We start from the raw sequence: 56,928 nt of genomic DNA on the forward strand, positions 1-56,928 counted from the left end.
CAGGCACAGGCACAGGCACAGTATAAAATAGAACCTCAAGACCCAGCACTTCAACGTGACAATCAATTATCCAATCCATCACTTACAGATTCTCGTGATAACTTTATGGTGATTGATAAAAAACTTAGTGACGTTTGGCATTCACTTGGGCAAGAAAAACAAAAAAGACTTATTACTGTACAGCGCCAATGGATAAAAAATAAAGAAGCAATTTGCGGAAAAATATCGATCAAGGGTACAGACCAAGAGGTCATTAAAATGTTTAAGTGTCAATATGATATGACAAAAATTAGAATTTCAGAATTGATGACTGAGTAACTGTAGAGATATAAATAGTCATTAACCGAATACTAAATTGCATGCATAGTATTCGGTTTATCTTTTACATATGAAACAACACTGTGATGTTGTTGGTGCTTAACACAGCGCTCGCTCTTTATACATAGGGAATGTGATTTGGCGCGCATTATGCCACAACGGGGTTCAGAGATCGCGGGAAGTTTTGGTGACATTTTGAGCGGCGCCGACGGATGAATCATACCTGCGTTGAATAATACCGATGAAAGTCACGGGGAGGCTTCGCTCAGCAAACCGTACAATAGCTCGAACAAATTCACAAAACATATTAATTATCGGTATTAATTAAAATAAAAAATGAAATACATTCTCGCCAGATACCGCACCAGGTAAGAATAAATCGCACCTGAATACCTCTTGAGAATCATTGATACAGTCAACACACTTCTATTTAATTCTATTTCTTGCCGACTATCGCCACATATTCTGCTATACGCGACATTTTGTGACCCCCTTCTTAAATGCCAGGATTTTTTCGATGATTAATGCGCTACAGCTCACTAAATCGGCACTAAATCACCTCACTGCCACACGTTATAAATTCAAAAAAAACATATAAATACAAAATCTTAAAAAAATCAAACCCGCGTTATCCCGTTAACCGCCCTCATATTGCACAGGGTTGTACATACAAGTATATGTAAAGGAGACGTTGCCATTCTGTTGCCGCTTCGGGCGGCGGTTATCGCCGTCCCGGATAATGCCACCACGGCCAGAAAATAATAACAACATACCGTCCACCTATCGCGAGAGATAACGATGAACATTGCTGAAAAAACCTTGCCCAAAAGCCAAACGGCAGAGAAAGGCGCGGTAAATTACAAAGTCATTGTCGGCGCCAGCCTGGGCAACGGCCTGGAGATTTTCGACTTCACCGTATACAGCTTCTTTGCCGCCATCATCGGCAAACTCTATTTTCCCAGCGACAGCGCCTACGGCTCTTTGTTGATGTCGGTGGCGGTGTTCGGCGTCGGCTTTATCATGCGCCCGCTGGGCAGCATGGTGCTGGGCGCCTATGCCGACCGGGTCGGCCGCAAGGCCGCCATGCTGATGACCATCGTGCTGATGGGCGTCGGCACCGCCCTGATTGCCTTCGCGCCAACCCATGCGCAAATCGGCGTTCTGGCGCCGGTGCTGATCGTAGTCGGTCGCCTGATTCAGGGCTTCGCCGCCGGCGGTGAAGTGGGCTCAGCGACTACGCTACTGCTGGAGTCCGCCGGGGCCAATCAACGCGGCTTTTTCGTCAGTTGGCAGGCGATCAGCCAGGGCGTCAGCGCCCTGCTCGGCGCCTCTTGCGGGCTGGCGCTCACCTATTTTCTGTCGGAAGAGGCGCTGTATGCCTGGGGCTGGCGCGTGCCGTTCATCATCGGCCTGCTAATCATTCCCGTCGGCGTCTATATCCGTAAGCACCTGGAAGAGACCTACAGCGGCGAACAGCCGGATCGTGCGCGGGTACCGCTGAACCCGGTATGGGATCTGGTGAGCAACCATGCCAAAGACCTGTTGCTGGGGGTGCTGGTCATCATGTCCGGCACCGTGATGGTTTATGTGGTGCTGCTTTACATGCCGACCTACATGATGCAGACCTACCGCATCGCCGGCCCGACCGCCTATCTGTTCAGCTGCATCGCCTCCGTGGTGCAAATCGTGGCGGTCTATTACGCCGGGCGCTATGTCGATCGGGTCCAGAATTACAAAAGGCCGCTGCTGTTCTCGATCTTTGCGGCACTGATCCTGATTTACCCAACCTTCTGGTTCCTCAGCGCCACGCAAACCCTGTGGCTGGCGATCGTCTTCCGCATCCTGCTGATCGGCGCGCTGGGCATCAACATGCTGTCCAGCACCATGCTGATCGTCTCGGCACTGCCGCGCCACGTGCGCGCCACCGGCACCTCGATGATCTACGCCTTCGGCGTGACGCTGTTCGGCGGCTCGGCGCAGCTGATCGTTACCTGGTTGCTGGATGTCAGCGGCAACCCGCTGGCGCCGGCGTGGTACGTGACCGGCATGCTGACCGTCAGCCTGATAGCCACTCTGCTGTTCCGGGAGCGTCACACTGAGTAAGGCCCATGGGTGGCCGGTCAGCGCAGCTGCTTCTCCAGCCACGCGCGCATGTCCGCCACCACCCGCGCCATCTCGCTGGCGCCATTTTCGCGCCGCATCACATGGTCCAATCCAGCGTAATTGACATAGGTAATGTTCGTTTTGCCGGCGGCCCGCAGCTCGGCGATCATTTTCCCGACCGCCCCCGGCGAAACGGCGCGATCCTGGTCGCCCTGCACGATCAGCACCGGCGTCTTGATGCTGCGCAGGGTGGCGAGCTGATCGATGTTCAGCATGCCATGCCACCAGTCATAGCCATGATCGCTGGCGTTCAGGGCGAACGGCGGCGCCGTCATCACCTGCTGTAAAAATGCGTTCAGCCCGGCCACCTCTTCTTTCGGCGCGCCGGCAGCGCTGTGGCGCACGTCGTCGATAAACCGGCGCCCGCCGCCGCTGAACGCGAGGGTGGCATCAATCAGGCCCGAGGAGGCCGTCACCAGATTGGCGATCACCGCACCTTCGCTGCCTCCCAGTACCGCGACCTTTTGATAGCCGTTGCGCGCAATCACCGCCTGCAGCACCTGGGTGACATCGCTCACCCGCCGCTGCGGCGTGTCATGCTGCACAAAAGCGTCCGGGCAATCCTGCCGCGGGACTTCTTCGCGATACGGCAACCGGTCGTCGATGCCGTATTTCTCCACCGTCAGCAGGTCTGCGGCGGGGAACACCTGCCGCAACGGCGCCAGCAGGCGGATATGCCGCACGCTGTTGCAATCCGATCCTTGCAGGATCACCAACAGCGCCGCCGACGATTGCCCGGGCACCGCGGCGTCCAGATAGTAATGAATACTCGAACCGTCTTCCCTGGGCAGCGTCAGCGCCGCAGGTTGCGCCATAACCAGCCCGCTCCACAGCGCCAATGCGCTCAGCATACCCGTCGCCAGTCTCATTACTTGCTCCTCTTCCCTGTTACGTTCGGTTAATTCGCCTTTTCTGGTCTACGCTTCATGCCAACCACTTTTCTGACAGGGAAGCGCTACCATGCCGCACCTCTATAACACCGCGCTGCTGATCGGCGCCGCGCTGAGCGCCATCGCCGCGCTGCTGCATATCTGGGTGATCGCCGCCGGGCCGCGCGGCTACCGGCTATGCGGCGCCGGCGATCGCTTCATTAAGGCGGCGGAAGCGGGTAAAAAGTTCCCGGCCGTCGTCACCGCCGGTATCGCGCTGGTGCTGTTTATTTGGTCGCTGTATGCGCTTTCCGGCGCGGGCCTGATCGCGCCGCTGCCGCTGCTGCGGCCCGCGCTGTTTATCATTACCTTCATCTACCTGCTGCGCGGCGTCGCCGGCCCCTTCGCCCTGCGCGATACCGGCCGCAGCCAGCGCTTTATCGTCGTCAGCTCGCTGATTTGCCTCGGCTTCGGGCTGGTGCATCTGCTGGGGATGACGCAGCGCTGGGGGGCGTTGGCGTAACGCCCTGTTCCTGCAAGACGGCAATAAACGCCTGCGCGGCGGCGCTGCGGTAAGCGCCTTTGCGCTGCAGCCACACCGCCTGCCGCACCGGCATGGCGTTGGCCAATGCCACTTTTTTCAACTGCCGGTTCTCGCGCGCAATGGCGGCCGGCAGCAGCGTGGCGAGCTGCCCGCGCCGCACGATCTCGACGATGGCGCCCAGCGCGTTGGCCTCCACCGCCACCTGCGGCCGAAATCCCAGCTGCGTGCAGTAGCGATCGATAAACTGCCGCGTGGCGAAGTCGCCGCTCAGCAAGGCCAGCGGCAGATGTTGCCACTCCGCCAGCGTCAGCGGCCGGCGATGAGACGCCAGGGGATGGTCGGCGCCGACCATCAGCTCCAGCGTCTCGCTGAACAACGCCGCTGCTTCCACCTCCGCCGACTGCGCCATCTCGAAGGCGATGCCCAGATCCAGCCGATCCTGCGCCAGCAGCGCCTCAATTCGCTCTTGCGCCATCTCCTCAACGCTCAGCGTAATCCCCGGATAGCGGCGGTAGAACGCATCGATCGTCGGCCCCACCAGATAGGCGGTGAAGGTCGGCGTCATCGCCAGCCGCAAATGGCCGCGCGCCAGCGTCGCCACGTCATGGATCGCCCGCGCGCCGGCGTCCAGATCCTGCAGCGCCAGCCGCGCATAGCGCATCCACGCCTCACCGGCGTCGGTCAGGCGCACGGCTCTGCCGCTGCGATCGAACAGCGGCGCCCCCAGTGCGTCTTCCAACTGTTTGATCTGTTGAGACAGCGTCGGTTGCGAGACGTGCAGCGCTTCGGCGGCGCGGGTGAAGTTGCCCTGTTCGGCAACGGCCAGAAAATAACGGATGTGTCGCAGCAGCATAGCGCCCCAGCTATTAGTAAAACCTATAGCTGGCATTATAAATGGGTCTTAGACCCTATAGCCAGAAGCGTTCATCATGCCGCCATCGCATAACGACACCCAATGGAGAAACGGATGAAAGAGGTGATTGAAGGCTTCCTGAAGTTCCAGCGCGAAGCCTTTGTTGAACGCACGGCGCTGTTTCAGCAGTTGGCGACCCGCCAAAACCCGCGCACCCTGTTTATCTCATGTTCCGACAGCCGCCTGGTGCCGGAGCTGGTCACCCAGCGCGAGCCGGGGGATCTGTTCGTGATCCGCAACGCCGGTAACATCGTGCCTTCTTTCGGCCCCGAACCCGGCGGGGTTACCGCCTCGGTCGAGTACGCCGTCGCCGCGCTGGGCGTGGAGGATATCGTGATCTGCGGCCATTCCGACTGCGGCGCGATGACCGCCATCGCCACCTGCCAGTGTCTGGAGCATCTGCCGACGGTCGCCGGCTGGCTGCGTTACGCCGATTCCGCGAAGGCGGTCAATCAGGCTTATCCGCACGCCTCCGACGAGGCCCGGGTCGCGTCGATGGTGCGCGAAAACGTCATCGCCCAGCTCAACAACATCAAAACGCACCCTTCCGTCGCCCTGGCGCTGGATCAGGGCCGCCTGACGCTGCACGGCTGGGTCTATGACATCGCCAGCGGCGCTATCGAGGCGCTGGACGGCGAAACCCGCCGCTTCGTGCCGCTCGCCACCCATCCCGACGTGACCGCCACCCCGGCGATCGCCCGTTTTTAAGCCAACAAAAGGAGCTAACATGACACACTCTCTGCATAACGCCGCCCCGCGCGAAGCGCTCACCGACACCATTATGGCCGCCAAGATCCGCCATAACCTGACGTTCGACGCGCTGGCCGAGGGCACCGGTCTCAGCCTGGCGTTCGTCACCGCCGCGCTGCTGGGGCAGCATGCGCTGCCGGAACCGGCGGCGCGCACGGTAGCGGCCAAGCTGGGGCTGGACGAAGAGGCGGTGCTGTTGCTGCAAACCATCCCGCTGCGCGGCAGCATTCCCGGCGGCGTGCCGACCGATCCGACCATTTATCGCTTCTATGAAATGCTGCAGGTTTACGGCTCCACGCTGAAAGCGCTGGTGCACGAGCAGTTCGGCGACGGCATCATCAGCGCCATCAACTTCAAGCTGGATATCAAAAAGGTCGCCGATCCGGACGGCGGCGAACGCGCAGTGATCACCCTGGACGGCAAGTACCTGCCGACCAAACCTTTCTGATTGGCCTTGCGCCGGCGGCCCGCGCCGCCGGCAAATTGACAGCCAACCGGCCATTGGCTACATTATCTGCGCTGAAACGCCGCCCTGGCGTTTTTCACTGCCCGAGGCCTGTATGTTGGAGATTGTAACCACCCGATAGTCGCTTCCTTGCCGTATGGCGAGGGACTCTGACGTATCCGACGCGCGTTTGCGCGGGCGGGGATGCGCGTATCTGGGGTTATTACAGGATCTCCCAACATGAACATTTCCAAAGCGGAACAACGCGTGCTGCACGTGTTGGCCAAAGGCGGCTATATCGCCTTCACCCGCAACGACGCCGGTCGCGTCACCCACGTCGAATGCTACACCCGCGAAGGGCTCGGCCTGGCCGACTGCTCACTGGCCGTCTTCACCAAACTCAAAACCAAACGCCTGATCCTCTCTCGCCAGGGGCGCCCTTATCGCGTCACCTTCGCCGGGCTCAAGGCCGTGCGTGCGCAGCTGGATAACCGTTAATCATCGATACCGGCCGGGCAGGTAGCCCGGTCGGCTCAGCCTTATTTAATCAGGATACAACCATGAACATCACTTTACGCCACGAAACGCCGGCCGACGTCGACGCCATCGCCACCCTGACCGCCGCCGCGTTCCTGCATGCCGAACACAGCAGCCGCACTGAGCAGTTTATCGTCAACGCGCTGCGTGCGGCAGGCGCTCTCACCCTGTCGCTGGTCGCTGAGCACAATGGCACACCGATCGGGCACGCGTCCGTCTCGCCGGTCACACTCAGCAACGGCACCGCCGGTTGGTACGGGCTGGCGCCGGTGTCGGTGCTGCCGGCCAGTCAGAACCGGGGGATCGGCAGCCGGCTGATCCGCCAGCTATTGGCCGAGCTGCAGGAACGGCACGCCGCAGGCTGCGTGGTGCTGGGCGATCCGAACTATTACGGCCGTTTCGGCTTCCAGGCGCAGACCGCGCTGACCCTGCCGGACGTGCCGCAAGACTACTTCCGCGCCATCGCCTTCCAGGGCGCGCTGCCGTGTGCGGAAGTCGCCTTCCACAACGCGTTTAACGCCGAATCCTAACCCTGTTGCCGGCGCCGTCATGGCGCCGGTTTTCAGTTCTGTTCGCCATAACGCAAGACGGTCATCCCTTCCTCTTCCTTCGGGGGAACAAAGTACTGTGCCAGGCGCTCAAACTCCGCTTCGCTCAGTGTAAACGGATGCTCGCCGCGCGCGTTTCTCAGCGTTATCCGGCTCAGGCACTGCGCATGGCTGACGTCGAGAAAATGCAGGCAGTGCGCGACGCCGGCTTCCTCCGCCAACGCTTTGGCCCAGCGCCGCCTGTCCGGCGTATTCATCGGGAAATCGAGCGCCACGGACCAGCCGCCGCGCAGCAGCTGAACGAGGTGCCCGCCCAGCGCCCGCCGTAACCGTTCGGAACAGCGCGCATAGTCTTGCAAGCTGGCCATCTCCTGTTCATACAGCGTCGCCAGCCACGCATCTTCGACCAGCAACAGCGTTTGCGGTTGCTGCGCCAAACGCTGCGCCAGCGTCGATTTGCCTGCGCCGGCCTTGCCGCACATCAGGTGTAAAACTGCAGGGTAGGTTTTCATGCCGTTCTCCGGTCGTTGCCGGAAGGGGATAAAAAAACCCGCCTTGCCGGCGGGTTTTTTATTGGCGACACACGCGCTATCCCACCACACGAAGCATGGTGATAATAATTTGCGCGAATGGGCGATAGGATCTTTTCATAACTAAGGAATATGACAACCGTGCGCCGTTGTCAATTCGCCGTCATCAATCCCTGTTCTCGCACAAACTCGGTGAATAAACTCACTTTCTGCTGCACATGCCGGCGCGTCGGGTAAACCGCGAAGACCTGATGCGCTTCGGCAATCTGTTCAGGGAACAGCCGCACCAGCCTGCCGGCGGCGATTTCGGGATCCGCCACGAACGACGGCAGCGAACCGATGCCCAGTCCCGCCACCAGCATCTCCCGCAGCATCAGGCTATTGTTGGCGATCAACCGGGGAATGAACGTCACGCTCAGGCTCTCCTCGCCGGCGGCGAACTGCCACTGCCCCGGCCTTTCCGCCAGGGAATAAGCCAGACAGCTGTGACGCGGCAAGTCATTCGGCGTTTGCGGCACGCCGTGCTGTGCCAAATAGTCGGGTGCGGCGCAAATTCGCTGGTGCACTTCACCCAGTGCTCGGGCGCTGAGGGAAGAATCCGGCAGCCGTCGGCGAATGCGCAAGGAAATATCGAAACCGGCCGCCACCACATCCAATACCCTGTCGTCCAGCGTCAGTTCCACCTGCAGCTGCGGGTAGCGTTGCATAAACGGCGGCAGCAGCGGCGACAGCACCGTGAGGCCGAACGAGAGCGGCGCATTGACCCGCAGCGTGCCGGAGACCTGCTGCGCGCTGGCGGCAACCGTCTGCTCCAGCGCGTCGAACTCACCGAGCAACCGGCAGGCTTCCTGGTAATAGAGCTGCCCGGCTTCGGTCAGGCTCATGCTGCGGGTGGTGCGCACCAGCAACAGCGTACCCAACCGGTTCTCCAACTGCTTAATCTGCTTGCTCAACGCCGCCGGCGTGATCGCCAAATCCTCCGCCGCCTTATAAAAACTGTTGCGCTCAACCACGCGGCGAAAGGCGCGCATCGTCAGTAGCACGTCCACATTATGTCCTGTTGGTTAATTATAAATTCAATAAAACACAGATTATTAACCTCAACAACCTCAGTAGACTTTATTCAACCGCTTCCCTGAGTGGGAAGTGAATTTAATCTACTGATAAATATGGAGTTAATAATGAAAAAGACCCTGTTCGCCCTGATGCTCGGCCTGAGCGCCGCCGCCGCCCCCCTCGCCGCGCTGGCGCAATCCCCCGCCGCCGACAGCCGCCAGGCGGGTTATGTGCAGCCGCTGACGGCCGAGAACAGTCTGCTGCTGCTGGTCGATCTGCAGGACATGTTCGGCATGACCATTTCCTCTATCGACCAAACCAACCTGGTGAATAACGCCACCGGTATCGCCAAGGCCGCCAAGGTGTTCAACGTGCCGACCATTCTGGCCTCGGCCAACGCCAAAAGCTTCGCCGGGCCGGTATTCCAGCCGGTGACGCAGGCACGCCCGGACCTGCAGGTGTACGATCGCACCGCCATCAACGTCTGGCAGGATCGGCGCGTGGTGGATCTGATCAAACAATCCGGCCGCAAGAAAATCATCATCGGCGGGCTGTGGACCGCCAGCTGCGTGATGCTGCCGGCGCTATCCGCCCTGGGCGAGGGATATGAGGTTTATATTCTGTCGGACGTCACCGGCGACATTACGCCAGACAGCCAAAACAACGCCATGCAGCGCCTGATACAGGCGGGCGCCACGCCCATCAACTGGGTGGCGTTGATGCTGGAATGGCAGCAGGACTGGAGCCGCAAAGCCACGGCGGGAGGCGTATTGCAGATCGCCCGCGACCACGGCGCCGCCTGGGGGATGGGCGCCAGCTACGCCGGGGCGATGAAGGTGGGCAGCGAAGCGAAATAACGGGCGAAGAAAGCCCGCCGGCGGCGGGCTTTCTTCAGGTGCGGTGATAGCCACGGCTATCCTGCGGCGCCTGGTCGCGTCTCTCCAGCCCGTAGTCCCGCACCACCTCCGCCACCCGCAGCCGATACTGCGCCAGCACCTCGCCACGGCCGCGCGCCTGCGCCGCCCGGTGCTGCTCGAGATTGCGCCACTGCTGCACCGCCGCCTCGTCGCGCCAGAAGGAGAGCGACAGCAGGCGCGCAGGATCGGCCAGGCTTTGAAAACGCTCGATGGAAATGAATCCATCGATCTGCGCCAGCAGCGGCTTCAGCTCCGCCGCCAGCGCCAGATAGGTATCACGCTGCCCGTCGGCGGCCTGCAGTTCAAAAATCACGGCGATCATTATCGTTTCCTCTCAACGGTAAAACTCAGGTACGCGCGCATTGTAGGAATGGCGCCACCGCACCGATTCCAACGCCCGCTCATCAATATTCAGCGAACACAGATGCGCCACGCCGCAGCGCGCGATAATCCTCGCCCAGCGTTCGCCCGGGCAGCGGTGTGCCCCTGCGCCGAAGGCCAGTTCGCCGTCGGTGCCGAGCAACAGCAAGACGGTCTGCCCCACGCGCAGCGTACAACCGGCAAGCTGCGTCTCGCGCAAGACGAAACGGCGCGTGTTTTGGATAGGTGGCGTCAGCGCCCGCACCCGATCCAGCGCGGTGTCCACTTCGCCGTTCTGCCGTGCCAGCAAATACGCCTGCCCGAGCCAGCCCGCCGTCGCCTCACAGGCCTGAAACAGCAGGCCGAGCGCATTGGCCGACACAAGCCGGGCGTCGCCGATCTCCCGCACCAAGGCCTGGCGCAGCACGCCATTCCCCGTCGCCAGCCGGGCACAGAGCCGCTGCGCCGCCGCAATGCCGCGTGCCAGCTGCTGCTGCGTGCCGCCGGGCGCGATACAGCGGACAAAATCCAGGCTGTCGTCGATAAGATGTTGCCACTGCGCTTCGGGCACGCCCAACAATGCGCCGAGGGTGCAGACCGGCAACCCGTAGTTAAAGCGGGTGATCGCCGCCGCCTCGGGGGCCTTTGGCGCTAACCGCGCCGCGCACTGCGCCGCGGTTTGCTGAATCAGAGTATCGTCGCAGGAAGCTAACGCCCGCTGCAGCGCCGCCTTAAGCGTGCGATGCTCCTCGCCGTCGCGCATTCGCGCCAGCCCGGCGAACAGCGGCGCCATCGGCGTCTCCAGCAAGGCCGTCGGCACCGGCTCATCGGCCGGCCGCACGCCGAGATCGGCATTGAGCAGCGCTTCCCTCACCCACTGCGGCGTAGCGGCCACCCAACATTGCCCTGCGCTATCCCAGCTCAGGGGCGGCAAGGCGCGATAGTGCATCTGCGGCTCGGCGGCGAGCGCGGCGGCATAAGGACATACGGACATGGTTTTCTCCCTCGGTACCAGATGGCGATAACCACAGGCTAGCGCTGGACGCGCAGTCATACTTCGCCTAACCTCGAAGTATGCATAACATCGACATAGAAGATCGTTTAGCGGCGCTGAGCGCCGCTATCGCCGACCGCACCCGGGCACGCATGCTGTGCCTGTTGATGGATGGGCGCGCCTACACCGCCACCGAGCTCAGCGCGGCGGTCGAGGTCGCCCCGTCCACCGCCAGCGCACATCTGGCGAAACTGCTGGAGCAGCGGCTGATCGCCTGCGTCAAACAAGGGCGCTACCGCTATTTTCGGCTGGCCGGTCAGCCGGTAGCCGAAGCGCTGGAAGGCCTGATGGCGCTGGCGGGCGTACCGCGCCCGTCGGTGAAAAGCAGCACGCCCACCACGCTGCAATATGCCCGTACCTGCTACGACCACATGGCGGGCGAGGTGGCGGTGAAGCTGCACGATCGGCTGCATGCGCTGAACTGGCTGAGCGGTGAGGAAGACTACCGGTTAAGCGACGTCGGTCAGGCCGCGCTGGCGCGGCTGGGCGTCGATTGCTCCCCCGCCCCCACCCGCCGCCGCTTCGCCTGCGGCTGCCTGGACTGGAGCGAACGCCGCTCTCACCTCGGTGGCGCACTGGGCGCCGCGCTGTTAGCCGCCTTTATTCAACGCGGCTGGATCGTCCGCCAGCTCGACAGCCGCGAGCTGCAGCTGACCCCCGCCGGTAAAAAAGCGCTGGCCGCACATTTTGAGCTCACGGTGTAACCCGGCGGCGGGGTAGTTTTACTGCAATACTCAAGGGGTACGCTTAAGCGACCCCGCCAACCCGAGGAGTTTCCATGCTCGATTCCACCCAATTCCCGATCGTCAAACGCTGGCCGGCTCAGCACCCGGAACGGTTGCAGCTCTATTCCCTGCCGACGCCGAACGGCGTCAAAGTATCCATCATGTTGGAAGAGATCGGCCTGCCTTATGAAGCGCACCTGATCGACATCGGCAACAACGAAACCTGGACGCCGGAATTTCTGGCGCTGAACCCGAACGGCAAGATCCCGGCGATCATCGATCCCGATGGCCCCGGCGGCCGGCCGCTGCCGCTGTTCGAATCCGGCGCCATTCTGCTCTACCTGGCGGAAAAGAGCGGCCGTTTCCTGCCGCAGGATCCGGCGCAGCGTTATGAAACCATTCAGTGGGTGTTCTTCCAGATGGCCGCCGTCGGCCCGATGTTCGGCCAGCTCGGTTTCTTCCACAAATTCGCCGGGCGTGAGTATGAAGACAAACGGCCGCTGGAGCGCTACAAGAACGAATCGAAACGCCTGCTTGGCGTACTGGAAACGCGCCTTGAAGGCCGCGACTGGATCATGGGCGCGGACTACACCATCGCCGATATCTCGCTGCTGGGCTGGGTGCGTAACCTGATCGGCTTTTATGAGGCGCGCGAGCTGGTGGAGTTCGACAGTTTCCCGCGCGTCGCGCAGTGGCTGGAGCGCGGTCTGGCGCGGCCGGCGGTGCAGCGTGGGCTGGCTATTCCGGCGCGCGCGGCCTGACGCCAAACGGGGGGGCCGCCGGGCCATCCCGTCTTTCGCTGTCATAAAATTGTCATCCCTCTGCTCTACTCTCCTTACGTAACAATTTGATGTTATTTACATTGTTGTATTACGACAAGGAGCTTACCCCATGCAACCTGCTGTATCCCTGATCGCCGGCGCCGTGCTGTCCGCCCTGCTCTGTTCCTCCGCCATCGCGGCGGAAACCTCGGCCAATGTCGATGGCCTGACCGAGCGCGCCGCGCGCGGCACCCTCACCGAGCCGGGCGGCGCCCGTCGTCTGGCCGGCGATCAGACCGCCGCGCTGAAGGCGTCGCTGTCGGACAAAACGGTGAAAAACGTGATCCTGCTGATCGGCGACGGCATGGGGGATTCCGAGATCACCGCCGCGCGTAACTACGCCGAAGGCGCAGGCGGTTACTTCAAGGGCATCGACGCTCTGCCGCTGACCGGGCAATACACCCACTACTCGCTGGACAAGAAAACCCACAAACCGGATTACGTAACCGACTCCGCCGCCTCCGCCACCGCCTGGGCCACCGGGGTGAAAACCTATAACGGCGCGCTCGGCGTGGACGTGAACGGCAAAGACCAGCCAACGCTGCTGGAGATCGCCAAAGCGGCCGGCAAGGCCACCGGCAACGTCTCCACCGCCGAACTGCAGGACGCTACGCCGGCGGCGCTGGTGTCGCACGTCACCTCGCGCAAATGCTACGGCCCGGAGGAAACCAGCGAGAAATGCGCTGCTAACGCGCTGGAAAACGGCGGCCGCGGCTCCATCACCGAACAGCTGCTGAAAACCCGCGCCGACGTCACGTTAGGCGGCGGCGCGAAGTCCTTCAACCAACTGGCGAAAAGCGGCGAATGGCAAGGAAAATCGCTGAAGGACCAGGCGGCAGCGCAGGGTTACCAGTGGGTGAGCAATACGGATGAACTGCAGGCCGTTACCTTGGCCAATCAGCAAAAACCGCTGCTGGGCCTGTTCGCCGACGGTAACATGCCGGTGCGCTGGCTGGGGCCGAAAGCCAGCTATCACGGCAACCTCGACAAGCCGGCGGTAACCTGCGAAAACAACCCGGCGCGCACCGCGGCCACGCCAACGCTGGCGGCGATGACCGAAAAAGCGATCGCGCTGCTGAAAGACAACCCGAACGGTTTCTTCTTGCAGGTAGAGGGCGCGTCGATCGATAAGCAGGATCACGCCGCCAACCCGTGCGGGCAGATTGGTGAAACCGTCGATCTGGACGAAGCGGTACAAAAAGCGCTGGCCTTCGCCCGCGCCGACGGCAATACGCTGGTGATCGTCACCGCCGACCACGCGCACTCCAGCCAGATCGTCGCCGCCGACGCCAAAGCGCCGGGCCTGACCCAGACCTTGACCACCAAAGACGGCGCGCCGATGACCCTCAGCTACGGCAACTCGGAAGAAGAATCGCAGGGGCACACCGGCACCCAGCTGCGCGTCGCGGCCTATGGCCCGCACGCCGCCAATGTGGTGGGGTTGACCGATCAGACCGATCTGTTCTTCACCATGCGCGATGCGATGGGCATCAAGTAACCGCCTTGTGAATCCTGGCCGCCCGCAACGGCGGCCATTTATTATTGGTTACCGATGCGTATTTGCAATTTAACCGCAATTATTGTGTGATAACGAAATAACGTTTAATTGCGCGACAATTAACCCCTGAAAATAACGCGGTTATACGGCCTTTCTCCCCTCTCTGTTTATTCCTGCGACAGCAACCGGCCGTTTTTTGCTTATATTCATTTTTTTTAGTTACAAAAGTAGTTTTTAACATTCTCGCAAACAATAATACCCCGCCAGTAACGTGAACCGATCAATTTGCATCCGGACGGCCTGCAATAGTTCACTTTTCGTTAAAAACCCTATTAACAAAAAGGCATTATCGCTGCCTATCGGCTCACGCCGGGCGGTCGGCTTCATTATTTTCCAGGGTAACTCCCGCTAAATTCTTTCACCTGCAATGAGTAGAATTTACACACAAGAGATTTAATTCAATGAGAAAATTACTCGTCCTGATTTTCAGTCTCAGCCTGTTTAGCGTTACGCAGCAGGCAGCGGCTGAAGAGAAGAATAAAACCGTCGACGTGGTGTTGATCGGCGGCGGCATCATGAGCGCGACCTTGGGTACCTATCTGCATGAGCTGGAGCCGACCTGGACCATCGACATGTACGAGCGCATGAACGGCGTGGCGGAAGAGAGCTCCAACGGCTGGAACAACGCTGGTACCGGCCACTCCGCCTTTAGCGAAATGAACTACACGCCGGAAAAAGCCGATGGCACCATCGACATCAGCAAGGCGGTGAAGGTCAACGAGTCTTTCGAAATCTCCCGCCAGTTCTGGTCTTATCAGGTGAAGAACGCTGTCCTGAAAGATCCGAAATCCTTCATTAACAGCGTGCCACACATGAGCTTTGTGTGGGGTGACGACAACGTCAACTTCCTGCGTAAACGCTACGCGGCGCTGCAGCACAGCACCCTGTTCCGCGGCATGGAATACTCCGAAGATCCTGCGCAAATCAAACAGTGGGCGCCACTGGTGATGAACGGCCGCGATCCGGCGCAGAAAATCGCCGCGACCCGCATGCCGCTGGGTACCGACGTTAACTTCGGCGTGATCACCCACCAGCTGGTTGACGCGCTGAGCACCAGCGACAAGTTCAAGCTGAACCTGAGCCACGAAGTGCGCGACATCAAGCGCAACGCCGACCAGACCTGGAGCGTGACCGTTGCCGATCTGAACCGCGACGGTAAAGAAACCACCGTTAACGCCAAGTTCGTGTTCATCGGCGCCGGCGGCGCGTCCCTGACCCTGCTGCAGAAATCCGGCATCCCAGAAGCCGACGGCTACGGCGGCTTCCCGGTCGGCGGCCAGTTCCTGGTCACCACCAACCCGGCGATCGCCAACCAGCACCTGGCCAAAGTGTATGGCCTGGCCAGCGTAGGTTCGCCGCCGATGTCCGTGCCGCACCTGGATACCCGCATGCTGGACGGCAAGCGCGTGCTGCTGTTCGGGCCGTTCGCCACCTTCTCCAGCAAGTTCCTGAAGAACGGTTCGCTGTTCGATCTGATGCACTCGCTGAGCACCTCGAACCTGATGCCGATGACCCACGTTGGTCTGGATAACTTCGATCTGGTGAAATACCTGGTCGGCCAGCTGATGATGAACGACGACGATCGCTTCGCCGCGCTGAAAGAGTACTTCCCGGACGCCAAGCAGGAAGACTGGAAGCTGTGGACCGCAGGCCAGCGCGTACAGATCATCAAGAAAGACGCAGATAAAGGCGGCGTGCTGCAGTTCGGCACCGAAGTCGTCAGCTCTGAAGACGGCAGCATCGCCGCTCTGCTGGGCGCTTCGCCGGGCGCTTCCACCGCTGCGCCAATCATGCTGCACCTGATGGAAACCGTGTTCAAAGACAAAGTGGCGACGCCGGAATGGCAGAGCAAGCTGAAAGAGATCATCCCGTCCTACGGCCACAAGCTGAACGGCGATATCGAGATGACCAACAAGATCCGCGGCTACACCAGCAGCGTACTGGGTCTGAACTACATTGAAGTGAAGCCGGAAACTAACTGATTTTCCACTCGTTTCCTGCTGAAAAGGCCGCTTTATGCGGCCTTTCTTTTATCCCCCTGCCGTTCAAAGAGCATTTTTGGCCACCTTTTTACCCCCGGTTTACCCTTGCGTAACGGCGCACTCACGCCTATTATCAAAGTATATTCTTGGATAATTAAGCTAAGTCACTGTGACCTGAATGTCGTTTTTGCGGGAGAACTAAAACCATGGATCGCGTCAATATCATTCACGATTTACTAGACTGGATTGAAACTCATCTGGACCAGCCGCTGCTGCTGGATAACGTCGCCGCCAAATCGGGCTACTCCAAATGGCACCTGCAGCGCATGTTCCGCAGCACCACCGGCCACGCGCTCGGCAGCTATATCCGCGAGCGGCGTCTTTCGCAGGCGGCGCAGGCGCTGCGTTCCAGCCCACGCCCGATCCTGGATATCGCCCTGCAATACCATTTCGACTCTCAGCCTTCGTTCTCACGCGCCTTCAAGAAACAGTTTGGCAAAACCCCGGCAGTCTATCGCCGCACCACCCGCTGGGACGTCGCGGAATGGCCGGCGCAGCCGGTAGAGGCGGAGGCCGAACCGCGCCACGATGCCCCTACGCTGCCTCGTTGGTATGCGGGCAAGCCGCCGGAAGGCGTCTGCACCAGCTGGATGGGGCTGCGTTAATCGGCACGGCATAAGGCACAAAAAAAGGGTCAGTTCGCGAGAACTGACCCTTTTTTTATTGAAGCGACACCGGATTATTTGAAGGTGACGTCGACGTTGGCAGTGGCATTGAACACCCCGGTCTTCGGCGTATTGGTCAACCACTTCAGGTTCGCGATAAAGGTCTCTTTCACTTCGTTCTGCTTATCCTGCAGCACGCCGCCGAAATCCACGTTGGTTTGCAGTGGGATCGGTTTTTTACTGGTGTCGCGCTGCTGCGTCAGGAAGATCGCCACGCCCGGTTGGGTGGTTGGCAGGATCTGCGTGTTGTCTGACGGATCGGCGTTGGTGCTGCTGAAACTGGCCTGCAGAGATTGGCCGGCACATTCGCCGCCGCTCAAGGTAGCCTTGATATCGAACGGCACCTGCTTGGCGATAGTGCCGGTTTTGGCGCTGGAGCTGGTTAGCACGCCGAAATCGACGCTGGCACCGTTGTTAGCCAACACGGTGATCTGCGGGTTGCACTGGATCACGCGGATCTTGTCCAACCCTTTGATATAGGCGTTAAAGTTGCTGTCTTTGGTGGCGTTCAGCCCCAACTCACCATCGATCTGGAACAGCGACGCGCGCGCCAATGGCGGGAAGTTACCCGCCGGCGGTTTCACCCCGGTGGCTTTGATATACACCGAATAGGTGGCAGTCACCGCCTGAGGATCGGCTTTTCTTCTGTTACTACCCGGTTTGGTACCCGGCCCCAAATCAGGGCCCGTCGGCCGGTTGGAGCTTTGCTTCAGGTTAATCGCGTCATAATCACGCCCGTTGATCGATACCCCAATCTCCAGCGACTTATCCAGTGCACCGAACGAGTTCTGCGGGTTCCAATAGATGTAAGCGTTCTCTCCGCGCGGGTAGTTATCCGTATCCCAGCAGGTAAAGGTGGAGGTAAAGTTCTGCGAACGCCAAATCAGGTTGCCTTTGACGAAGTCGCTGGCGGCCAGCACGATCGGGCGGCCGACGTCGATATCCTGCGTTACGCTGCCAACCGGGTTTTTTGAACCCGTCGAGTTGCCGAAGCGGCACTGCATCGCCGCCGCCTGTTGCGCCATCGCCAACCCCGCCAGCCCCACCACCGACAGAAGTGTGTTACGTGCTAATTTGCTCAAGTTCATGGTGTACCTTACAGTTTTTGGCATTGCAGGGTCAGTTCCTGATATCCCATGGCCGCTTGTTTGTCGCCCACGTCCGCCGGAATCGGCAGTACGCATTGCTGATCGGCTTTCGGACCCCATTTGATCGTCAGTTTCTCACCCGCTTTCACGCCGGAAACATAGGTTGCGCCTTCCAGACCCACGGTGCCGCTGTTGCGGCCGGACTCGTTGAACACGCCGGCGCCGATGGCCGGATAACCGTTGTCACCCAGACGAGCATGAATCAGCAGGCTGACGCCCTTGAAGGTATCGAAGCTCACCTTCACCACCGATTTCTCGGTCGGCACCACTTGTTTACTGGCCACCGGCACATCCAGGCCCGGGCCGAAGTCTTCGGTGCGCAGCGCCACATAGTTGTAGCGGTACGGGTTGGCCGACGGCACCACCGCATAACCGAAGCGATCGATGGTCACGCCCGGCTGGTTTTCCAGACGCACGCCTTTGGCATCTTTCGCTTCCACCAGCAAGATGGTGTTCTGCAACGGCTGAGTCAGGGTCGCGCCGCCGGAGTGCACCAGCAGACCACCGGAGAGGCCCAGTCCTTCCTGGCGGTATTTCGAACTGTAGGCATAGCTACCGTCGATGTTACCGATGCTGCTGCTGTAGCCCAGGTTCAGGTTGCTGCTCTGACCGGAGGACTGCGTATGCCCGGTGGAAACCGAGTAGTTCATGCGACGGTCGTCCAGCATGGTGCCGCTGATGCCGGTCGAGTAGCTGTCGCCGCTCTGTTTGCTGTGCGCCGCGCTGAAGTTGGCGGTGGTCGAGTTGTTGCTCTGGCCCCAATCCAACGGGATCGACATCGTGAAGTTCACGCTGCGATCGGAATAACCGTACTGGCCGCGCGTATCCTGCAGATAAACGCCGTAGGAAATGCGCTTGAAGCCGTCGTTGTAACCCAGTTGAATCGTGCGGTCGTTGCCGGACACGCCCCAGTAATTCTGGTGGCTCACGTTGGCGTACAGGCTGGCGCCCGCCCACAGCTGCTGGCTGAGCGACAGCTCGACGCGTTCACGCTTGTTGCCGTAACGCGCAGTGTATCGGGTACGTTTCTGGTTGTTGCTCCAGGAAGGCTGGCCCGGCTGCAGATCGTTCGGATCCCAGTAATCATTGGCATAAATGCCGTTGCGCCAGCTGTTGCGCTCCTGGACCGCATCGCTGAGATCATAGTAACCGGAAGTCGCATAGCGATAGCCCGCCAACTGGAAGTTGGTGCCCATCTGGTTAAGCGACTTGGAGTACAGGAAACGGAAGCTCTGCCCCTGCTTGCGATCGCCGTTCGCCAGCTCGGTATCGGAGATCGAACCGTCCACGGAGATGGCCCCCCATGACCCCAGGCTCTTACCGATACCCACGGCAGCGGAACGGTAGTGCTCCGCGATGATGGCGCCGCCGAACGGCGTCAGGCCATAGTTCATGCCGTATGCCGCGGTGCCCTGAATCAGTTTCGGCTGATAGCCGCCGTTACCGTTGTGGTATTTACCGGCGGTCAGCTGGAAGTTCCAAATGCCTTCGCGCAGCATGTTGGCCACGGAAGAGTAGGCGACGCTGAACGTTTTGTGCGAACCGTCGGCCTCGTTCACGGTGACCTGCAGGTCACCGTTATTGGTATGCGGATAGACGTCGTGGATCTCAAAAGGACCCGGCGCGACGTTGGTGCTGTAGATGACGTAACCGTTCTGGCGAATTTCGACGCGGGCGTTGGTCGCCGCCACGCCGCGCACCACCGGCGCATAACCGCGCAGGCTGTCCGGTAGCATGTCGTCAACGCTGGAGAGTTGCACCCCACGGAACTGGAAGCTGTTGAACACGCTGTTGTTGGTGCTCGCCTGGCCCATCACCAAACGGCTGCGCCATGGCACGATATCGGTTTCGGCCCAGGAAGAGACGTTGGTCCAGTTGCTGCTGCTGCCACTCTGCTTATCCCAGGTGGAGTTGTTGCGCAGGCGCCATCTGCCCAGGTTGAGGCCGCTGTTCAGCGCGAGGAACATGTACTCGCTGTCGTCGGCGTCATCTCGGCGATAGCTGTTCTTGTTGTAGTTGAAGTTATAGTTGGCGAACAGCGCGTTGATGCCTTCATCGTACATGCTTGGCGGGATCGCCCCGATCGCGCTCAGATCCATCATGGTCTGCGGCACGGAAATGTTGATCTGCTGCACCGCCGCGTCATAGCTGACGGTGGCGTCTTTAATCAACTCAGACACATCAACACAGCTGCCGGCCTGCAGCGTTTCCGGCAGTTTGATGCCGTAGTTGCGTAGGTCTTCAACTTTCAGGCAGGGTTGAGACGCGGTCTGGCCTTTAACCTGACGAAAAGTAACATCCTTATGATCGACCTGAGTCAGGTTGACGTAGATGTCGAATGGGTAAACGCCCGGTTGCAAAGCATCGCCCTGAGCGACCGCTTCCGCGTTGCTCAGGTTTTCATCGCCGTGAATAAACGACATGTTAAACTCTGCCAGCGCCGCTTCACTCCATAACATCGGCGCACTGGCGGCAATGATTGCAATTCGGATCAGCTGTGTCAGCCGCGTCGTTCCGCCTGCTACTTTTCGTTGATTTGCCATTCCCTGTCTCTCTTATTGTACTGGAACGTCCTTGACTTCCGTTCTACCGCCAAAATCGTTGATATAACTGAAAGCAATCTTGTTGCCGACGCTGACGCCCGCCGGGATGTTGATCGATAAGCGATCTTTCGGGCTCACCATGTTGGCGTCCACATCCACGGTCTTGCCCGCGCTGTTTTTCAAATGCAGCGCCCCAAAGGTGATATGCAGCGGGCCATCGTTAATCACTTGCAGACGTGAACCTTCACGCTGCCAACGCAAGTTTTGTACTTGCTCGTCCAGCGTCGTTTTCAACGCCACCGGCCGGTAAAAAAGTTTGATTCGGGTACGCACCGCAACCTGCAGCACGTTTTCCTGCTTCGGCGCCGGTGGAATTTCCTGCACGTTAATCCACAACAGGGTTTCTTTATCCTGAGGTAAGCCATTACCGGAATAGATAAAGCGCAGAACGGCAGTTTTAGCAGCGTCCAATTTCAGAATCGGTGGAACGACAACGACAGGCAGATTTTTCGGCACTTGGTTTCTGTCACCGGTGTCCAGCCAGGTCTGCACCATATAAGCTTCTGAAGCATCGTTATGAATCGGCAGAGAGGCGGATTTGTCATCGCCTTTATAGATCACGCGAGTGGCATCTACCTGGATACCGGCGTAGCTGTTAAAGGCGCCCAGCATCAGCAGAGCAGCAAAGAACTTTTTCATCGGTTTCCTCTACGGGCCATCCTTGGCCGTGTGTGTCCTGAAAGACGATTATTTGTATTCGATAGTGAACGGGCTGGTAGCGTTAGCCAGACCTGCAGTTACGTTGCTATCGAATGAACGGTAACGTGCCTGCAGGTTGAAGGTCGCTTTACCGTCAGCAGCGATGGTGACTTTCGCTACGTCGTCGTTGATGTTGGAACCGTCGCCGATAGCGAATGGCTTGCCGTTGTTGTCAGTGATTTCGATACCCACGCCGGTAGCTGCAGCGCCGGTGCCGCCCACGTTGCTTACGGACAGCAGGTCTGGGTTGCCAGCAACGGTGTTACCGTCGAAGCGCAGGCTGTAATCGCCGGCATCACATTTTTCCAGAGAGATCTGGAAAGCTTTAGAAGCGGATTTAGAACCCACGGTTGGGAAAGCAGAAGTTGGGTAAGTACCCAGGTAAACTTCTTTATTCTGAGTATCGCTAGTTACCTGGCAGGTAGACTGTTTGATTTCACCGGTGAATTTAACAGTGCCGTTTGCTGCCATTGCGTTGGAAGCAGTTGCAGACAATACCAGGGCAGCCAAAGGCAATAATACTTTTTTCATTTCCAGCTCCATAGAACAATAAAATAATCGATTCAGTGGCGGGCTTATATATATATTGCCGCCACTGAGCATACACTCAGCGATAGCACTCCCTTGCTGAAAAGGAGCGTTGCCTCGATGAACTCATTGCCGGACGAAATATAGACTAAGCATATTCTTAATGTTAAATCGTTTAAAACATTCATAAGGCCCCTCTTGATAGGAATAAACTATCGGCGGATACCTATCGATCGATGTTGACGATTCATATGAATAGGAATAATCTGTGTTTGGGAAAGCTGCAGAGTTCAAGATTTTGCATTAAGGCCTGAAAATCAGAATATTATCCCGAATATTTACATTTAGTAACAGATTGCGACGTTTGGACTTTGGCACGAATTACGCGTTAAATGGTCTGTCGACACGCTTCGGCCATCCTGACGTTTTAAATAAGAAATTTACCAATAAACTCGGAGTAACTTTCTTTTTAATCATTTAAAATCAACAAGTTAAATATCAATCCAAGGATTGGGAAATGAGCGGTTCTTTCAGAGAGAAAAATAACGGCATTAATTATGTTTTTCAGCCAATGTTCGCGAAATCGGGACAATTGCTGGCCGTTGAATGTCTGTCTCGCTTTACGTTTAATAGCGAATATGCCCATTTTTCTCCTGAACAGTTCTTTCGCCACGCCGACAGTGCCACTCGGATTGAGATTTTGATGGATCAGATCAATCTGATCGATAAATACAAACACTGGTTTCATGAAAACCAAGTGATAGCCACTTTGAATGTTGACGATTATTCCCTGCAATCGCTGGCGAATACTCACTTTGCCGAAAGAATTAACGCTATGCGCTGTATTCATTTCGAGATCAGCGAGAATTCAACCCGGCTGGTGAAAGATCGCGTGCACGGCGATCCGTCATTGAATAGTTATTCATTTTGGCTCGATGATTTTGGTTCTGGCTATGCGGGTTTTTCCGCGTTGTACAACAGCCAGTTCCGCTTCGTTAAGCTCGACCGTTTTCTGCTTTGGGACTTCATGAAAAAGTCCGGCGGCGAGGGCTTGATGCGCGCGTTACTGCGCTTCTTTTACCTTAATCATTACAAGGTAATTATCGAAGGAGTTGAAACTCCCGAACACAAGAAATGGCTGGATGAAATGCCATATTACGCACTGCAGGGAAAGCTGTGGAAGGAATCCAGCATCAAGGATTTGAACTCGCTTCTTACAGCTGAATACTTTTAACTCGGTATTGGTGTTTGCCCTATGTCTAAAAACAACGTTCTTGTGATTAGTGAGTGTAAGTACAGCTATGTTGGCCTGTCGGTGCTGCTGAAGAAACACTACGGCGCGTACGATATCCGCCTGTTTTCCGATTTCATGCACGGTGGCGCCAAAGCAGAGAAGATCACCAAGCACGATATCGCGCTGATTTTCACCTCGCAAAACCTGGAACAGAGCGTCAACGTGATCGAAAGCCTGGTGTCCCTGCACCAGCAGTACAACAGCAAAACGCGCCTGTTGGTGTTCTATGACGACGAGCGCGTGGTGAAACTGCTGTCGATCCTGGGGATTTCCGTCGAGTTGGTCTCCACCCGCATTCCGCTTTATTCGCTGCAGGAAAAAATCCAGCGGCTGCTGGAAAGCAAAGAACCGGGCGGCATCAGAGTGCAGAAAACCCGCGAGCTCAGCCCGGCGGAAAGCGACGTGATCTTCAATCTGCTGCGCGGCGACAGCCTGCTGCACATTGCGGAAAAGCGCGGTACGCACCCAAAAACCATCTTCTCGCAGAAATACAGCGCGATGAAAAAGCTGCGGCTGCGCAGCATGAGCACCATCTTCGTCGCCGGCAAATAACCGGCCCTGGCTTGTTGCGCGGTACGCCGCGCGGCAACCGGCCCTCCCCCGCCAAGTTAAATTAATGTAACAACCGGCGACAAAGCAGCAACAGACACACAACATCCTCTCCTGTTGGCTACGATTTGCACACGGATTATCCGTGAGTCATGTCGTGTGGATTAAAATAAACATCAGGAGATGTTATGAAGTCGTCCTTATTCAGCCGCTACACCTGCTTTGTGCTGAGCATCTTGCTCACCCTGGTTTTCTTAATCATGATGCGCAACCATCCGTGGTTCTGGCTGCCGGCCCTGGCCTGCGGTGGCTTGATGGTGCTGGGTTTCTACGATCTCACGCAGCAGCGCCACGCCATCTGCCGCAACTACCCGATCATCGGCCGCCTGCGCTTCTTCTTCGAATTCATCCGTCCGGAACTGCGCCAGTATTTCCTCGAGCAGGATAATGAAGAGATCCCGTTTTCGCGCACCCAGCGCACGCTGGTGTATCGCCGGGCGAAAAACGAGATGGGCGACAAGCCGTTTGGCACCCTGCTGGACGTCTATCAAACCGGCTATGAGTGCATCGGCCACTCCATGCGGCCGGTGGAAGCCGCCGATCCGACCAGTTTCCGCATCACCATCGGCGGCGCCGACTGCCGCCAGCCCTACTCCGCGTCGATCTTCAACATTTCGGCCATGAGCTTCGGCGCGCTCTCCGCCAATGCCATCCGCGCGCTCAACCTGGGTGCAGCCAAGGGCAATTTCTACCACGACACCGGCGAGGGCAGCATCAGCCGCTATCACCGGGAAAACAACGGCGATCTGGTGTGGGAGCTGGGCAGCGGCTATTTCGGCTGCCGCACCGCCGACGGCCATTTCGATCCGCGGCGCTTTGCCGAACAGGCACAAAGCCCGCAGGTGAAAATGATTGAAATCAAGCTCAGCCAGGGCGCCAAACCCGGCCACGGCGGCATTCTGCCGGCGAAAAAGGTGGATGCGGAAATCGCCGCCACCCGCGGCGTGCCGGAAGGGGTCGATTGCATTTCGCCGGCCTCGCACAGCGCCTTCACCACTCCGCTGGAAATGATGCATTTCATCCAGCAGCTGCGCGAGCTGTCAGGTGGCAAGCCGGTCGGTTTCAAGTTGTGCATCGGCCATCCGTGGGAGTTTGTCGCCATCGTCAAGGCGATGCTGCACACCCGCATCCTGCCGGATTTTATCGTGGTGGACGGCAAGGAAGGCGGCACCGGCGCCGCGCCGCTCGAGCTTTCCAACTATATGGGCATGCCGCTGCGCGAAGGGCTGCTGTTCGTGCATAACACGCTGGTAGGCTGCGGCCTGCGTGACCAGATCAAGGTAGGCGCCAGCGGCAAGATCATCAGCGCCTTCGACATCGCCAGCGTGCTGGTGCTCGGCGCCGACTGGGTGAACTCGGCGCGCGGCTTTATGTTCGCCGTCGGCTGCATCCAGTCGCAAAGCTGCCACACCAACCACTGCCCGACCGGCGTGGCGACGCAAGATCCGCTGCGGCAAAAGGCGCTGGTGGTGCCGAACAAGGCGGAACGCGTCTACCACTTCCATCAAAATACGGTGAAAGCGCTGGCGGACATGCTGGCGGCGGCCGGCGTCAGCCGCCCGGAGCAGCTGACCTCGCACCATATGCTGCGCCGCATCACGCCGACCGAGATCAAGGTGTACGCCGATATCTATTACTACCTGGAGCCGGGCGCGCTGCTGCAGCCGGAGATCAAAAGCGAGTTCTATGCCCGCATGTGGCGTATGGCGACGCCCACCAGTTTCGATCAGGCGATCTCGCTGCCGGCGGCATGATGGGATAAGGAATAAAAGGGAGTTGCCCCCTCGCCTTGGGGAAGAGCATATGGAGAGGGGTTGCTTGCTACGGCGGCCCTCCCCCTCAACGGCGAGAGGGCGTATCGGTTACTGCTTGCGCACCGGCGCATCGCCGGCGACGTAATAGTCGGCGGTGCTGCGCGGCAGCGGCGCGCGCTGGCGAATGCGATCGGCTAACTTCTCGGCGATCATGATGGTGGTGGCGTTCAGGTTGCCGGTGATGATCAGCGGCATGATCGACGCATCCACCACCCGCAATCCTTCCATGCCGTGCACCCGGCCCTGACCATCGACCACCGCCATCTCATCCTCGCCCATCTTGCACGAGCAGGACGGGTGGAAGGCGGTTTCGGCGTGCTCGCGCACGAAAGCGTCCAGCTGCTCGTCGGTCTGCACCTCCGGCCCCGGGCTTATCTCGCGGCCGCGGTACTCGTCCAGCGCCGGCTGCGCCATGATCTCGCGCGTGATGCGAATGGCGTCGCGGAACTCCTGCCAGTCCTGCTCGGTCGCCATGTAGTTGAACAGAATGCTCGGGTGCTGGCGCGGATCTTTCGATTTCACCTGCACCCGGCCACGGCTCGGCGAACGCATCGAGCCGACGTGCGCCTGGAAGCCGTGCTCTTTCACCGCGTTGCTGCCGTTGTAGTTAATCGCCACCGGCAGGAAGTGATACTGAATATTCGGCCAGGCGAACTCTGCGCGGCTGCGGATGAAACCGCCGGCCTCGAACTGGTTGCTGGCGCCGATGCCGGTGCCGTTGAACAGCCATTCCGCGCCGATCTTCGGCTGGTTGAACCATTGCAGCGCCGGGTACAGCGACACCGGTTTCTTACAGGCGTACTGCAGGTACATCTCCAGGTGATCCTGCAGGTTTTCCCCGACGCCCGGTAGATCGTGCACCACGTTGATATCCAGACTTTTCAGCAGCGCCGCCGGGCCGACGCCCGAACGCTGCAGGATCTGCGGCGAGGCGATGGCGCCGGCGCACAGCAACACTTCGCGCCGCGCTTTGGCGTGGGTCAACTGATTGCTGTCGCCCTGCAAATAGTTGACGCCCACCGCACGCTTGCCGTCGAACACGATGTGGTCGGTCAGCGCATGGGTGACGATTTTCAAGTTCGGCCGCGAACGCGCCTGATCCAGATAACCGCGGGCGGTGCTGGCGCGGCGCCCTTTCGGCGTCACGGTGCGATCCATCGGGCCGAAGCCTTCTTGCTGGTAGCCGTTCAGATCGTCGGTGCGCGGGTAACCCGCCTGAACGCCGGCTTCCACCATGGCGTGGAACAGTTCGTTGTTGCCGGCTTTCGGCGTGGTGACGCTCACCGGACCTTCGCCGCCGTGGTAATCGTTCGGGCCGATATCGCGGGTTTCCGCCTTGCGGAAATACGGCAAGCAGTCCAGATAGGTCCAGTCTTCCAGACCCGGCGCCTTGGCCCAGTTATCGAAGTCCATCGCGTTGCCGCGAATGTAACACATGCCGTTGATCAGGGACGAACCGCCCAGCCCTTTGCCGCGGCCGCATTCCATCCGGCGATTGTTCATATGCGGCTCAGGATCGGTTTCATACGCCCAGTTATAGCGGCGGCCCTGCAGCGGAAACGCCAGCGCGGCCGGCATCTGAGTACGGAAATCCATCCGGTAATCCGGGCCGCCGGCTTCCAGCAGCAGGACGCTGACGTCGGCGTCCTCGGTCAATCGGGTGGCTAACACGTTGCCGGCGGAACCGGCACCGATAATGATGTAGTCAAATTCCATTCATTATCTCCTAAATATTCGTATGCCTGAATGATGCGAATGGCTTGAATTCCGCACGCTGAATATAACAAGGCAGTTTTGGATGCGAAAAAGATATATCCCCTATGGATTTCGAGTTACAGCTAGGCGGCAAGGGCGCAGAGCCCCAGGAGCTTACTCAAGTAAGTGACTGGGGTCTGCGCTCGCAGCCAACAACGCTGTAGCTTGAAAGACGACGGGAATAGTTAAAATACCGAGGCGTATTCGCCCAGCTCAACCTGCACCGATTTGATCTGGGTGTAGTGCTCCAGCGTCGTCAGGCCGTTCTCGCGGCCAACGCCGGACTGCTTGTAGCCGCCGACCGGCATTTCCGCCGCCGACTCGCCCCAGGTGTTGATCCAGCAAATACCGGCTTCCAGCTGGTGGATCACGCGGTGCGCACGAGCCAGATCGTTGGTCACCACGCCCGCAGCCAGGCCGAAGGTGGTGTCATTGGCGCGGCGCACCACTTCCTCTTCGCTCTGGTAGCTGAGAATGCTCATCACCGGCCCGAAGATCTCCTCGCGCACGATTTCCATCTCGTCGCGGCAGTCGCTGAATACCGTCGGTGCCACGTAAGCGCCCTTGCCGAATTCGCCGTGGGTGACGCGTTCGCCGCCGCACAGCAGGCGCGCGCCGCTGTTCTTGCCGCTCTCGATAAAGCGCAGCACCGACTCCATGTGCGCGAAGCTGACCAGCGGCCCGAAGTTGGTCTGCGGATCGGTCGGATCGCCGAGGCGAATGCGCTTCACGCGCTCGAGGATTTTCGCCTCAAACTGCGCCTGCAGCGCCGCCGGCACGAAGACGCGGGTGCCGTTGGTGCACACCTGGCCGGAGCTGTAGAAGTTGGCCATCATGGCGATATCGGCGGCGCGATCCAGATCGGCGTCGTCAAAAATAATCAGTGGCGACTTGCCGCCCAGCTCCATGGTGACTTCTTTAAGCGTCGACCCCGACGCGTTGGCCATCACCTTCTTGCCGGTTTTCACCCCGCCGGTGAAAGAGACTTTGGCGATGCCCGGATGGTCGGTCAGGTACTGCCCCACCTCCGCCCCGCTGCCGGTCACCACGTTGAATACGCCGTCCGGCAGGCCGGCTTCGGTGTAAATTTCCGCCAGCTTCAGCGCCGTCAGCGACGTGACTTCGCTCGGTTTGAAGATCATCGCGTTGCCCGCCGCCAGCGCCGGCGCGGACTTCCACAGCGCGATTTGAATCGGGTAGTTCCAGGCGCCGATGCCGGCCACCACGCCCAGCGGTTCGCGGCGGGTGTAAACGAATGAGGTTTCGCGCAGCGGGATCTGTTCGCCTTCAATGGCCGGGATCAGGCCGGCGTAATACTCCAGCACGTCGGCGCCGGTGACGATGTCCACCGCGGTGGTTTCCGACATCGCTTTGCCGGTATCCAGCGTTTCCAGCGCCGCCAGCTCATCGTTGCGCTCGCGCAGAATATCCACCGCGCGACGCAGGATGCGCGAACGCGCCATCGCCGTCATCGCCGCCCACACCTTCTGCCCGCTGGCCGCGCTGGCCACCGCACGATCGACGTCTTCAGCGCCGGCGGACTGGACTTCAGCCAGAACTTCGCCGTTCGCCGGGTTAATGGCGTTGAAGGTTTTTCCAGCGGTGCTGTCTACATAGGCGCCATGAATATAGAGCTTCTGCAAGCCAAAACGGGACATAGGATCTCCTTGGGTTATCCTCCGGGCGGCGTCTGCCCCCGGAGTTGGAACGTGATGTATTCGGTCGTGAGCGCCAGCGCCTGCGACTGATTGAACGCCGAGCCGCGCAGCGCGCTGCGCAGCCACAGTCCGTCGATCAGCGCCGCCAGCCCCTTGGCCGCCAACCGCGCCTGCGGCTGCGGCATGACGCGGCGAAACTCGGCGCACAGGTTGGAATAGAGCCGGCGGCCGTTCACCTGCTGCAGCCGGTTGAGCTGCGGTTGGTGCAGACTGCTGGCCCAAAAGGCCAGCCAGGTCTTCATCGCCGCGCTGTTGATCTGGCTGTCGTCGAAGTTGCCGGCGACGATCGCCTGCAGCCGCGCCGCCGGGCTGTTATCGGTCAGCGCCTGCAAGCGCAGCTTCACCGCCTCGCCCAGATGGCTGATCAGATAGCGCATCGTGGCTTCCAGCAGGCCGTTCTTGTCCTTGAAATAATGGCTGATGATGCCGTTGGAAACGCCGGCCCGCCGCGCGATCTGCGCGATGGTAGCGTCATGCATTCCCACTTCGTTTACCGCGGCGAGCGTGGCATCAATCAACTGCTGCCTTCTGATTGGCTGCATTCCTACCTTTGGCATATTTCGACTCTCACAAAACCGACTTCGGCCTTATCTCAGCGGGCAAATTTCACTGCCGTTTCGCCCGTGATTCAGGTCATCATGAGGACTATTAAACTTTTTTTTGATTGAACGTTCAATAAAAATTGCATATATTTTATTGCCGCCTGGTTAAAAATTTGTACTATCTGGTTGTGGAACTGGCTGATTTTTGTGAGGTAATTAACGAATCTGACCAAAATCAGTGGCTGTAAGCGGTTCCCGCCGCGAAGCGCTCCGGCGCTTCGTTGACAGGCGAAAGCGGCGTTACTCAGGCCATTCCCGCAGGGATGGTCGCCGCCTTCATTCGCCCGTATTCCGGCAGCGCTAACGCGCCGCGGAATACGGAGCGGCACGATTTTACTCAGTTCAGAGGATGACGATGACAACACGCGAAACCTCCTCCAAACCGCAGCAGGACCGCCTCAACCCTGTGGTTTTCTTCACCTCGGCGGGGCTGATACTGGCCTTCTCGCTGATGACCATCTTTTTCACCGACTTCTCCGGACAGTGGATTACCCGCACGCTGAATTGGGTGTCGACCACCTTCGGTTGGTACTACCTGCTGGCGGCGACGCTGTACATCGTGTTCGTGGTGTTTATCGCCGCCTCGCGCTTCGGTTCGATCAAGCTCGGGCCGGAGCAGTCCAAGCCGGAGTTCAGCCTGATGAGCTGGGCGGCGATGCTGTTCGCCGCCGGCATCGGCATCGACCTGATGTTCTTCTCGGTGGCCGAGCCGGTGACCCAATACATGATGCCGCCGGAAGGCGACGCGCAAACGCTGGAAGCCGCGCGCCAGGCGATGGTCTGGACGCTGTTCCACTACGGCCTGACCGGCTGGTCGATGTATGCGCTGATGGGTATCGCCCTCGGCTACTTCAGCTATCGCTACAACCTGCCGCTGACCATCCGCTCGGCGTTGTACCCGATCTTTGGTAAGCGCATCAACGGCCCGATCGGCCACAGCGTGGACATCGCCGCGGTGCTCGGCACCATCTTCGGCATCGCCACCACGCTGGGCATCGGCGTGGTGCAGCTCAACTACGGCCTCAAGGTGCTGTTCGAGATCCCGGAAAACCTGACGGTGCAGGGATCGCTGATCCTGCTGTCGGTGATCATGGCCACCATCTCGGTCACCTCGGGCGTCAACAAGGGCATCCGCATCCTGTCCGAGCTGAACGTACTGCTGGCGCTGGGCCTGATCCTGTTCGTGCTGTTCTTCGGCGACACCGAATTCCTGCTCAACGCCCTGGTGCTTAACGTCGGCGATTACGTCAACCGCTTTATGGGCATGACGCTCAACAGCTTCGCCTTCGATCGACCGGTGGAGTGGATGAACAACTGGACGCTGTTCTTCTGGGCCTGGTGGGTGGCATGGTCGCCGTTCGTCGGTCTGTTCCTGGCGCGCATCTCGCGCGGGCGCACCATTCGCCAGTTCGTGGTCGGCACGCTGATCATACCGTTCGTGTTCACCCTGCTGTGGCTGTCTATCTTCGGCAACAGCGCGCTGTACCAGATCATTCACGGCAACGCCGAGTTTGCGCAGGAAGTGATGCAGTTCCCGGAGCGCGGCTTCTACAGCCTGCTGGCGCAATACCCCGGTTTCACCTTCAGCGCCTCGGTGGCCACCATCACCGGCCTGCTGTTCTACGTCACTTCGGCGGACTCCGGTTCGCTGGTGCTGGGTAACTTCACCTCGCGCCTGGCCGACATCAATAATGATGCGCCAAACTGGCTGCGGATTTTCTGGTCGGTGGCCATCGGCCTGCTGACCATCGGCATGCTGATGACCGACGGCGTGCCGGCGCTGCAGAAAACCACGGTGATCATGGGCCTGCCGTTCAGCTTCGTGATCTTCTTCGTGATGGCCGGGCTGTACAAATCGCTGCGGGTGGAAGACTACCGCAAAGCCAGTGCGCTCAGCACCCTGGCACCGGTGCCGGTCTCCAGCCACGACGTGCTCAACTGGAAGCAGCGCCTGTCGCGGGTGATGAACTACCCGGGCACCCAGTACACGCAGAAAATGTTGGATAAGGTTTGCCGCCCGGCGATGCAGGACGTGGCGCGTGAGCTGGAGCTGCGCGGCGCGAAAGTGGAATTCAGCGAAGTGCCGCCGACCGAGGACGAGCGTCTGAACCACCTGGAGCTGCTGGTGCACCTTGGCGAGGAACAGAACTTCATCTATCAGATCTGGCCGATGCGCTACTCGGTGCCGGGCTTCACCTACCGCGCCCGCTCCGGTAAGTCGCACTACTACCGGCTGGAAACCTTCCTGATGGAAGGCACCCAGGGCAACGACCTGATGGACTACAGCAAGGAACAGGTGATTGGCGATATCCTCGACCAGTACGAGAAGCACCTGAACTTCCTGCACATTCATCGCGAAGCGCCGGGGGGCACCCTGACCTTCCCGGATATGTGACGGTAGATAAATAACGAGAGGGCGTAGCCAGGCTACGCCCTTTTTTATGCCTGCTCGGCCGGCAAGTCGGCTTTCAGCAGCACCAGGGAACCGGCCAGCAACACCAGATCCTTGATTAAAAAGCTGGTGGCGCCGGCCATGGCCGGAAAACCGCCGGCGGAAGGCTCCCAGGCCCCCGGCGTGGAAAAGATCAGCGTCAGCGTAGTCAGGTAGGTTACCGTCGAACCGATCGCCCCCAGCAACCCCAGCCGCCGCGACCAGAATCCCGCCAGCAGCAGCAAGCCGAAGCTCCACTCGGCGACGCCCAGCGCATAGCTGGCGCCGCGGATGCCGAACGCCTGATGCATCCAGCTCAGCAGCGGGCTGTTGCCGATCAGCGGTACCAGCCCCTGCGCCTCGTAATCAAACCACTTGGCGTAACCGAAGGCGGCGAAGATCACCACCAGCGCCGCGCGCATAAAGATAACGTCCCCGTTCGAGCGCTGAAAGCGCCGCAGCCATGTCGCCAGCATCATCCTCTCTCCTTAAGTTGCCCACGGCCGCCGCGGATCGCCCGCTTGCGGCCGCGGGGTGCGGCGGCTTAGTGCCCCATCGCGTCCTTCTTCATTTCGTCTTTCTTCATGCCGTCTTTGGCCATACCGTCTTTCGCCATGCCATCCTTTTTCATCGCGTCTTTGCCCATCTTGTCTTTCTTCATGCACTCCTTGCCCATGCACGCTTTCTTCATGCCGTCTTTGGCCATGCCGTCGTGCGACATCTGGCTCATGCCGTCCTTTTTCATCGCGTCTTTGCTCATGCCATCGGCGGCGTTGGCACCGGCCACGCCCAGCATCAGCGCGCTGCACATCATCATTGCGAATAACTTTTTCATGGTATTTCCTTTCGTCATGTCAAAGGCACCGGGGTGCCGGAGAATGGCCGGCGGCGGCCTCAGCTGCCGCCAAACCAGTTGTAACCCTGGTCTTCCCAGTAACCGCCTGGGAAGCGGTTGGTGACCTCGATCACCTGAATGTGTTTCGGGTTCTTGTAGCCCAGCTTGGTCGGCATGCGCAGCTTCATCGGGTAGCCGTACTTGCGCGGCAAGATCTGGCCGTCATAGGTCAGCGCAATAATCGTCTGCGGGTGCAGCGCGGTGGCCATGTCGATGCTGGTGTAGTAATCGTCGGCGCATTTGAAGCTGACGTAGCGGGCGCTCAGATCCGCACCGATCGCCTTGAGAAAGGTCGCGAACGGCACGCCGCCCCACTTGCCGATGGCGCTCCAGCCCTCGACGCAAATATGGCGCGTCACCTGGCTAACCTGCGCCATCCGGTGCAGCTGCGGCAGGCTCCAGGCGCGTTTGTCCTGCACCAGTCCCGCCACCTCCAGCCGGTAATCGTCGCCGTTGATGTCCGGCGCGTCCTCCTCGGCGTAGAAAGCGTTGAACGGGAACGGCCGGGTGATCATCGATTCCGGGTAGACCGGCGCCAGGCGATCGCCATTGAACAGCCAGCCCTGTACCCGATCGTTGAAGCGCGAGATGCGGTTCAGCGCCTGTTCGACGTTGGCGTTATCGCTGAGATCGCAGCCGGTGAGCATGGCGATGCCGCCCAGCGTCAGGCCGTTGCGCAGAAAGCGGCGGCGCGAAGGCGCGCTCAACAGCCGCTGCGCTTCTTTGACGATCGCCTGCCCTTCAATGATCGTCATGATCTGTTTATCCTTTTCCATCATTCACTCCTTAGCGTCCGCGCAGCATGGCCAGCAGCGTCCGCGGCACCAGCGCCACCATCACCAGGTGAATCGCGACGAAGGCCACCAGCGCCGACATGGCAAAAAAGTGGATATAGCGCGCCGCCTCATAACCGCCGAGCAGCGTGCGCAGCAGCGGAAACTGCACCGATTTCCACAGCACCAGCCCGGACAGCGCGCTCATCACGCCGAGGATCATCACCGACAGATAGGCCACGCGTTGCACCATGTTGTAGTGGCGCAGGTCGGCGTGTTGCAGCCTGCCGCGCAGCGCGGCACCTATATCGGCGAGAAACTGCCGTGGGTTGAGCGGCCAATACTTGCGTTTGAAACGCCCGCTGGCCAGGTTGATCAGCAGGTAGCACAGCCCGTTGACGCCGAACAGCCACATGCCGGCGAAATGCCACTGCAGCGCGCCGCCCAACCAGCCGCCGAGCGTCAGCTCATTGAGAAAGCTGAAGTTGAACAGCGGCGAGGCGTTGTAGATGCGCCAGCCGCTGGTCACCATGATCAGCATCGCCAGCGCATTCAGCCAATGCGTCAACCGCAGCCACAGCGGATGCACAGTCTGTCGTTGTTCCGGGGTGAGAGTGAGGCTCATGCGAACTCCTGGCGACCAATGAGGCGATGAGCCGAGTATTCCCCGGATTTGTTCCCCAAGACCTCACGCAAAGTTAAATAAAATGTGATAACTCCGCCGGTGGGGGTTGTGTAGACTTCAGAGAGAAACGGGCAATCAGCGGTAATGAGAATGGACAAGCCAAAACGAATTTTGATCGTCGAGGACGACGGCGACATCGCCGAACTGCTGCAGCTGCATCTGCGCGACGAGGGTTACGCCATCAGCCACGCCGCCGACGGCAACCGGGGCATGGCGATGCTGGAACAGGGCGGCTGGGACGCCCTCATCCTCGATCTGATGCTGCCGGGCGTGGACGGATTGGAGATTTGCCGCCGGGCGCGCACCATGACGCGCTACACGCCGATCATCATCACCAGCGCGCGCTCCAGCGAGGTGCACCGCGTGCTGGGGCTGGAGCTGGGCGCCGACGACTATCTGGCCAAGCCCTTCTCCATGCTGGAGCTGGTGGCGCGGGTCAAGGCGCTGTTTCGCCGCCAGGAAGCGATGAGCCGCAACCTGCGCATGGACGCCGGCGTGCTCAGCTTCAACGATCTGACCATCGACCCCATCGCCCGCGAAGTGCACCTGCACCAGCAGCCGGTCGAGCTGACGCCGCGCGAGTTCGACCTGCTGTACTTTTTCGCCCGCCACCCGGGCCAGGTGTTCTCGCGCCTGAGCCTGTTGAATCAGGTTTGGGGCTATCAGCACGAGGGGTATGAGCACACCGTCAACACCCATATCAACCGGCTGCGCATCAAGATCGAGCGCAACCCGGCGGAACCCGAGCGCATCCTCACGGTGTGGGGCATGGGCTATAAATTCGCGGCCGCGCCGCAAGAGTGAGCCATGAAAAACCTTACGTTAGCGCAACGCCTCACGCTGATCTTCGCGCTGCTGATCGTCATCGGCTGCGCCTTTTCCGGCTGGATGCAGGTGCGCAGCAGCACCCAGTACAGCCAGGCGGTGATCCAGCGCCTGTCCGGCAACCTGGCGCAGCATATCGCCGACAGCAACCCGCTGCTGGGGGTGAACGGGCCGGATCCGCAGGCGGTGCATACCCTGTTCGATCAGCTGATGGCGGTGAATCCCAGCGTTGAGGTTTACCTGCTCGACAAACAGGGCGCGATTATCGGCAACGCCGCGCCGGCCGGGCATCTGAAGCGGCAGCGGGTCGCGTTGCCGCCGCTGCAGGCGCTGCTCGGTGGCGCGCCGATGCCGGTGTATGGCGACGATCCGCGCAGCGTGGACGGGCGTAAGGTGTTCAGCGTCGCGCCGCTTAAGGTCGATGGCCGGATCGAAGGCTATCTGTACGTGGTGCTGCTCGGCGAAGAGTACACGGCGCTGGCCAGCAACGCCCAGTTCAACTCGGCGGTCAGGATGGCGCTGTGGACCTCCGGGCTGATGGTGCTGTTCAGCCTGCTGGCCGGCGGCTTCGCGTTTTATTGGGTAACGCGCCCTATCCGTCGCCTGACCCGGCAGGTCAGCGCGCTGGACAGCGGCGGCATCGAGGCGGTGCAGGCCTACGCGGCGCTGCCGGCGGTACGGGCCGGGCGCGACGAAGTCAGCCAGCTGCAGCAGGCCTTCCACCGCATGGCGCAGCGCCTTGCCGAACAGTGGCAAACGCTGGCGCAGCAGGATCGGCTGCGGCGTGAGTTCATCGCCAACGTCTCGCACGATCTGCGCACCCCGCTCACCTCGCTGCACGGCTATCTGGAGACGCTGTCGGTCAAGGCCGCCACCCTGAGCGAAGCCGATCGGCGGCGCTATCTGGAGATCGCGCTGGCGCAGAGCCGCAAAGTGGGCAAACTGGCGCAGGAGCTGTTCGAGCTGGCGCGGCTGGAGTACGGCGTAGTGAAACCGCAGAAAGAGCCTTTTTCCCTCAGCGAGCTGTTGCAGGACGTGTTCCAAAAGTTCGAGCTGGCGGCGGAGGCGCGCAACCAGCGGCTGCATGCCGACATTCCCCCCGGCATTCCGCCGGTGTTCGCCGATCTCAGCATGATTGAGCGGGTGCTGACCAACCTGTTGGACAACGCCATTCGCCATACGCCGCCCGGCGGCGACATCGGCGTGCGGCTGTGGCGGCAGGACGATCGGGTGATGGTGCAGGTCAGCGACAGCGGCCCCGGCATTCCGCAGACGCTGCGCGCCGATCTGTTCGTGCGCCCGTCTGTCCTGAGCGGCGCCCGGCGCCCTTCCGGCGGACTGGGCCTGATGATCGTGCGGCGCATTCTGCAGCTGCACGACAGCGATATTCAGCTGATCGAACAAGCGCAAAGCGGCGCCTGCTTCCGCTTTGCCATTCCGCCGCGTTAATCGAGGCAGCTGCGATCGACGCTGATAAATTTGTCGTTATAGATAATGAATTTCTGCCCCTTCAGCCGAATACCGGCATGGGTCAGCGTATCGCCGGGGCGCAGGTATTCGGTGACGCCCTCTTCATCCGTGCTGTTGCAGCCCGGCTTGAGCAGGAACTTGAAGTAGGTGTTGCCGGTGTTGGTGAGCGTACCGCGCTGGGTATCGAGCCGATAGGCAAAGTTTACCTGACGCGGACGCACCACCAGAATGGTGTCCATCACCACGATCGGCTCCAGGTTGACGCCGGCGCCCCGACGCGGCCCCGGCTCGAACAGTCGGGTCGGCACTTCGCGAAATGACACCCGGTAATAACGCTCGCGATTATCCTGCGGCCCGCGGTAGAAAAACTTATAGTACTCCGCCTGTCCGGCCTGCAGCGTCAGCTGGCGCGGCGCGAACAGCAGCTCGCCGTCCGCCGGCCGGCTGCGCACCTCGCGCTCTCCCGGCCGATCGATGGCGCGAATGCTCACCTGATACAGGCGCGCACTGCGGTTGTTATTCAACACCCGCTTGGCGGTGAATGAGCGATCCTGATCCATGGCAAACGTCAGGGTACCGACATTGATCGCGGCGGTGGTAAAGGGGAAGGACAAACACAGCAACCCTATCAGCACAAGTTTCACGCCCTGCCCTCAATTGATGTTGCGCCAGGTGGCTTCGACATGAATTTCACCGGCGGCGCTGACGTCGCCATACCAACCGTTGCCGTCGACGGTTCTCAGCGAGATCGGATTGTTCATCGGAATGCTAAAGGTCACGCGGGTCTTGTTCAGCACCCCCACTTCACCGGAGATATCATTCCACGGCGTGCTGCTCCAGAGCGCATTGGTCATGTCGTGCCACTGGCCATCGCAGCCGGCGGCGAAGCTCTGCTGACCGTTGGTGCTGGTGGTGATGCCGAGGGTGGCGGGGAACGGCACCTGGGTAGTGTTATCCGCAGAAGAAAAGAGGCAATAGTTCACCCCGTTGATCGCCTGAGTCGGCCCGGTCGCCATCACCCTCACCTGATCGGCGGCGGTTTTGCCGCTGGTGGTCACGAAGTAGCCGAACTCCAGCGCCGGCTCCGCCGGACCGACATAGCCTTCACGGTGTGGGTTGTTGTCGTAATCATCGGAAATAATGCTGATGCTGAAATCGCGCGGCTTGATAATCAGCTGGTTTGAAGTGGAAAACTCATACCATCCCGACTCCGGCGAGGTGGTGTTCTGAAAACGGAAATTGATCAGATCGCGGGTGCCGCTGTCGGAAATCCCCAGCGCGACCATCTGTTTGAAGAAGTTACTGGAGAAGAACACATAGACGGCGTTGCTGCTCTTCAGCTCGTTAAACGTATAGTAGCTGCCGGTGCCCGACGTGTTTTTCCAGGTGTTGCCGTTCAGACTGAACTGCAGATCGGCGGCGTTCACCGCTGAGGACAGCGCCGCATGGTTAATCGCCGGGAAAATATGAATCGAGGTATTGCTCACGCTGCCGTCGGTCTGCAAATCGTAGCTGACCATCTTGCACATGATGCCAGAGCGGGCGCCAATGGTCTGGTTCTTGCAATCGGCGTTGCCCTCGCCGATGATCGGCACCCCATCGCTGTTGACGAACACCTCCGATACGGCGTTGGTATTGATAAAGCGCAGGTGGGCCGCCTTGCTGTGCGTGACGGTGCGCTTGTACCAGCTGCCGCTGGCCTGATCCCGACAGCGGCCGCCGGCCGTGGCGTCGTAAGCCACCGACGTTTGGCAGCCGTTGATCTGCATGCTGAAAGCTTCGCCCGCCGCCATCTGCTTCAGATACTGATAGAAGCTCGGCGACATCATGCCGTGCATCCATTTTGCGCCGCCGGGCGTAACCACGGCGCCGTAAAATCCCTTTTCGTCGGTGGTCTGCGGCAGAATCAAGCTGGTATCCATATTGCAACCGGCATACCAGTTGATGCAGCGCAAGCCGAGGAACGGATTCTTTATTGGCGCATTTTCCAGCCACATGTCATAGCGCCAGTTGGCATTCAGCCCCGTGTTGTAACCATTATCCACGTACCCCAGGCTCTGCTGATAGACAGTGCCGGAACCGCCGTATTTCAGCCCGGTCCACTTATTGGCGCCGGTCATGCGCGGATCCAGCCCGCCGGCCGGCGTGACGAAAAAGTTGTCGTCGGCGTTGTTCTCCACGAAGACAAATTTCATGACCGCCGCATCCGGCCAGTTGGTCTGGCTGACCGCCGCCTGCAGCGCGGGGGCGACCAGCGCCAACAACAACAGCGCAACGTTAGCTCTCATGGTCAGACTCCCCGGATGACATATTGCCTGCATAGGTTTTCAGCCCGGTGCAGATCACGTCGCCGACCCACACGGCGCCTTGCGCCTTGCTGAGATCCAAATCCACTTCGCATGTCTGATTGCCGCCGTGGGTAAAATCGATAACCGGGAATTTCTTGTCGACGTCCATGATAAATTCGCCTTTCTCATCGGTGCGGGTGCGGCCGATATGGTTCTTGATATAGGCGTTGGCCAGCAGCGTGCCGTCCTCCGCTTTGATGCGGCCAAACACCGTCACCATCTGTTTTATCTCCGGCGAGATCACCGCCACGTTGCCCGGATACAGGGTGAGCTTGCTCTTGCGCCTGGTGACGATGTCGAAGCTCTCCGCCGAGTTTTTGTTGTTCATCAGCTCAACGTCGTACTGACCGTAAGGCGACAAAGGCAGGTAATTCTTATTGCCGCTCAGCTTCACCATCCGGCCGTCAACCCGTGCGGTCAGCAGGCCGTCGTTTTCAATGCCGGTATTGAAGATAATCCCGGCGTTGCCTTCGTTGCGGCCGCTGATGGCAATATCACGCCCTTGCCAACCCATGCTGCCGCTCGCGGTCAGGCTGCTGTTAACGTAGCCGTCGGCGGAGCTGCTGACGTTGAGCGTGCCGGCCGAATACTTGGTGTCGAAGCGCGCATAGCCACCACCGTTGAAGCGATTGTCGCCGCGGGTATCACCGGAAATCGCCCGCGACAGGTTGGCGCCCAGGGTGCGGATCGGCCCGTCCTTGATGTCCTTGCGCGCCGCCAGGTTGGCGGTGGTGTAACCGTTTTGATTGGAAACGCCGGCGCTGAGCCAGTTGCCCATCGGCAGTGAAAAATCGAGCGCGATGTACTTGCCGGTATTGGCGTTGCTGCTGCCGTTGTTGTAGCGTTGCACGCCCGCCCGGACGCCCAGCGTGCCGAAGCGGCCGGTAAAGATGTTCTGGTAATAGTCGGCGTTGTAATAGTGACTGTCGTTCTTCTTATCGTCGTTGTAGCTGGCGCTCAGGGTGCCCAGCGGAGACCACAGCGCCCCCAGATTAAGGCTGCCGCCAACGGCGCGGTTATAGGCGTCATTTTGCAACAGACGATCGCCAATCTGCGTTTTCTCCTGATTGATCCATACGCTGCTGAAGCCGCCGGGCAACGCGGCGCTGACGCTGTTGACCAGGCTCCAGGAGCGATCGGAGGCCGCCATGTTTTGCAGGTTGATCTGAATCGACTCGGTCACCGGCAGGCTGACGCGGCTCTCGCCGACGGCGTTGCCGTCAAACGAATACCCCGACAGCGCCCAATTAAGCGTTTGCAGATTGCCGCTAGCCGAAGCGCCAAGCAAATAAGAGTCCTTTGCCGGGCGATGGCGTTCCCGTTCGCCGCGCCAGTCGTCCATGCGCAGCATCCCGCCCCAGAATTGCCAGGCCAGCGGCGCATTGGCGCCGCGATTGGGGCTGAACAATTTATTCACTCGCTGCATGCGTTTATCGACCACTTTGCCGTTGACCACGACCTCCACCTCTACGTCATAGATACCGTAGGGCAAACTGCCGGTGTCCACTTCATGGTTGCCCATCGTGAAGTTTTGTACGCTGAGCAGCCGCCCGTCGCGCGACAGATGCACCTCGCCGGCCGAGGGGAAAAAAACCACGATCGGCGTCAGCGATTGGGAATTATCGAATACCGTCGAGTTGGCGCGGTTGCCGTAGGACAGGCCATAAATCTTGCTCGAGTTGATGGTCGTGACCGGCCCCAGCGACTGCAGGTTCCAGCTGTCCAGCATGCCGGCGGCGAAACGGCGGCCGGCGAAATCACGCTCGTACATTGCTTTGTACAGCGTGGCGTTTTCATCGCCGCTGCCGATACCGTAGATGGAACCGTTCAACTCCACGTGGTGTTCGCGCAACGCCGTGACGCTGTTGAGCGATAAATAACTGGAGGTATTGCCTTCGCTGGCGCGGGCCCGGTTATCGTAGACCCCGAGGTTATAATCCAGCGTGCTGCTTACGGCATCCACGCTGGACGCGCCGATGTCGCTGGAGCGGGCGCGCAGCACCGTCCCCAACGCGGATTCCTTCACTACCAGCTGCAGGTTGAGCTGCCGGAAATCCAGCGCCAGCCAGGCGTCGTCCGCGATCCGGATATGCTGCTGCCGATCGAATGGCGCATCCTGCAAAGCCTGCAGCTGGCCGGCAATCGCCGCCGTCAGCCGGGCGCCGTCGTCGTTATCCTCCAGCGTCACCCGACGAATCTTTAGCCTGTCCTGATCCAGGTAGAGAAAGGCATGGCCGATGCGGCTGTCGTCTTTGACGCCATCGCTCTTTTCATAATGCAACAACAGCGGAATACTCATCCCCTCGCGCAACGCCAGGCTGAAAGTGTGCGGGATCAGCACGCCGTTAATCTGCGTCAAACCGGCCGCCATCGCCATACGGCCAGGCAACAGCATCGGGAGCGCCAGCGCACCGGCAGCCAAAAGCGTTCTCAACAGCACAGCGTTCACATGCCACTCCTTGCGTGATTGTTTTGCATCCATCGTGGATAACGCGCGCATTACTTCACCGGGATAAACTGTTCGCCGTGCCACAGCGCGACGCGTCCTTTTTTATCGTTGACGTCAACCTTGCTGAAGGCGCGATCCTTCCCCGGCATCACAAAATAGTTTTCCTTGCAGTCGCTGCCGTCTTGCTTGTTCCTGCAATTGCCGTAGGCCACCACTTTGAACGTGGCGTTGCCGGTGTTTTTGATCCGTCCGTTGGCGAACTGATAGGCGAAGCGATCCTGCCGAGGCGCCACCACCAAAATGGTGCCGATGCGCGCCGACGTGGTGGCCACGGCATTACGCCGAGCCGAGTTTTGCCCCGCCTCGCTCAGCGCCTGATCGAACCAAACGATGCGGTAGTAACGCTCTTGGGCATCATTCGGCCCCTTGTAGTAAAAGCGGATCACATCGCTGGCGTTGGCCGGCAAGATCAGGCTGGCGGGCGACAGCAGCATTTCATCCCGACTGCTCATCGGGATCACCGTGCCGGAGGCCAGGGGACTGGAAATGCGTTCGATCTTGATGGTCACCAGCCGGCCGCTGTCGGTGGTGTTTTTGATTTCCTTGCTCAGGCGCGCGCTGTCGCCAGGCATGAAGGCGCTGATCTCACCCACATCGAGCGCCAAAGCCGGCCGCAGCAGCATTAACATCAGGGTGACGGCGAGAGAAAAGCGTGTCATTGCGGTATTCCACTGGCGTTGATGAGCGATAAATAGCAGGAGGTCTCCCCCCTGCCAGATGCAGATCGTTCGGGGGATTAGGAAGTCCAGGTCGCGTTGAATTCGACGCTGACGTCGCCGCTCCAGATACCTTCCGGCAGCGTGCTGAAATCCGTGACGGCGGTAGTGCCGTTTGACGTCGCGCCGATGATGCTGAAGGTGAACTGATCCTGCGCGCTGGTGCGGCCGGCCTGGTTGTAGGCATTGGACAGGGCGCTCAGATTGCCGCCCAAAATGCCGGCGGTGGTGTCGATCATGGTGGTTTCAGCCGTTTTCCCGACCACCGCACCGTTATAGTTCACCCCGACTTCCAGCGTAGAACCGGAAGTATCCAGCTGAGTCAGCGTATTGGAGACCAGTTTTGAGGTCAGTTTGAAAGCGGTGGCCGTGGTATCGCCTTCCACGGTGACGTCAAACAGGCCTTTCTGGCTGTTGAAACCCTTAATGCCTTCTGCATAGTTGAAGGCCAGGCTGCCAATCGGCGTCACAACCAGTTTGCTGGTGGTGTCTTTCTTGGCGGTCGCAGACCAGGTTGCCAGCGCCTGAGCGGTAACGTCGGCGGCTTGAGCAGTGCTGACCGCTGCAAAGGCGGAAACGATCGCCAGAGCCAGTGTCATTTTCTTCATGGTATAACTCCCTTCAATGTTGAATATGTTTTCTTTCTTTCGTCCATTCTCAGCCAGCCGTTTGCATCACTGCGTTTAGCCAGTCTGCTTGACGCCACAAGAATATCCCCGACCGATCAAAAAAGAATCATTAACTATTAAAGTTCAAATATTTAGATTTAAATCCCGTCGTTAATGTTTTAATCCCCATCAATCACATTAAAAAGCGGGTTAAGCCTTTGATGAAAGCACAATCACATTGTGGTTTAACCCCTGCAAGGCGGTGATTGTTTAACCACAAGTACGCTCTGTTCGCCCTTCCCATGGCCGTGCAAAATTTCAGCGCCGGCGTTGTTCGCTGAGGGAAAAGATTGATTGGATTTACACAGGGGGCAGCAGCCAATCCAGATCGGCCGCTGTAGAGAAAAAGGGGGCTTCTCGCCCTGTGTCAGGAAGGGTATCGGGTTCTCAGGGAAAGAATAAGCCGCATAAAGCCGGCCTGATTGAGGCCCAGTTTTCGCATAATATTCAGTTTATGGGAGCTTATGGTTTTGTAACTTCGCCGGGTCACGTTGGCGATGCTGCCTGGAGATGCACCGGCAACCATCATGGCCAAAACTCGCCATTCACTGTCAGATAATGCGGCTGCCGGATGCACCGAGCGGGCGCGAATATGCGGGGAACGATAGCCGGAGAACTCACCCGCAGCCGCAATGGCGTCACTCAGGCAATGCAATGGCTCCTCCTTTGCCACTATCGCTATGCGCGCATCCGCCGCCAACAACGCTAATATACCGGGGTGTTCTACCGCGGTGAAAATCACCAAGGGAATTTCCGGCCAAACATTTTTTGCCGTCAGAACGAACCGTAATACATCATACAAATATTCTCTCTGATGATATAACTCCATAATAAGCGCGCGAGGCTTTCCCTCTTTCAATACCCCCTCCAGCTCCCTCAAGGTGTCGATAAAATAGCTGTCACTTGATTGGGTAACGAGAAATGCTTCCATTCCTCTTCTCACTAAATAGCTGGGTTCAAAAAATAGCAGCGCATCACCGAAATCGGCTTTAACCATACATAATCACCATAATGAGGTAGAAAGCGGTAGAGAAAGGGAAATACCTCTCGTAAGCGCCACACGGCAACCCGCCAAATGAAAGTCGAACGTTCTATTTCAACACTGTAATATTTTTGTCATATCCACCGCCCTTCAATCGCGTTGGGCAGCGGCGATCAATGGTCAATTAATAAACTCAGCATTGTCGCTTTCCAATCCTGAACAGATCTCCATTTTATGTTCGCGCAAGATCTTGCAGCGCAGCAGGAATAAGCGGGAAATGCCGGAAATGTAAGCCCTGACCTGATTGCTGCGCACCACCAGCAAAAACTCATCGCCGCTGCATTCTCCCGTTTGGTGCGCGGCGTAAGCCAGAATGTCCCGATTCAGGCTGGCGTTGACCGTCGCCGAGGCATCAGGCAACGACATGAAAACCTTACAGTTGCCCGACTTTCCCAGGTAGCTCTCCTGCCGGGCCCCCGAGCCGCTGAAATAGGCCGTGACAGCAATAGCCATGAGGATCCCCCCCAGAACCATCGCGCTGAACATCAGCCACCCGCGGCGGGAATAACCAAGATGAGAAGAGGCCCCGTCGATGACGGTGTCGGACGCCAGATTGACCGTCGCTGCGGCCGCAGATCCCGGCACAGCCGCGGCAGGCTCCGCGTCGTGAATATCTTCCGCGTCCTCATACGACTCGATGGTAATCTCATCACGCAACATAAAGCCCACTTTAGGAACCGTAACAATGACCTCATCCTCGACGCCAAGGTTTTTAATCACCCGACGCAATTTGCTGACGCACTGATTAAGATTATTATTGCTGGACACCATGCCGTAATCGTCCCAGACCTTCTTGAATATCAGTTCACGCCCTACGGCCTCGCCATGGTGGGCAATCAACAGCAACAACAACCGTTTGGAAGGACTGGATATGGATATGGGATCGTCAGAAAAATCTGTTGGGCTAAGGGTTCTGGTGTCTGCGTCAAAGAGAATATGGTCATTAAATCTATATTTCATTTTATTCACATGTTTTCACTATAGCGATCATTTATAGTTTGGCGTCAAATGTTAATGAAATATTAAATAAATATTTAATCAGGTAATTCGCGAAAATACCCAAGCACAGGCAAGAAAAACCACTCAATTAACGCCACGAAATACGCTTTGTCACCTCACCATCGTTTATATAGGATTTTTCTTGCAAACCATAACCAAAGGTTAACCAATCACCTCATTCATTGATATATTGACGCGACAAAAACCACAAAGTTAGTTTTTTGTGTCGCAAATTATCAATTTTAAGGAAAATCATCTCAAAAAAAGACCGCAGAACTAAATTTTAATAAAAAAATAATAACACGTGAATGTTGAGCGTAATCACAGACCGCAGTCCATCCGCATTAGCCCGATGAATTAACGCGTTTGCCGCGTCGCAAATGTTAAATTTTGGGTTCAGCCAAGGCGGTGGGAAACAATAATGAAAGGAAAAACTTACGAATGGCGCCTGTCGCGTTTTCCGCAACAGGCGAAAACATTCGCGGTAGCTCATTGAACTGATGAGGGGAATATCAGGCTAAAGGTCAAGCAAGCAGAACCCCGGCCATCGGAACACTGCGCGCGAACTTCACCGCCGTGCAGCGTCATGATGGCGCGCACGATAGACAGCCCCAGCCCACTGGCATGATTGCCGGCGCTGCGCGCGGGATCGGCGCGATAGAAGCGATCGAACAGCTTTTCCAGCTGTGCCGGCGCGATCGGCGGCCCCTGATTGATAACCTGTACCCACCAGACATCGGCGCGCCGTTCAGCCCGCAGGACGATCCGGCTGTTCTCGTCGGCATAACGTACCGCGTTAGCCACCAGGTTGCTCAACGCGCGCTGGAACAGCATCGCGTCCGCCTTCAGCGTTCCCTCACCTGCGCAGCTCAGCGCGATGCCGCGTTCTTCCGCCAGCCCCTCGAAATAATCCGCCACCCGCCGCAGCTCCAGCGCCACATCCAGCCGACTGTAGTTCAGCGCAGACTGCGCCTCGCCGGCGCGCGCCAGGAACAGGATATTTTCCACCATGCGGGAAATGCGCTCCAGCTCATCCATATTGTTCGACAGCAGGGTTTCGTACTCCTCCACGCTGCGGGGCTGGTAAAGCGCCACCTGACACTGGCCCATCAACGCCCCTACCGGAGTGCGGATCTCATGGGCCAGATCGGCGGAAAACTGCGTCAGCCGCTGATAGCCTTCATTCAACCGATCGAGCATCGCATTGAACGAACGGGTCAGCTGCTGCAACTCCTTCGGCGCCCCCTGCTCGCTCAGGCGTGTCGACAGCGTATTGGGCGCAATCTGCGCCGCCTGCGCCGCCATGCGCCATAACGGCTTCAATCCTCGGCGCATGACCCCATACCCCAGGAGCGCAATCAGCAGGAAAGCCACCGCCACCGCCGCGACGATGCGCCACAGGTAGCGCGCCAGCATCTTCTGTTCGTTGACCATCACGTGCACAGCGGAGATCTGCAACAGGCTGCCGTCTTCCAGGCGCACCATCGCTGAAGCCGCGCGCAGCGGCACCCCCTGCGCCGTTTCCCCGCCGCGCACGGCGGCCAACGTCTGCGCCTGGCCGGCCGGCGTCGCCGCGATCGGCGGCAATGCCACCCCGGCCGGGTTCACGTTGATGAGCGGTTTTTGTCCCAGGATTTGGAAAATCAGCACGTCCTGTTCATTGCCCAGCATGTTTTCAAACAGGCCGTTATTGGCGGTCAGGCGCGCCAAAGGAAAGCGCTGCCCCAGCAAATGGCGGAAATACTCTACGCGCCCGGTCACCTGCAGATCGCTGCGCAGCGTCATTTCCTGGCGCATGGCGCTATACAGATACCCGCCTGTCCCGCTCACCACCAACGCGGCCACCAGCGCGAACAGCGTGGCGGTGCGCAGCGTCAGCGATACCGGCCGACGTGACGTGCGCCCGCTCACGAGCGTGGCTCGCAAACATAGCCGATGCCGCGCACGCTGTGGATCAGCTTGACGTCGAACGGCCGGTCTATTTTGGCGCGCAGGCGTTTGATGGCCACGTCAACCACATTGGTGTCGCTGTCAAAATTCATGTCCCACACCTGAGAGGCTATTTGCGTGCGCGACAGCACTTCGCCCTCGCGCCGCACCAGCAGATGCAGCAGCATGAACTCCTTGTTGGTCAACGGGATCACCTGATCCTGGCGCACCGCCCGGCGGCGCAGCACGTCCAGCTGCAGATCGGCGATGGCGTAATGATCGGCTTCGCGCGCCGGCCCGCGGCGCAGCAAGGTGCGCAAACGCAGCACCAGTTCGGTAAACGAAAACGGTTTAATCAGATAATCGTCCGCGCCCAGTTCCAGGCCGTGGATGCGATCCTGCACGCCGTCGCGGGCGGTGAGAAACAGAATCGGCACGTCGCTTTTCTTGCGCAGCACCTCGATAATCTGCCAGCCATCCAACCCCGGCAGCATCACATCGAGCACGATCGCATCGTAATCCTGCTCCAACGCGCGAAACAGCCCGTCGGTGCCGTTGCGCGCCAAATCGACGCCGTACCCCGCTTCCCCCAGCCCTTTCTTCAGGTAATCCCCTGTGCCGATATCGTCTTCAACTACCAGTATTCGCATGCTCGCCACCTCGTTACGTCTGCAAGAATACTAGCAGCTTCGGCGGACAAACTTGATGACATTAATGTCATCAAACGGCCATGGCGCTGACCCAATGGCTCAACCATGCTTAACCGACAAACTCATTTCAGGAGAACGTTATGATTACTCGTCATCGTATAGCCGGTTTACTGTTATCCACCTTGCTGCTGTCCAGCGGCCTGGCCGCCGCCGCCCAAACGCCGGGCAAAGTCATCGCGCCGCTGCGCGGTACCATCAGCCAGGTAGCCGACGGCAATCTGCAGTTGACCGATCGCAAAGGCGAGACACTCAGCGTCAAGCTGAACGATCAGACCAAAGTGCTCAGCGTGTCCAAAGCCACGCTGGACGACATCAAACCGGACAGCTTTATCGGCACCGCCGCCGTGCCGCAGCCGGACGGCACGCTCAAAGCGCTGGAGGTGCACGTATTCGCCGCCAGCCTGCGCGGCACCGGCGAAGGGCACTCGGCCTGGGAATCCGCCGACGGCAAAGTGGACACCATGACCAACGGCACCGTCGGCAAACTGGTGAAATCCAACGGCCGTACCCTGACCGTCACCTACGGCAACCAGCAGAAAACCGTCGTCGTGCCGGAAGATGTGCCGATCGTGACGCTGGATCCGGGCGATTTGAGCCTGCTGAAGCCGGGCGTGCACATCGTGCTGTTCTCCGCCGTCAACGATAAGGGCGAGCGCATCGCCACCCGCATTTCCGCCGGCAAAGACGGCACCGTGCCGCCGATGTAACCGGAGAAAACCATGAAAACCAACGCGTCGCGGCCGGTGCATCGCTGGCCGGTTCGAATCACTCATTGGATCAACCTGTTCGCCATGGTGTGCATGTTCATGAGCGGTTGGGAGATCTATAACGCCTCGCCGCTGTTCGATTTCCGCTTTCCGCCACAGATGACGCTGGGCGGTTGGCTGGGCGGCGCGATTGGTTGGCATTTGGCGGTGATGTGGCTGTTGGCGCTCAACGCCGTCTGCTATTTGCTGTGGAGCCTGTTCAGCGGCCATTTTCGCCGCGATCTGTTGCCGCTGCGCGTCGGCGCGCTGCGGCAGGATATCTGGCTGGCGTTGACGCTGCGCCTGCGCCACCGGCATGGCCACTACAACGCCATTCAAAAGCTGATGTACCTCGGCGTACTGGCGCTGGGCCTGTTGCTGGTGCTGTCCGGGCTGGCTATTTGGAAGCCGGTTCAGCTGCAGGGATTGGTCGCCCTGTTTGGCGGCTTCGATTTCGCGCGCTACGTGCATTTCTTCGCCATGACCGGTATTGGCCTGTTCGTGGCGATCCACGTCTTTATGGTGATCGTCGTGCCCAAAACGCTGTGGGCGATGATAACGGGTGGCAAACATGAATGAGAAAAAGCCGCGGGCAACCGCGCCAAAACTGGAACCGGACCAAAAAAAGCAGTTGGTCAATCTGCAGCGCCGCCTGATGCTGCGTTCCGGCCTGACGCTGGGTGGTATCGCCATGCTCACCGGTTGCAACCTGCAAGACGGCGATCGGGTGGATAAGGTGCTGTGGGCCATGTCGCGCTGGAACGACCGGGTGCAGGCCTGGCTGTTCAGCGGCCAGCGGCTGGCGCAAACTTACCGGCCCGATCAGATTACCCACCCTTTCCCCTTCAACGCGTTTTACCCGGAATACAACGTCCCCGAGATCGATCTCGCCGGCTACCGGCTTGAGGTCGCCGGGAAAGTGGAGAAAAAAGCCCCCTGGACGCTGGAACAGCTGCAGCGGCTGCCGCAGCAAAGCCAGATCACGCGTCTGATCTGCATTGAGGGCTGGAGCGCGATCGGCCAATGGGGCGGCGTGCCGCTACGTACCTTTCTGCAGCACGTCGGGGCGGATCTGAATGCCGGTTACGTCGGCTTCAAATGTGCCGATCGCTACTACTCCAGCCTCGACATGGCCACCGCGCTGCACCCGCAGACCATCCTGGCGCTGGATTTCGGCGGCAAGGCGCTGCCGGCGGACTATGGCTACCCGCTGCGGCTGCGGGTGCCAACCAAACTGGGGTTCAAAAACGCCAAACATATCGCCGCGATCTTCGTCAGCGACGTCAATCCGGGCGGGTATTGGGAAGATCAGGGCTACAACTGGTTCAGCGGCATTTAGTTTTGCGCGGCGCTGCGCATAAGCCTCATCGGCGGCTGGAGGATCTTCTCCGCCGCGGTTAATAATCTGTTCGTCACTACGGGGATAACTATAGGAAAAATAATAGTAAAAAGGATTTTATCATGGAGATTGATGTGAGGGAGATCAATGCACGACCTGTCACGGAATATAGGTACCGAATAACGGTTTTTAAAAAAGCCAGCAGCGTTGCTGCATATTACCTTGATTTTAAAAAAGCGACGTTAAGGATGCGTCAATGGCTTATTGGGGCTTATCCTGCCTCGGAAGTATTGGACAATGCTTACGTCATGGAACTGTACGATGTAAGGGCGTTGGAAACCCGCGCCGAAGTAACCAAATCCTTATTTGATACCTATACCAGGATGGCATACACCCGAGATGAACGAGAACAGCTATTCATTAATGGCATCGGCCAGGCGATCGTCACTTTTGTGGCGCAATACCAAGCGAGATTGCTTTTCAGCGTACCGCTCAGGCCAGCGTTAGCCAGAATTTATGACTCGCTCTTGAAAAAACATGCGCATCGCGTACATTATTTGTACAACCAAGGGCTTATTGAGGACGGATTATATGTCATCGAAATACCGCCTGTTAACGGCAGAATCCCACCCAACTCCTATGAGCATAAAGGAACGGCACCAAAGAGAAATGCAAACTTTCCACGAAGAATGGGCTGAACAAAGGCGCCGCGAATGGCGTGAACGCGGCGGTGCTGAAGCCAGTGAAGCGCCCGCCAGTGGCATCGATAGCGAACTTTCATCCTGATTCCGGTTCGTTCTTACTCTTCTTCCCCTGTCGTCAACAACGCAAGCCCCGCTTGCTCGATGGCTTCCCGCGCGGCGGCGGGCAGCCCCTCGTCGGTAATGACGGCGTCAAAGGCGGCGAACGGCAGCGCCAGGTAGGTCGCGATCTTGCCGTATTTCGAGGTGTCGCTGAGCAGAATGCAGCGGCGGCTGGCCTCGACGATGGCCTTCTTTACCATCACCTTGTCTTCGTTCGGCGTCGACAGGCCGCGCATGCTCCACGAAGAGGCGGAGATAAACGCCAGATCGATAAACAGACCGCGCAGCGCCTGCGCCGCCGCTTCGCCGACGCAGGAACGATTTTCCCGGCACACGGTGCCGCCGGTGTGGATGATTCTGCACTGGCTATGTTCAATCAGGAAGCCGGCGATGACAAAGTCGTTGGTCACCACCGTCAAATCTTCACGTTCTCCGATCTGTTTCGCCAGCGCCAGCGTGGTGGTGCCGGCATCCAGATAAATACAGCTGTTGGCGGGAATTTGCCGCGCCGCCAGCCGGCCGATGGCGATTTTCTGCCGGCTGAACATCCCCTCTTTAGCCTGGTGCGAAGGTTCGCTCGCCACCCGCTCGGGCGCCTGCACGCCGCCCGAGACCGACTGCACCGCGCCCTGTTCCTCCAGCTTTTGCACATCGCGGCGGATCGTCATGTGCGACACCCCCAGCCGTTCAGTCAGCTCGGCAATGCTGACGACGCCGCGTTCGGATACCAGCGCAAGAATTTGTTGATGGCGTTCTACAGGTATCACGGTTCCCTCTCGTTGCTGCGGTGATAATAATTGTGATTTTACGTCAATTTTCGTTCGCCGATAGCCCTAATTTTCACGGCGTGACGGCGCGCGCAGTGGCGCCAGACAAGCATAAACTTATTTAAAAACATAATAGTAATGTTGATACAGGCCAGAAACCGCACAAAAAACTCGTCTCACGCATTGTTAATTATTGTGATAACGATCGCGGATAAACGGCCGCCAAGCGCTTACATTTAACACAACAAAACAAATTATCACTAAAATTAACAGGAGTGCAGTATGACACACCCAGGGAAATATGCCGTCTGCATCATTGGGCTGGGCGCGATGGGCATGGGCGCGGCGCGCTCGTGCCTCCGCGCCGGATTGACCACCTACGGGGCGGACCTGAATCCGCAGGCGCTGGCGGCGCTGCAACAGGCCGGCGCGAAACAAACGTCTACCAGCGCGTGCGACTTCGCGGCCGAGCTGGACGCCGTGCTGCTGCTGGTGGTGAACGCCGCCCAAGTGAAGCAGATCCTGTTCGGCGAACAAGGCCTGGCGCCAAAGCTCAAGCCGGGCACCGCGGTGATGGTCTCTTCGACCATTTCCGCCGATGACGCCAAACAGATCGAGCAACGGCTGCTGGACTACGGGCTGCCGATGCTGGATGCGCCGGTTTCCGGCGGGGCGGCCAAGGCGGAGGAAGGCCAGATGACGGTGATGGCCGCCGGCGGCGACGCCACCTTCGATCGCCTGCAACCCGTGCTGGACGCCATCGCCGGCAAGGTGTACCGCATCGGCGAGACGATCGGCCTGGGCGCGACGGTAAAAATCATCCACCAACTGTTGGCTGGCGTGCACATCGCCGCCGGCGCGGAAGCCATGGCGCTGGCCGCCCGCGCCGGCATCCCTCTGGACGTGATGTACGACGTGGTCACCCACGCCGCCGGCAACTCCTGGATGTTCGAAAACCGCATGCGTCACGTGGTCGACGGCGACTATGCGCCCAAGTCGGCGGTGGATATCTTCGTCAAGGATCTGGGGCTGGTAGCGGATACCGCCAAGGCACTGCACTTCCCGCTGCCGCTGGCCTCCACCGCTTTCACCATGTTTACCGCCGCCAGCAACGCCGGTTACGGTAAAGAAGACGACAGTGCGGTGATCAAAATCTTTGCCGGCATCGACCTGCCGCAGAAAAAGGAGGCAATCTGATGCTGCTCGGCGTAATCGCAGATGACTTTACCGGCGCGACCGATATCGCCAGTTTTCTGGTGCAAAACGGCCTGCCGACGGTGCAGCTGAACGGCGTGCCGCAAGACGAAACGCAGGTAAACGCACAGGCGGCGGTCATTAGCCTGAAATCGCGCTCCTGCCCGGCAGAGCAGGCGGTCGAACAGTCGTTGCAGGCGCTGGCCTGGTTGCAAAAACAGGGCTGCCGTCAGTTCTACTTCAAATACTGCTCCACTTTCGACAGTACCGCACAAGGCAATATCGGCCCGGTGACCGACGCCCTGCTCGCCACGCTGGGGGAAAGTTTCACGGTTGTCTCACCGGCGCTGCCGGTAAACGGCCGCACGGTCTATCAGGGCCACTTGTTCGTCGGGGAACAGCTGCTGTCTGAATCCGGCATGCGTCATCACCCGGTCACACCGATGACCGAGAGCAACCTGCTGCGCCTGATGGAGTCCCAGGCCTCCGGGCGCTGCGGGCTGGTAACGGCGGCGGAAATGGATCGCGGCGCCGAGGCGGTCAGCGAGAAACTGCGGCAATTGGCGCAGGACGGCGTGCGCTACGCAGTGCTGGATACACTCAACGAACGGCATCTGCTCATCCAGGGTGAAGCGTTGAAAACGATGAAACTGGTGACCGGCGGTTCGGGCCTGGCGATCGGCCTGGCGCGGCAATGGGCGCAGAACGGCGAACGTTCGGCAGAGGCGGCCGGTGCGCCGCAGGGGGAAAAAGCGGCGGTGCTGTCGGGCTCGTGTTCTGTGATGACCAACCGGCAGGTGGCGCACTATCGCGAACGCGCTTCGACGCAGGCCATCGATATCGGCCGCTGCCTCGAGCCACAGGCGCGCGCCGCCTACGCCGCCGAGTTGGCGCATTGGGCGCAGCGCCACGCCGGGGAGGCGCTTGCCCCACTGATCTACGCCACCGCAGCGCCGGAAGCGCTGCAGCAAACGCAACGGCAGTACGGTAGCGCCGCCAGCGAGGCGGTGGAGGCGTTGTTCGCCGAGCTGGTGGTGCAGCTGTGCCAGTTGGGATTCAGCCGCTTTATTGTCGCCGGCGGCGAAACCTCCGGCGTGGTCACGCAGGCGCTGGGCATTCGCGGCTTCCATATCGGCCCCAGCATTTCCCCCGGCGTTCCCTGGGTGCGCGCCAACGACCGGGCCATTTCACTGGCATTGAAGTCAGGCAATTTTGGCGATGAAGCCTTCTTCACGCGCGCGCAAACGGAGTTTCCAGTATGACCATGACCATCGAGCAGCAGGCGCGAGAAGAGATGGTGCGCCTGGGCGCTTCGTTTTTCCAACGCGGTTACGCCACCGGCTCTGCCGGCAACCTCTCGCTGTTGCTGCCGGACGGCGCGCTGTTGGCGACGCCGACCGGCTCCTGTCTCGGCGAGCTGCAGGCCGATCGCCTGTCTAAAGTGAGCCTGAACGGCGACTGGCTCTCCGGCGACAAACCGTCGAAAGAGATCAGCTTTCACCGAGCGCTGTATCTGAACAATCCTGAATGCAAAGCGGTGGTGCACTTGCATTGCACCTACCTCACGGCGCTCTCTTGCCTGCAGGGGCTGGACGTCGACAACGCTATCAAACCGTTCACCCCCTATGTGGTGATGCGCGTCGGCAAGGTGCCGGTGGTGCCCTATTACCGCCCCGGCGACGAAAGGCTGGCGCAGGATCTGGCCCGCCTGGCGCCCACCCACCGCGCCTTTTTGCTGGCCAACCACGGGCCGGTGGTGACCGGTAAAGACCTGCGAGCGGCGGCAGACAATGCCGAAGAGATGGAAGATGCGGCGCGGCTGATCTTCACCCTCGGCGATCGTCTTATCCGCTATTTGACCGATGATGAAATTGCCGAATTACGGAGCTGAACCATGCCTAAATTTGCCGCCAATTTATCGATGATGTTTAACGAAGTGCCGTTCCTCGAGCGCTTCGCCGCCGCTGCCGCACAGGGCTTCAGCGCGGTGGAATTCCTGTTCCCTTACGACTATCCCGCCGAGCTGTTGGCCGAAAAGCTGCGCGAACACGGCCTGCAACAGGTGCTGTTCAACACCGCGCCCGGCGATGCCGCCGCCGGCGAATGGGGACTGGCGGCGCTGCCGGGCCGCGAGCAGGACGCGCGCGCCGATATCGACCGCGCGCTGACCTACGCCATCGCCCTTTCCTGCCCCTGCGTGCACCTGATGGCCGGCGTTGTGCCCGCAGGCGCGGATCGGCAACGTTATCTCGACACCTTTATCGCCAATGCGCGCTATGCCGCCGACGCCTTCGCCCCGCACGGCGTCAAGGTGCTGCTCGAAGCGCTCAGCCCGCCGGTCAAGCCCGATTACCTGTTTGCCAGTCAACACCAAGTGGCGGAAACCGTGGCGGCGATCGAGAGACCGAACGTGTTTATTCAGTTCGACTTTTTCCACGCGCAGTTAGTGGACGGCAATATCAGCGGGTTGCTGGAGACGCTGGCCGGACGCTACGCGCATATCCAGATAGCCTCAGTGCCGGATCGCCATGAGCCGGACGAGGGCGAACTGAATTATCCATGGCTGTTCGACAGGCTGGATGCGCTCGGCTATCCGGGTTGGATAGGTTGCGAATACCGGCCGCGCGGCGACACCGCCGCCGGGCTCGGGTGGCTGAAGCCTTACCGCTAACGCTGCCGCCAACACCAGGAAATCGATTTTATAACAATGAAACGCTCCCGTATCGCCACGCGGCGATCGCGGTGCCCAACGCTTACCCAACGAAAGGCTTTTTTCATGTCTACCTCTCTGCTGTTGCTGATTGCCGTACTCGGCGTGGTGCTGCTGTTATTGATGGTCATCAAGGCGAAGGTGCAGCCCTTCGTCGCGCTGTTGGTGGTCAGTCTGCTGGTGGCGTTGGCCAGCGGCATTCCGACCGGCGAAGTGATGAAAGTGATGACCGCCGGGATGGGCGGCGTACTTGGTTCGGTGACCATCATCATCGGTCTGGGCGCGATGCTTGGCCGCATGATCGAACACTCGGGCGGCGCCGAGTCGCTGGCGCAACGCTTCAGTCAGGGGCTGGGGCCGAAACATACCGTCGCCGCACTGACACTCGCCGCATTCATTCTCGGCGTTCCGGTGTTCTTCGACGTCGGGTTTATCATTCTGGCGCCGATTATCTATGGCTTCGCCAAGGTCGCCAAAGTGTCTCCGCTGAAGTTCGGCCTGCCGATGGCCGGCGTGATGTTGACGGTACACGTCGCGCTGCCGCCGCACCCCGGCCCGGTCGCCGCCGCCGGTTTGCTCAACGCCGACATCGGTTGGCTGACCATCATCGGCCTCGCAATCTGTATTCCGGTCGGCGCGATCGGCTATTTCGCCGCCAACTACCTCAACCGCAAAACCTATCCGTTATCGATAGAGGTGCTGGAACAACTGCAGCTGGCGGCGCCGGAGCCGCGTCCGGAAGGGCAAGCGCCGCTCAGCGATCGCATCAACCCGCCCGGCGCCGGCCTGGTGGCGGCGCTAATCGTCATCCCAATCGCCATCATCATGCTCGGTACCGTCTCCGCTACGCTGTTGCCGGCCGGCTCGGCGCTGCGCGATACGCTGTCGCTGCTGGGCTCACCGGCGGTGGCGCTGATGATCGCCCTGCTGCTGGCCTTCTATTTCCTGGCGCTGCGCCGCGGCTGGAGCCTGCAGCACGCCAGCGACGTGATGGGCGCCGCGCTGCCGACCGCCGCAGTGGTGATCCTGGTGACCGGCGCGGGCGGCGTGTTCGGCAAGGTGCTGGTGGAATCCGGCGTCGGCAAAGCGCTGGCAGAAGTATTGACGGCCATCGGCCTGCCGCTGGTGCCCGCCGCCTTTATCATTTCGCTGGCACTTCGCGCTTCGCAGGGGTCCGCCACCGTGGCGATCCTGACCACCGGCGGCCTGTTGTCGGAAGCGGTCAGCGGCTTAAATCAGCTACAGTTGGTGCTGGTGACGCTGGCGACCTGTTTCGGCGGACTGGGTCTTTCCCACGTCAACGACTCCGGTTTTTGGATCGTCACGCGCTATCTGGGGCTGTCAGTGGCCGATGGCCTGAAGACCTGGACGGTGCTGACCACCTTGCTCGGCCTGAGCGGCTTTCTGTTCACCTGGCTGTTGTGGCTGGCGGTGTGATTTCTCTGGCATACTGAACGCCGTTGTTTTTCATCGCCTTTCACCCTGTGCAGGAGCAGCAACATGACCGTAATCAACACCGCGCCAACGCTTATCACCGAACGTCTGCGGCTGGACGCGCACACGCTGGACGACTTCGAGTCGCTGGCCGCATTGTGGGCCGATCCGCAGGTGGTACGCTACATCGGCGGCACGCCGCGCGACCGGGAGGACTCCTGGGGGCGTCTGATGCGCTACGTCGGCCACTGGGCGCTGTTGGGATACGGGTATTGGGCGGTGCGTGACAAACTGAGCGGCGAGTACCTCGGCAGCATCGGCTTTTCCAACTTCCTGCGCGACATTACCCC

At 59.5% G+C, this 56,928-nt stretch carries 56 protein-coding genes (1 of these 56 only partly in view); 29 read left to right on the forward strand and 27 right to left on the reverse strand.

Going from position 1 to position 56,928, the window contains the following annotated elements:
• Both EKL15_RS23770 and EKL15_RS23775 read left to right on the forward strand, forming a co-directional pair.
• A partial coding sequence (locus EKL15_RS23770) for a lysozyme inhibitor LprI family protein (protein ID WP_203090492.1) occupies window positions 1–318 on the forward strand: 318 nt, incomplete at its 5' end.
• A gap of 798 nt (window positions 319–1,116) precedes the next feature.
• Entirely contained in the window at window positions 1,117–2,421 is a 1,305-nt protein-coding gene (locus EKL15_RS23775) for an MFS transporter (RefSeq protein ID WP_100396891.1), read from the forward strand.
• A 17-nt stretch (window positions 2,422–2,438) separates the two neighbouring features.
• Here EKL15_RS23775 and EKL15_RS23780 read toward each other — a convergent pair whose 3' ends face one another.
• A complete protein-coding gene (locus EKL15_RS23780; RefSeq protein ID WP_203090493.1) occupies window positions 2,439–3,350 on the reverse strand; it encodes a S9 family peptidase in 912 nt (303 codons plus the stop codon).
• Between the two features lie 91 nt (window positions 3,351–3,441).
• On the opposite strand from EKL15_RS23780, the gene EKL15_RS23785 reads away from it, so the two are divergent.
• Window positions 3,442–3,873 carry a hypothetical protein gene (locus EKL15_RS23785; protein ID WP_033637706.1) on the forward strand — a complete coding sequence of 144 codons (432 nt, stop codon included), beginning with the start codon at window positions 3,442–3,444 and terminating at the stop codon, window positions 3,871–3,873.
• Here the strand turns inward: EKL15_RS23785 and cynR are convergent.
• Window positions 3,797–4,747 carry a transcriptional regulator CynR gene (cynR, locus tag EKL15_RS23790; protein WP_100396889.1) on the reverse strand — a complete coding sequence of 317 codons (951 nt, stop codon included), beginning with the start codon at window positions 4,745–4,747 and terminating at the stop codon, window positions 3,797–3,799. The genes EKL15_RS23785 and cynR overlap by 77 nt on opposite strands.
• 114 nt (window positions 4,748–4,861) lie before the next feature.
• On the opposite strand from cynR, the gene EKL15_RS23795 reads away from it, so the two are divergent.
• From EKL15_RS23795 to EKL15_RS23810, 4 genes are all read left to right on the forward strand, one after another.
• A complete protein-coding gene (locus tag EKL15_RS23795) occupies window positions 4,862–5,515 on the forward strand; it encodes a carbonic anhydrase (protein WP_048233124.1) in 654 nt (217 codons plus the stop codon).
• 19 nt (window positions 5,516–5,534) lie between these two features.
• Complete coding sequence (cynS, locus tag EKL15_RS23800; protein ID WP_038880935.1) at window positions 5,535–6,005, forward strand: cyanase; 471 nt, start codon at window positions 5,535–5,537, stop codon at window positions 6,003–6,005.
• Window positions 6,006–6,242: 237 nt separating this feature from the next.
• Entirely contained in the window at window positions 6,243–6,500 is a 258-nt protein-coding gene (locus EKL15_RS23805; protein WP_004939031.1) for a YjhX family toxin, read from the forward strand.
• Window positions 6,501–6,562: 62 nt separating this feature from the next.
• Window positions 6,563–7,069 (forward strand): GNAT family N-acetyltransferase, encoded by a 507-nt coding sequence (locus EKL15_RS23810; protein ID WP_100396888.1) that lies wholly within the window; start codon window positions 6,563–6,565, stop codon window positions 7,067–7,069.
• A gap of 32 nt (window positions 7,070–7,101) precedes the next feature.
• Here the strand turns inward: EKL15_RS23810 and EKL15_RS23815 are convergent, their stop codons facing one another.
• Both EKL15_RS23815 and EKL15_RS23820 read right to left on the reverse strand, forming a co-directional pair.
• On the reverse strand, window positions 7,102–7,599 hold the full coding sequence (locus tag EKL15_RS23815) for an ATP-binding protein (protein ID WP_203090494.1): 498 nt from the start codon (window positions 7,597–7,599) through the stop codon (window positions 7,102–7,104).
• Window positions 7,600–7,769: 170 nt separating this feature from the next.
• Window positions 7,770–8,666 (reverse strand): LysR family transcriptional regulator, encoded by an 897-nt coding sequence (locus tag EKL15_RS23820; RefSeq protein WP_203090496.1) that lies wholly within the window; start codon window positions 8,664–8,666, stop codon window positions 7,770–7,772.
• 132 nt (window positions 8,667–8,798) lie between these two features.
• On the opposite strand from EKL15_RS23820, the gene EKL15_RS23825 reads away from it, so the two are divergent.
• Window positions 8,799–9,530 (forward strand): isochorismatase family protein, encoded by a 732-nt coding sequence (locus EKL15_RS23825; protein WP_100396885.1) that lies wholly within the window; start codon window positions 8,799–8,801, stop codon window positions 9,528–9,530.
• A 34-nt stretch (window positions 9,531–9,564) separates the two neighbouring features.
• Here EKL15_RS23825 and EKL15_RS23830 read toward each other — a convergent pair whose 3' ends face one another.
• Together EKL15_RS23830 and EKL15_RS23835 are read right to left on the reverse strand one after the other, a co-directional pair.
• Window positions 9,565–9,912: an antibiotic biosynthesis monooxygenase gene (locus EKL15_RS23830; RefSeq protein WP_060440380.1), complete on the reverse strand. Its 348-nt coding sequence runs from the start codon at window positions 9,910–9,912 to the stop codon at window positions 9,565–9,567.
• 12 nt (window positions 9,913–9,924) lie between these two features.
• Window positions 9,925–10,944, reverse strand: coding sequence for a cytochrome P450 (locus tag EKL15_RS23835; protein ID WP_100396884.1), 1,020 nt, complete (start codon window positions 10,942–10,944; stop codon window positions 9,925–9,927).
• Between the two features lie 80 nt (window positions 10,945–11,024).
• Between EKL15_RS23835 and EKL15_RS23840 the strand changes: the two genes are divergently transcribed.
• The 5 genes from EKL15_RS23840 (at window position 11,025) to EKL15_RS23860 (ending at window position 16,755) form a co-directional block, all read left to right on the forward strand.
• Window positions 11,025–11,708, forward strand: coding sequence for a helix-turn-helix transcriptional regulator (locus EKL15_RS23840; RefSeq protein WP_100396883.1), 684 nt, complete (start codon window positions 11,025–11,027; stop codon window positions 11,706–11,708).
• 74 nt (window positions 11,709–11,782) lie between these two features.
• On the forward strand, window positions 11,783–12,490 hold the full coding sequence (locus EKL15_RS23845; protein WP_060440382.1) for a glutathione S-transferase N-terminal domain-containing protein: 708 nt from the start codon (window positions 11,783–11,785) through the stop codon (window positions 12,488–12,490).
• Window positions 12,491–12,620: 130 nt separating this feature from the next.
• Window positions 12,621–14,048: an alkaline phosphatase gene (gene phoA, locus EKL15_RS23850; protein WP_100396882.1), complete on the forward strand. Its 1,428-nt coding sequence runs from the start codon at window positions 12,621–12,623 to the stop codon at window positions 14,046–14,048.
• A 461-nt stretch (window positions 14,049–14,509) separates the two neighbouring features.
• Window positions 14,510–16,090 carry a malate:quinone oxidoreductase gene (locus EKL15_RS23855; RefSeq protein WP_047728189.1) on the forward strand — a complete coding sequence of 527 codons (1,581 nt, stop codon included), beginning with the start codon at window positions 14,510–14,512 and terminating at the stop codon, window positions 16,088–16,090.
• A gap of 206 nt (window positions 16,091–16,296) precedes the next feature.
• Window positions 16,297–16,755 (forward strand): helix-turn-helix domain-containing protein, encoded by a 459-nt coding sequence (locus tag EKL15_RS23860; RefSeq protein ID WP_019454454.1) that lies wholly within the window; start codon window positions 16,297–16,299, stop codon window positions 16,753–16,755.
• A gap of 74 nt (window positions 16,756–16,829) precedes the next feature.
• Here EKL15_RS23860 and EKL15_RS23865 read toward each other — a convergent pair whose 3' ends face one another.
• Genes EKL15_RS23865 through EKL15_RS23880 form a run of 4 tightly spaced genes read right to left on the reverse strand, consistent with a single transcriptional unit; the run spans window position 16,830 to window position 21,796 of the window.
• Window positions 16,830–17,897, reverse strand: coding sequence for a fimbrial protein (locus EKL15_RS23865; protein WP_204275812.1), 1,068 nt, complete (start codon window positions 17,895–17,897; stop codon window positions 16,830–16,832).
• Between the two features lie 14 nt (window positions 17,898–17,911).
• Window positions 17,912–20,506 (reverse strand): fimbria/pilus outer membrane usher protein, encoded by a 2,595-nt coding sequence (locus tag EKL15_RS23870; protein WP_084826566.1) that lies wholly within the window; start codon window positions 20,504–20,506, stop codon window positions 17,912–17,914.
• 12 nt (window positions 20,507–20,518) lie between these two features.
• Complete coding sequence (locus EKL15_RS23875; protein WP_084826567.1) at window positions 20,519–21,205, reverse strand: molecular chaperone; 687 nt, start codon at window positions 21,203–21,205, stop codon at window positions 20,519–20,521.
• 48 nt (window positions 21,206–21,253) lie between these two features.
• A complete protein-coding gene (locus tag EKL15_RS23880; protein WP_033647475.1) occupies window positions 21,254–21,796 on the reverse strand; it encodes a fimbrial protein in 543 nt (180 codons plus the stop codon).
• A 514-nt stretch (window positions 21,797–22,310) separates the two neighbouring features.
• Between EKL15_RS23880 and EKL15_RS23885 the strand changes: the two genes are divergently transcribed.
• From EKL15_RS23885 to EKL15_RS23895, 3 genes are all read left to right on the forward strand, one after another.
• On the forward strand, window positions 22,311–23,027 hold the full coding sequence (locus tag EKL15_RS23885; protein WP_033637688.1) for an EAL domain-containing protein: 717 nt from the start codon (window positions 22,311–22,313) through the stop codon (window positions 23,025–23,027).
• Between the two features lie 21 nt (window positions 23,028–23,048).
• Window positions 23,049–23,639 (forward strand): LuxR family transcriptional regulator, encoded by a 591-nt coding sequence (locus EKL15_RS23890; RefSeq protein WP_004939094.1) that lies wholly within the window; start codon window positions 23,049–23,051, stop codon window positions 23,637–23,639.
• Window positions 23,640–23,824: 185 nt separating this feature from the next.
• Window positions 23,825–25,450 carry an FMN-binding glutamate synthase family protein gene (locus EKL15_RS23895; protein ID WP_100396881.1) on the forward strand — a complete coding sequence of 542 codons (1,626 nt, stop codon included), beginning with the start codon at window positions 23,825–23,827 and terminating at the stop codon, window positions 25,448–25,450.
• A 108-nt stretch (window positions 25,451–25,558) separates the two neighbouring features.
• Here the strand turns inward: EKL15_RS23895 and betA are convergent, their stop codons facing one another.
• From betA to betI, 3 genes are all read right to left on the reverse strand, one after another.
• Window positions 25,559–27,226: a choline dehydrogenase gene (gene betA / locus EKL15_RS23900; RefSeq protein WP_060421324.1), complete on the reverse strand. Its 1,668-nt coding sequence runs from the start codon at window positions 27,224–27,226 to the stop codon at window positions 25,559–25,561.
• 224 nt (window positions 27,227–27,450) lie between these two features.
• Window positions 27,451–28,923 carry a betaine-aldehyde dehydrogenase gene (betB, locus tag EKL15_RS23905; protein WP_060440386.1) on the reverse strand — a complete coding sequence of 491 codons (1,473 nt, stop codon included), beginning with the start codon at window positions 28,921–28,923 and terminating at the stop codon, window positions 27,451–27,453.
• A 14-nt stretch (window positions 28,924–28,937) separates the two neighbouring features.
• Window positions 28,938–29,540 carry a transcriptional regulator BetI gene (gene betI / locus EKL15_RS23910; protein WP_038880897.1) on the reverse strand — a complete coding sequence of 201 codons (603 nt, stop codon included), beginning with the start codon at window positions 29,538–29,540 and terminating at the stop codon, window positions 28,938–28,940.
• 400 nt (window positions 29,541–29,940) lie between these two features.
• Here betI and EKL15_RS23915 point away from each other — a divergent pair, with 400 nt between their 5' ends.
• Entirely contained in the window at window positions 29,941–31,980 is a 2,040-nt protein-coding gene (locus EKL15_RS23915) for a choline transporter (protein ID WP_004939112.1), read from the forward strand.
• A gap of 44 nt (window positions 31,981–32,024) precedes the next feature.
• Here the strand turns inward: EKL15_RS23915 and EKL15_RS23920 are convergent, their stop codons facing one another.
• The 4 genes from EKL15_RS23920 to EKL15_RS23935 form a co-directional block, all read right to left on the reverse strand.
• Entirely contained in the window at window positions 32,025–32,495 is a 471-nt protein-coding gene (locus EKL15_RS23920; protein ID WP_033637683.1) for a YkgB family protein, read from the reverse strand.
• Between the two features lie 65 nt (window positions 32,496–32,560).
• Window positions 32,561–32,851 carry a pentapeptide MXKDX repeat protein gene (locus tag EKL15_RS23925; protein WP_049272450.1) on the reverse strand — a complete coding sequence of 97 codons (291 nt, stop codon included), beginning with the start codon at window positions 32,849–32,851 and terminating at the stop codon, window positions 32,561–32,563.
• A gap of 59 nt (window positions 32,852–32,910) precedes the next feature.
• On the reverse strand, window positions 32,911–33,687 hold the full coding sequence (locus EKL15_RS23930; RefSeq protein ID WP_060432139.1) for a molybdopterin-dependent oxidoreductase: 777 nt from the start codon (window positions 33,685–33,687) through the stop codon (window positions 32,911–32,913).
• Window positions 33,688–33,697: 10 nt separating this feature from the next.
• Window positions 33,698–34,309, reverse strand: a complete 612-nt coding sequence (locus tag EKL15_RS23935; RefSeq protein WP_100396878.1) for a cytochrome b/b6 domain-containing protein — start codon at window positions 34,307–34,309, stop codon at window positions 33,698–33,700.
• Window positions 34,310–34,459: 150 nt separating this feature from the next.
• On the opposite strand from EKL15_RS23935, the gene EKL15_RS23940 reads away from it, so the two are divergent.
• Together EKL15_RS23940 and EKL15_RS23945 are read left to right on the forward strand one after the other, a co-directional pair.
• Window positions 34,460–35,173 carry a response regulator transcription factor gene (locus EKL15_RS23940; protein WP_047728196.1) on the forward strand — a complete coding sequence of 238 codons (714 nt, stop codon included), beginning with the start codon at window positions 34,460–34,462 and terminating at the stop codon, window positions 35,171–35,173.
• Between the two features lie 3 nt (window positions 35,174–35,176).
• Complete coding sequence (locus EKL15_RS23945) at window positions 35,177–36,643, forward strand: ATP-binding protein (protein WP_060421310.1); 1,467 nt, start codon at window positions 35,177–35,179, stop codon at window positions 36,641–36,643.
• Here the strand turns inward: EKL15_RS23945 and EKL15_RS23950 are convergent.
• The 9 genes from EKL15_RS23950 to EKL15_RS23990 form a co-directional block, all read right to left on the reverse strand.
• A complete protein-coding gene (locus EKL15_RS23950) occupies window positions 36,640–37,308 on the reverse strand; it encodes a fimbria/pilus periplasmic chaperone (RefSeq protein WP_100396877.1) in 669 nt (222 codons plus the stop codon). The genes EKL15_RS23945 and EKL15_RS23950 overlap by 4 nt on opposite strands.
• Before the next feature lie 9 nt (window positions 37,309–37,317).
• Window positions 37,318–38,952, reverse strand: a complete 1,635-nt coding sequence (locus EKL15_RS23955) for a hypothetical protein (RefSeq protein ID WP_087762186.1) — start codon at window positions 38,950–38,952, stop codon at window positions 37,318–37,320.
• The gene (locus tag EKL15_RS23960; protein ID WP_225529066.1) at window positions 38,942–41,407 is read right to left on the reverse strand and encodes a CS1-pili formation C-terminal domain-containing protein; all 2,466 of its coding nucleotides are present in this window, start codon (window positions 41,405–41,407) and stop codon (window positions 38,942–38,944) included. Before EKL15_RS23960 ends, EKL15_RS23955 begins: the two co-directional genes overlap by 11 nt.
• Before the next feature lie 104 nt (window positions 41,408–41,511).
• Entirely contained in the window at window positions 41,512–42,180 is a 669-nt protein-coding gene (locus EKL15_RS23965) for a hypothetical protein (RefSeq protein WP_038880871.1), read from the reverse strand.
• A gap of 77 nt (window positions 42,181–42,257) precedes the next feature.
• Window positions 42,258–42,845, reverse strand: a complete 588-nt coding sequence (locus tag EKL15_RS23970; protein WP_004939148.1) for a common pilus major fimbrillin subunit EcpA — start codon at window positions 42,843–42,845, stop codon at window positions 42,258–42,260.
• Window positions 42,846–43,272: 427 nt separating this feature from the next.
• Complete coding sequence (locus EKL15_RS23975; protein WP_060421299.1) at window positions 43,273–43,902, reverse strand: LuxR C-terminal-related transcriptional regulator; 630 nt, start codon at window positions 43,900–43,902, stop codon at window positions 43,273–43,275.
• Window positions 43,903–44,067: 165 nt separating this feature from the next.
• Window positions 44,068–44,907, reverse strand: coding sequence for a winged helix-turn-helix domain-containing protein (locus EKL15_RS23980; RefSeq protein ID WP_100396875.1), 840 nt, complete (start codon window positions 44,905–44,907; stop codon window positions 44,068–44,070).
• A gap of 528 nt (window positions 44,908–45,435) precedes the next feature.
• Window positions 45,436–46,857: a heavy metal sensor histidine kinase gene (locus EKL15_RS23985; protein ID WP_203090498.1), complete on the reverse strand. Its 1,422-nt coding sequence runs from the start codon at window positions 46,855–46,857 to the stop codon at window positions 45,436–45,438.
• Complete coding sequence (locus EKL15_RS23990) at window positions 46,854–47,525, reverse strand: heavy metal response regulator transcription factor (protein ID WP_033650568.1); 672 nt, start codon at window positions 47,523–47,525, stop codon at window positions 46,854–46,856. Before EKL15_RS23990 ends, EKL15_RS23985 begins: the two co-directional genes overlap by 4 nt.
• Window positions 47,526–47,665: 140 nt before the next feature.
• Here EKL15_RS23990 and EKL15_RS23995 point away from each other — a divergent pair, with 140 nt between their 5' ends.
• The 4 genes from EKL15_RS23995 (at window position 47,666) to EKL15_RS24010 (ending at window position 50,368) form a co-directional block, all read left to right on the forward strand.
• Window positions 47,666–48,292, forward strand: a complete 627-nt coding sequence (locus EKL15_RS23995) for a hypothetical protein (protein WP_060421289.1) — start codon at window positions 47,666–47,668, stop codon at window positions 48,290–48,292.
• Window positions 48,293–48,304: 12 nt separating this feature from the next.
• The gene (locus tag EKL15_RS24000) at window positions 48,305–48,910 is read left to right on the forward strand and encodes a cytochrome b/b6 domain-containing protein (protein ID WP_060421286.1); all 606 of its coding nucleotides are present in this window, start codon (window positions 48,305–48,307) and stop codon (window positions 48,908–48,910) included.
• Window positions 48,903–49,670, forward strand: coding sequence for a molybdopterin-dependent oxidoreductase (locus EKL15_RS24005; protein WP_004939173.1), 768 nt, complete (start codon window positions 48,903–48,905; stop codon window positions 49,668–49,670). The genes EKL15_RS24000 and EKL15_RS24005 overlap by 8 nt, the downstream gene beginning before the upstream one ends.
• Before the next feature lie 122 nt (window positions 49,671–49,792).
• Window positions 49,793–50,368: a hypothetical protein gene (locus EKL15_RS24010; RefSeq protein ID WP_100396873.1), complete on the forward strand. Its 576-nt coding sequence runs from the start codon at window positions 49,793–49,795 to the stop codon at window positions 50,366–50,368.
• 101 nt (window positions 50,369–50,469) lie between these two features.
• On the opposite strand, the gene ygbI is transcribed toward EKL15_RS24010, so the two are convergent.
• Window positions 50,470–51,240 carry a DNA-binding transcriptional repressor YgbI gene (ygbI, locus tag EKL15_RS24015; protein WP_100396872.1) on the reverse strand — a complete coding sequence of 257 codons (771 nt, stop codon included), beginning with the start codon at window positions 51,238–51,240 and terminating at the stop codon, window positions 50,470–50,472.
• Between the two features lie 282 nt (window positions 51,241–51,522).
• On the opposite strand from ygbI, the gene ltnD reads away from it, so the two are divergent.
• From ltnD to EKL15_RS24045, 6 genes are all read left to right on the forward strand, one after another.
• Entirely contained in the window at window positions 51,523–52,437 is a 915-nt protein-coding gene (ltnD, locus tag EKL15_RS24020; protein ID WP_084826576.1) for an L-threonate dehydrogenase, read from the forward strand.
• Window positions 52,437–53,696, forward strand: coding sequence for a 3-oxo-tetronate kinase (gene otnK, locus EKL15_RS24025; RefSeq protein WP_100396871.1), 1,260 nt, complete (start codon window positions 52,437–52,439; stop codon window positions 53,694–53,696). Before ltnD ends, otnK begins: the two co-directional genes overlap by 1 nt.
• A complete protein-coding gene (locus EKL15_RS24030) occupies window positions 53,693–54,325 on the forward strand; it encodes an aldolase (protein ID WP_369804002.1) in 633 nt (210 codons plus the stop codon). The genes otnK and EKL15_RS24030 overlap by 4 nt, the downstream gene beginning before the upstream one ends.
• 3 nt (window positions 54,326–54,328) lie before the next feature.
• Window positions 54,329–55,105 carry a 2-oxo-tetronate isomerase gene (gene otnI / locus EKL15_RS24035; protein ID WP_100396870.1) on the forward strand — a complete coding sequence of 259 codons (777 nt, stop codon included), beginning with the start codon at window positions 54,329–54,331 and terminating at the stop codon, window positions 55,103–55,105.
• Between the two features lie 105 nt (window positions 55,106–55,210).
• A complete protein-coding gene (locus EKL15_RS24040; protein WP_060440398.1) occupies window positions 55,211–56,581 on the forward strand; it encodes a GntP family transporter in 1,371 nt (456 codons plus the stop codon).
• Between the two features lie 63 nt (window positions 56,582–56,644).
• On the forward strand, window positions 56,645–56,928 hold the 5' portion of the coding sequence (locus tag EKL15_RS24045) for a GNAT family N-acetyltransferase (RefSeq protein WP_060421279.1). Its footprint extends 247 nt past the window's final position; the window shows 284 of its 531 coding nt (coding positions 1–284); the start codon lies at window positions 56,645–56,647; its stop codon lies beyond the right edge, outside the window.

The sequence above is a fragment of the Serratia sp. 4542 genome (assembly GCF_016805595.1).
Lineage (GTDB): Bacteria > Pseudomonadota > Gammaproteobacteria > Enterobacterales > Enterobacteriaceae > Serratia > Serratia nevei.

Coding starts and splice junctions, on each gene's coding strand:
- EKL15_RS23775 (WP_100396891.1), top strand. CDS start 1,117: ATGAACATTGCTGAAAAAACCTTGCCCAAAAGCCAAACGGCAGAGAAA.
- EKL15_RS23780 (WP_203090493.1), bottom strand. CDS start 3,350: ATGAGACTGGCGACGGGTATGCTGAGCGCATTGGCGCTGTGGAGCGGG.
- EKL15_RS23785 (WP_033637706.1), top strand. CDS start 3,442: ATGCCGCACCTCTATAACACCGCGCTGCTGATCGGCGCCGCGCTGAGC.
- cynR (WP_100396889.1), bottom strand. CDS start 4,747: ATGCTGCTGCGACACATCCGTTATTTTCTGGCCGTTGCCGAACAGGGC.
- EKL15_RS23795 (WP_048233124.1), top strand. CDS start 4,862: ATGAAAGAGGTGATTGAAGGCTTCCTGAAGTTCCAGCGCGAAGCCTTT.
- cynS (WP_038880935.1), top strand. CDS start 5,535: ATGACACACTCTCTGCATAACGCCGCCCCGCGCGAAGCGCTCACCGAC.
- EKL15_RS23805 (WP_004939031.1), top strand. CDS start 6,243: ATGAACATTTCCAAAGCGGAACAACGCGTGCTGCACGTGTTGGCCAAA.
- EKL15_RS23810 (WP_100396888.1), top strand. CDS start 6,563: ATGAACATCACTTTACGCCACGAAACGCCGGCCGACGTCGACGCCATC.
- EKL15_RS23815 (WP_203090494.1), bottom strand. CDS start 7,599: ATGAAAACCTACCCTGCAGTTTTACACCTGATGTGCGGCAAGGCCGGC.
- EKL15_RS23825 (WP_100396885.1), top strand. CDS start 8,799: ATGAAAAAGACCCTGTTCGCCCTGATGCTCGGCCTGAGCGCCGCCGCC.
- EKL15_RS23830 (WP_060440380.1), bottom strand. CDS start 9,912: ATGATCGCCGTGATTTTTGAACTGCAGGCCGCCGACGGGCAGCGTGAT.
- EKL15_RS23835 (WP_100396884.1), bottom strand. CDS start 10,944: ATGTCCGTATGTCCTTATGCCGCCGCGCTCGCCGCCGAGCCGCAGATG.
- EKL15_RS23840 (WP_100396883.1), top strand. CDS start 11,025: ATGCATAACATCGACATAGAAGATCGTTTAGCGGCGCTGAGCGCCGCT.
- EKL15_RS23845 (WP_060440382.1), top strand. CDS start 11,783: ATGCTCGATTCCACCCAATTCCCGATCGTCAAACGCTGGCCGGCTCAG.
- phoA (WP_100396882.1), top strand. CDS start 12,621: ATGCAACCTGCTGTATCCCTGATCGCCGGCGCCGTGCTGTCCGCCCTG.
- EKL15_RS23855 (WP_047728189.1), top strand. CDS start 14,510: ATGAGAAAATTACTCGTCCTGATTTTCAGTCTCAGCCTGTTTAGCGTT.
- EKL15_RS23860 (WP_019454454.1), top strand. CDS start 16,297: ATGGATCGCGTCAATATCATTCACGATTTACTAGACTGGATTGAAACT.
- EKL15_RS23870 (WP_084826566.1), bottom strand. CDS start 20,506: ATGGCAAATCAACGAAAAGTAGCAGGCGGAACGACGCGGCTGACACAG.
- EKL15_RS23875 (WP_084826567.1), bottom strand. CDS start 21,205: ATGAAAAAGTTCTTTGCTGCTCTGCTGATGCTGGGCGCCTTTAACAGC.
- EKL15_RS23880 (WP_033647475.1), bottom strand. CDS start 21,796: ATGAAAAAAGTATTATTGCCTTTGGCTGCCCTGGTATTGTCTGCAACT.
- EKL15_RS23885 (WP_033637688.1), top strand. CDS start 22,311: ATGAGCGGTTCTTTCAGAGAGAAAAATAACGGCATTAATTATGTTTTT.
- EKL15_RS23890 (WP_004939094.1), top strand. CDS start 23,049: ATGTCTAAAAACAACGTTCTTGTGATTAGTGAGTGTAAGTACAGCTAT.
- EKL15_RS23895 (WP_100396881.1), top strand. CDS start 23,825: ATGAAGTCGTCCTTATTCAGCCGCTACACCTGCTTTGTGCTGAGCATC.
- betA (WP_060421324.1), bottom strand. CDS start 27,226: ATGGAATTTGACTACATCATTATCGGTGCCGGTTCCGCCGGCAACGTG.
- betB (WP_060440386.1), bottom strand. CDS start 28,923: ATGTCCCGTTTTGGCTTGCAGAAGCTCTATATTCATGGCGCCTATGTA.
- betI (WP_038880897.1), bottom strand. CDS start 29,540: ATGCCAAAGGTAGGAATGCAGCCAATCAGAAGGCAGCAGTTGATTGAT.
- EKL15_RS23915 (WP_004939112.1), top strand. CDS start 29,941: ATGACAACACGCGAAACCTCCTCCAAACCGCAGCAGGACCGCCTCAAC.
- EKL15_RS23920 (WP_033637683.1), bottom strand. CDS start 32,495: ATGATGCTGGCGACATGGCTGCGGCGCTTTCAGCGCTCGAACGGGGAC.
- EKL15_RS23925 (WP_049272450.1), bottom strand. CDS start 32,851: ATGAAAAAGTTATTCGCAATGATGATGTGCAGCGCGCTGATGCTGGGC.
- EKL15_RS23930 (WP_060432139.1), bottom strand. CDS start 33,687: ATGGAAAAGGATAAACAGATCATGACGATCATTGAAGGGCAGGCGATC.
- EKL15_RS23935 (WP_100396878.1), bottom strand. CDS start 34,309: ATGAGCCTCACTCTCACCCCGGAACAACGACAGACTGTGCATCCGCTG.
- EKL15_RS23940 (WP_047728196.1), top strand. CDS start 34,460: ATGGACAAGCCAAAACGAATTTTGATCGTCGAGGACGACGGCGACATC.
- EKL15_RS23945 (WP_060421310.1), top strand. CDS start 35,177: ATGAAAAACCTTACGTTAGCGCAACGCCTCACGCTGATCTTCGCGCTG.
- EKL15_RS23955 (WP_087762186.1), bottom strand. CDS start 38,952: ATGAGAGCTAACGTTGCGCTGTTGTTGTTGGCGCTGGTCGCCCCCGCG.
- EKL15_RS23960 (WP_225529066.1), bottom strand. CDS start 41,407: ATGCTGTTGCCTGGCCGTATGGCGATGGCGGCCGGTTTGACGCAGATT.
- EKL15_RS23965 (WP_038880871.1), bottom strand. CDS start 42,180: ATGACACGCTTTTCTCTCGCCGTCACCCTGATGTTAATGCTGCTGCGG.
- EKL15_RS23970 (WP_004939148.1), bottom strand. CDS start 42,845: ATGAAGAAAATGACACTGGCTCTGGCGATCGTTTCCGCCTTTGCAGCG.
- EKL15_RS23975 (WP_060421299.1), bottom strand. CDS start 43,902: ATGGTTAAAGCCGATTTCGGTGATGCGCTGCTATTTTTTGAACCCAGC.
- EKL15_RS23980 (WP_100396875.1), bottom strand. CDS start 44,907: ATGAAATATAGATTTAATGACCATATTCTCTTTGACGCAGACACCAGA.
- EKL15_RS23990 (WP_033650568.1), bottom strand. CDS start 47,525: ATGCGAATACTGGTAGTTGAAGACGATATCGGCACAGGGGATTACCTG.
- EKL15_RS23995 (WP_060421289.1), top strand. CDS start 47,666: ATGATTACTCGTCATCGTATAGCCGGTTTACTGTTATCCACCTTGCTG.
- EKL15_RS24000 (WP_060421286.1), top strand. CDS start 48,305: ATGAAAACCAACGCGTCGCGGCCGGTGCATCGCTGGCCGGTTCGAATC.
- EKL15_RS24005 (WP_004939173.1), top strand. CDS start 48,903: ATGAATGAGAAAAAGCCGCGGGCAACCGCGCCAAAACTGGAACCGGAC.
- EKL15_RS24010 (WP_100396873.1), top strand. CDS start 49,793: ATGGAGATTGATGTGAGGGAGATCAATGCACGACCTGTCACGGAATAT.
- ltnD (WP_084826576.1), top strand. CDS start 51,523: ATGACACACCCAGGGAAATATGCCGTCTGCATCATTGGGCTGGGCGCG.
- otnK (WP_100396871.1), top strand. CDS start 52,437: ATGCTGCTCGGCGTAATCGCAGATGACTTTACCGGCGCGACCGATATC.
- EKL15_RS24030 (WP_369804002.1), top strand. CDS start 53,693: ATGACCATGACCATCGAGCAGCAGGCGCGAGAAGAGATGGTGCGCCTG.
- otnI (WP_100396870.1), top strand. CDS start 54,329: ATGCCTAAATTTGCCGCCAATTTATCGATGATGTTTAACGAAGTGCCG.
- EKL15_RS24040 (WP_060440398.1), top strand. CDS start 55,211: ATGTCTACCTCTCTGCTGTTGCTGATTGCCGTACTCGGCGTGGTGCTG.